The organism is Streptomyces sp. SD15 (genome assembly GCF_054462255.1).
In genome coordinates, this window is sequence record NZ_JBTLMO010000013.1 from 115,344 (window position 1) to 171,048 (window position 55,705).

56 protein-coding genes, 1 tRNA gene and 1 riboswitch are annotated in these 55,705 nt (G+C 69.9%); of the genes, 36 read left to right on the plus strand and 21 right to left on the minus strand.

Features of this window, described 5'->3' with window-relative positions; genetic code table 11:
- The first annotated feature begins 78 nt into the window (after positions 1–78).
- The 6 genes from ACX28W_RS15420 to ACX28W_RS15445 all read left to right on the plus strand — a co-directional run bounded on the left by ACX28W_RS15420 (position 79) and on the right by ACX28W_RS15445 (position 6,707).
- Positions 79–1,509 (plus strand): MFS transporter, encoded by a 1,431-nt coding sequence (locus ACX28W_RS15420; protein ID WP_458999515.1) that lies wholly within the window; start codon positions 79–81, stop codon positions 1,507–1,509.
- Between the two features lie 40 nt (positions 1,510–1,549).
- Positions 1,550–1,750 carry a CopG family transcriptional regulator gene (locus tag ACX28W_RS15425; RefSeq protein ID WP_404741013.1) on the plus strand — a complete coding sequence of 67 codons (201 nt, stop codon included), beginning with the start codon at positions 1,550–1,552 and terminating at the stop codon, positions 1,748–1,750.
- Positions 1,747–2,136, plus strand: coding sequence for a type II toxin-antitoxin system death-on-curing family toxin (locus ACX28W_RS15430; protein ID WP_458999590.1), 390 nt, complete (start codon positions 1,747–1,749; stop codon positions 2,134–2,136). The genes ACX28W_RS15425 and ACX28W_RS15430 overlap by 4 nt, the downstream gene beginning before the upstream one ends.
- A gap of 117 nt (positions 2,137–2,253) precedes the next feature.
- The gene (locus ACX28W_RS15435; protein ID WP_458999517.1) at positions 2,254–4,056 is read left to right on the plus strand and encodes a DEAD/DEAH box helicase; all 1,803 of its coding nucleotides are present in this window, start codon (positions 2,254–2,256) and stop codon (positions 4,054–4,056) included.
- A 374-nt stretch (positions 4,057–4,430) separates the two neighbouring features.
- Entirely contained in the window at positions 4,431–5,072 is a 642-nt protein-coding gene (locus tag ACX28W_RS15440; protein WP_458999518.1) for an IclR family transcriptional regulator, read from the plus strand.
- A 186-nt stretch (positions 5,073–5,258) separates the two neighbouring features.
- Positions 5,259–6,707 (plus strand): amino acid permease, encoded by a 1,449-nt coding sequence (locus ACX28W_RS15445; RefSeq protein ID WP_458999519.1) that lies wholly within the window; start codon positions 5,259–5,261, stop codon positions 6,705–6,707.
- Positions 6,708–6,896: 189 nt separating this feature from the next.
- Here the strand turns inward: ACX28W_RS15445 and ACX28W_RS15450 are convergent, their stop codons facing one another.
- Positions 6,897–7,718 carry an alpha/beta fold hydrolase gene (locus ACX28W_RS15450; protein ID WP_458999520.1) on the minus strand — a complete coding sequence of 274 codons (822 nt, stop codon included), beginning with the start codon at positions 7,716–7,718 and terminating at the stop codon, positions 6,897–6,899.
- A 57-nt stretch (positions 7,719–7,775) separates the two neighbouring features.
- Between ACX28W_RS15450 and ACX28W_RS15455 the strand changes: the two genes are divergently transcribed.
- Positions 7,776–8,294 (plus strand): MarR family winged helix-turn-helix transcriptional regulator, encoded by a 519-nt coding sequence (locus ACX28W_RS15455; RefSeq protein WP_458999521.1) that lies wholly within the window; start codon positions 7,776–7,778, stop codon positions 8,292–8,294.
- Positions 8,295–8,329: 35 nt separating this feature from the next.
- Here ACX28W_RS15455 and ACX28W_RS15460 read toward each other — a convergent pair whose 3' ends face one another.
- The gene (locus ACX28W_RS15460) at positions 8,330–9,949 is read right to left on the minus strand and encodes a PucR family transcriptional regulator (protein ID WP_458999522.1); all 1,620 of its coding nucleotides are present in this window, start codon (positions 9,947–9,949) and stop codon (positions 8,330–8,332) included.
- Positions 9,950–10,051: 102 nt separating this feature from the next.
- Between ACX28W_RS15460 and ACX28W_RS15465 the strand changes: the two genes are divergently transcribed.
- From ACX28W_RS15465 to ACX28W_RS15475, 3 genes are read left to right on the plus strand one after another with little or no spacing between them, the layout of a single operon-like run.
- A complete protein-coding gene (locus ACX28W_RS15465) occupies positions 10,052–10,879 on the plus strand; it encodes a GNAT family N-acetyltransferase (RefSeq protein WP_458999524.1) in 828 nt (275 codons plus the stop codon).
- Positions 10,876–12,003: an o-succinylbenzoate synthase gene (menC, locus tag ACX28W_RS15470; RefSeq protein WP_458999525.1), complete on the plus strand. Its 1,128-nt coding sequence runs from the start codon at positions 10,876–10,878 to the stop codon at positions 12,001–12,003. Before ACX28W_RS15465 ends, menC begins: the two co-directional genes overlap by 4 nt.
- A gap of 9 nt (positions 12,004–12,012) precedes the next feature.
- The gene (locus ACX28W_RS15475) at positions 12,013–12,801 is read left to right on the plus strand and encodes a S16 family serine protease (protein ID WP_458999526.1); all 789 of its coding nucleotides are present in this window, start codon (positions 12,013–12,015) and stop codon (positions 12,799–12,801) included.
- Between the two features lie 54 nt (positions 12,802–12,855).
- Here ACX28W_RS15475 and ACX28W_RS15480 read toward each other — a convergent pair whose 3' ends face one another.
- From ACX28W_RS15480 to ACX28W_RS15500, 5 genes are read right to left on the minus strand one after another with little or no spacing between them, the layout of a single operon-like run.
- Positions 12,856–13,824 (minus strand): glycine betaine ABC transporter substrate-binding protein, encoded by a 969-nt coding sequence (locus ACX28W_RS15480; protein ID WP_458999527.1) that lies wholly within the window; start codon positions 13,822–13,824, stop codon positions 12,856–12,858.
- A complete protein-coding gene (locus ACX28W_RS15485) occupies positions 13,821–14,678 on the minus strand; it encodes an ABC transporter permease (RefSeq protein WP_458999529.1) in 858 nt (285 codons plus the stop codon). The genes ACX28W_RS15480 and ACX28W_RS15485 overlap by 4 nt, the downstream gene beginning before the upstream one ends.
- Positions 14,675–15,934 carry a betaine/proline/choline family ABC transporter ATP-binding protein gene (locus ACX28W_RS15490; protein WP_458999530.1) on the minus strand — a complete coding sequence of 420 codons (1,260 nt, stop codon included), beginning with the start codon at positions 15,932–15,934 and terminating at the stop codon, positions 14,675–14,677. The genes ACX28W_RS15485 and ACX28W_RS15490 overlap by 4 nt, the downstream gene beginning before the upstream one ends.
- Entirely contained in the window at positions 15,927–16,574 is a 648-nt protein-coding gene (locus ACX28W_RS15495; protein WP_458999531.1) for an ABC transporter permease, read from the minus strand. The genes ACX28W_RS15490 and ACX28W_RS15495 overlap by 8 nt, the downstream gene beginning before the upstream one ends.
- Before the next feature lie 21 nt (positions 16,575–16,595).
- The gene (locus ACX28W_RS15500) at positions 16,596–17,066 is read right to left on the minus strand and encodes an Lrp/AsnC family transcriptional regulator (protein WP_458999533.1); all 471 of its coding nucleotides are present in this window, start codon (positions 17,064–17,066) and stop codon (positions 16,596–16,598) included.
- A gap of 173 nt (positions 17,067–17,239) precedes the next feature.
- Between ACX28W_RS15500 and hppD the strand changes: the two genes are divergently transcribed.
- Complete coding sequence (gene hppD, locus ACX28W_RS15505) at positions 17,240–18,385, plus strand: 4-hydroxyphenylpyruvate dioxygenase (RefSeq protein ID WP_458999534.1); 1,146 nt, start codon at positions 17,240–17,242, stop codon at positions 18,383–18,385.
- A 55-nt stretch (positions 18,386–18,440) separates the two neighbouring features.
- Here the strand turns inward: hppD and ACX28W_RS15510 are convergent, their stop codons facing one another.
- The gene (locus ACX28W_RS15510; RefSeq protein WP_458999535.1) at positions 18,441–19,916 is read right to left on the minus strand and encodes a tetratricopeptide repeat protein; all 1,476 of its coding nucleotides are present in this window, start codon (positions 19,914–19,916) and stop codon (positions 18,441–18,443) included.
- 92 nt (positions 19,917–20,008) lie between these two features.
- On the opposite strand from ACX28W_RS15510, the gene ACX28W_RS15515 reads away from it, so the two are divergent.
- Positions 20,009–21,415: an FAD-binding oxidoreductase gene (locus ACX28W_RS15515; protein WP_458999536.1), complete on the plus strand. Its 1,407-nt coding sequence runs from the start codon at positions 20,009–20,011 to the stop codon at positions 21,413–21,415.
- A 114-nt stretch (positions 21,416–21,529) separates the two neighbouring features.
- Here the strand turns inward: ACX28W_RS15515 and ACX28W_RS15520 are convergent, their stop codons facing one another.
- Positions 21,530–22,003: an SsgA family sporulation/cell division regulator gene (locus ACX28W_RS15520; protein WP_458999537.1), complete on the minus strand. Its 474-nt coding sequence runs from the start codon at positions 22,001–22,003 to the stop codon at positions 21,530–21,532.
- Between the two features lie 244 nt (positions 22,004–22,247).
- On the opposite strand from ACX28W_RS15520, the gene ACX28W_RS15525 reads away from it, so the two are divergent.
- Positions 22,248–23,966 carry an RDD family protein gene (locus tag ACX28W_RS15525; protein ID WP_458999538.1) on the plus strand — a complete coding sequence of 573 codons (1,719 nt, stop codon included), beginning with the start codon at positions 22,248–22,250 and terminating at the stop codon, positions 23,964–23,966.
- A 108-nt stretch (positions 23,967–24,074) separates the two neighbouring features.
- The gene (locus ACX28W_RS15530) at positions 24,075–24,773 is read left to right on the plus strand and encodes an RDD family protein (RefSeq protein WP_458999539.1); all 699 of its coding nucleotides are present in this window, start codon (positions 24,075–24,077) and stop codon (positions 24,771–24,773) included.
- Between the two features lie 108 nt (positions 24,774–24,881).
- Here ACX28W_RS15530 and ACX28W_RS15535 read toward each other — a convergent pair whose 3' ends face one another.
- Positions 24,882–25,202 (minus strand): hypothetical protein, encoded by a 321-nt coding sequence (locus ACX28W_RS15535; protein ID WP_458999591.1) that lies wholly within the window; start codon positions 25,200–25,202, stop codon positions 24,882–24,884.
- Positions 25,203–25,678: 476 nt separating this feature from the next.
- On the opposite strand from ACX28W_RS15535, the gene ACX28W_RS15540 reads away from it, so the two are divergent.
- Both ACX28W_RS15540 and ACX28W_RS15545 read left to right on the plus strand, forming a co-directional pair.
- Positions 25,679–28,015 carry an immune inhibitor A domain-containing protein gene (locus tag ACX28W_RS15540; RefSeq protein ID WP_458999540.1) on the plus strand — a complete coding sequence of 779 codons (2,337 nt, stop codon included), beginning with the start codon at positions 25,679–25,681 and terminating at the stop codon, positions 28,013–28,015.
- 121 nt (positions 28,016–28,136) lie between these two features.
- Positions 28,137–28,505 (plus strand): hypothetical protein, encoded by a 369-nt coding sequence (locus ACX28W_RS15545; RefSeq protein ID WP_458999541.1) that lies wholly within the window; start codon positions 28,137–28,139, stop codon positions 28,503–28,505.
- 28 nt (positions 28,506–28,533) lie between these two features.
- On the opposite strand, the gene ACX28W_RS15550 is transcribed toward ACX28W_RS15545, so the two are convergent.
- Entirely contained in the window at positions 28,534–29,118 is a 585-nt protein-coding gene (locus ACX28W_RS15550; RefSeq protein WP_458999542.1) for an isochorismatase family protein, read from the minus strand.
- A 283-nt stretch (positions 29,119–29,401) separates the two neighbouring features.
- Complete coding sequence (locus ACX28W_RS15555; RefSeq protein WP_458999543.1) at positions 29,402–30,730, minus strand: nicotinate phosphoribosyltransferase; 1,329 nt, start codon at positions 30,728–30,730, stop codon at positions 29,402–29,404.
- A gap of 175 nt (positions 30,731–30,905) precedes the next feature.
- On the opposite strand from ACX28W_RS15555, the gene clpS reads away from it, so the two are divergent.
- The 7 genes from clpS to ACX28W_RS15590 all read left to right on the plus strand — a co-directional run bounded on the left by clpS (position 30,906) and on the right by ACX28W_RS15590 (position 35,769).
- Positions 30,906–31,223, plus strand: coding sequence for an ATP-dependent Clp protease adapter ClpS (clpS, locus tag ACX28W_RS15560; RefSeq protein ID WP_362069470.1), 318 nt, complete (start codon positions 30,906–30,908; stop codon positions 31,221–31,223).
- 82 nt (positions 31,224–31,305) lie between these two features.
- Positions 31,306–31,911 (plus strand): DUF2017 domain-containing protein, encoded by a 606-nt coding sequence (locus ACX28W_RS15565; RefSeq protein ID WP_458999544.1) that lies wholly within the window; start codon positions 31,306–31,308, stop codon positions 31,909–31,911.
- 323 nt (positions 31,912–32,234) lie between these two features.
- The gene (locus tag ACX28W_RS15570; RefSeq protein ID WP_458999546.1) at positions 32,235–33,695 is read left to right on the plus strand and encodes an amino acid permease; all 1,461 of its coding nucleotides are present in this window, start codon (positions 32,235–32,237) and stop codon (positions 33,693–33,695) included.
- Between the two features lie 86 nt (positions 33,696–33,781).
- Positions 33,782–34,204, plus strand: a complete 423-nt coding sequence (locus ACX28W_RS15575) for a M67 family metallopeptidase (RefSeq protein ID WP_458999547.1) — start codon at positions 33,782–33,784, stop codon at positions 34,202–34,204.
- Positions 34,205–34,307: 103 nt separating this feature from the next.
- A complete protein-coding gene (locus ACX28W_RS15580) occupies positions 34,308–34,409 on the plus strand; it encodes a putative leader peptide (protein ID WP_313904860.1) in 102 nt (33 codons plus the stop codon).
- Positions 34,410–34,522: 113 nt separating this feature from the next.
- Complete coding sequence (locus ACX28W_RS15585) at positions 34,523–34,801, plus strand: MoaD/ThiS family protein (protein WP_458999548.1); 279 nt, start codon at positions 34,523–34,525, stop codon at positions 34,799–34,801.
- A gap of 17 nt (positions 34,802–34,818) precedes the next feature.
- Positions 34,819–35,769 carry a PLP-dependent cysteine synthase family protein gene (locus ACX28W_RS15590; RefSeq protein WP_362069455.1) on the plus strand — a complete coding sequence of 317 codons (951 nt, stop codon included), beginning with the start codon at positions 34,819–34,821 and terminating at the stop codon, positions 35,767–35,769.
- 255 nt (positions 35,770–36,024) lie between these two features.
- Here the strand turns inward: ACX28W_RS15590 and ACX28W_RS15595 are convergent, their stop codons facing one another.
- A complete protein-coding gene (locus ACX28W_RS15595) occupies positions 36,025–36,534 on the minus strand; it encodes a type II toxin-antitoxin system PemK/MazF family toxin (protein ID WP_458999549.1) in 510 nt (169 codons plus the stop codon).
- Positions 36,535–36,807: 273 nt separating this feature from the next.
- On the opposite strand from ACX28W_RS15595, the gene ACX28W_RS15600 reads away from it, so the two are divergent.
- Complete coding sequence (locus ACX28W_RS15600) at positions 36,808–37,560, plus strand: MBL fold metallo-hydrolase (protein WP_458999550.1); 753 nt, start codon at positions 36,808–36,810, stop codon at positions 37,558–37,560.
- A gap of 84 nt (positions 37,561–37,644) precedes the next feature.
- Here the strand turns inward: ACX28W_RS15600 and ACX28W_RS15605 are convergent, their stop codons facing one another.
- Positions 37,645–38,910 (minus strand): PTS transporter subunit EIIC, encoded by a 1,266-nt coding sequence (locus ACX28W_RS15605; RefSeq protein WP_458999551.1) that lies wholly within the window; start codon positions 38,908–38,910, stop codon positions 37,645–37,647.
- 355 nt (positions 38,911–39,265) lie between these two features.
- On the opposite strand from ACX28W_RS15605, the gene ACX28W_RS15610 reads away from it, so the two are divergent.
- The 4 genes from ACX28W_RS15610 (at position 39,266) to rdgB (ending at position 41,538) form a co-directional block, all read left to right on the plus strand.
- The gene (locus ACX28W_RS15610; RefSeq protein WP_458999552.1) at positions 39,266–39,499 is read left to right on the plus strand and encodes a glucose PTS transporter subunit EIIB; all 234 of its coding nucleotides are present in this window, start codon (positions 39,266–39,268) and stop codon (positions 39,497–39,499) included.
- A 96-nt stretch (positions 39,500–39,595) separates the two neighbouring features.
- Positions 39,596–40,342 (plus strand): ribonuclease PH, encoded by a 747-nt coding sequence (gene rph / locus ACX28W_RS15615; protein ID WP_458999553.1) that lies wholly within the window; start codon positions 39,596–39,598, stop codon positions 40,340–40,342.
- A 166-nt stretch (positions 40,343–40,508) separates the two neighbouring features.
- Positions 40,509–40,901, plus strand: coding sequence for a hypothetical protein (locus tag ACX28W_RS15620; protein WP_458999554.1), 393 nt, complete (start codon positions 40,509–40,511; stop codon positions 40,899–40,901).
- 34 nt (positions 40,902–40,935) lie between these two features.
- Positions 40,936–41,538 (plus strand): RdgB/HAM1 family non-canonical purine NTP pyrophosphatase, encoded by a 603-nt coding sequence (gene rdgB / locus ACX28W_RS15625; protein WP_458999555.1) that lies wholly within the window; start codon positions 40,936–40,938, stop codon positions 41,536–41,538.
- Positions 41,539–41,593: 55 nt separating this feature from the next.
- Here the strand turns inward: rdgB and ACX28W_RS15630 are convergent.
- The 4 genes from ACX28W_RS15630 to bcp all read right to left on the minus strand — a co-directional run bounded on the left by ACX28W_RS15630 (position 41,594) and on the right by bcp (position 43,625).
- Positions 41,594–41,678: transfer RNA gene (locus tag ACX28W_RS15630), tRNA-Leu, on the minus strand.
- On the minus strand, positions 41,678–42,352 hold the full coding sequence (locus tag ACX28W_RS15635; RefSeq protein ID WP_458999556.1) for an HNH endonuclease: 675 nt from the start codon (positions 42,350–42,352) through the stop codon (positions 41,678–41,680). The genes ACX28W_RS15630 and ACX28W_RS15635 overlap by 1 nt, the downstream gene beginning before the upstream one ends.
- Positions 42,349–43,011 (minus strand): HNH endonuclease signature motif containing protein, encoded by a 663-nt coding sequence (locus ACX28W_RS15640; protein WP_458999557.1) that lies wholly within the window; start codon positions 43,009–43,011, stop codon positions 42,349–42,351. Before ACX28W_RS15640 ends, ACX28W_RS15635 begins: the two co-directional genes overlap by 4 nt.
- Positions 43,012–43,157: 146 nt before the next feature.
- Positions 43,158–43,625, minus strand: coding sequence for a thioredoxin-dependent thiol peroxidase (bcp, locus tag ACX28W_RS15645; protein WP_458999558.1), 468 nt, complete (start codon positions 43,623–43,625; stop codon positions 43,158–43,160).
- 163 nt (positions 43,626–43,788) lie between these two features.
- Between bcp and ACX28W_RS15650 the strand changes: the two genes are divergently transcribed.
- Together ACX28W_RS15650 and ACX28W_RS15655 are read left to right on the plus strand one after the other, a co-directional pair.
- The gene (locus ACX28W_RS15650) at positions 43,789–44,127 is read left to right on the plus strand and encodes a DUF3618 domain-containing protein (RefSeq protein ID WP_458999559.1); all 339 of its coding nucleotides are present in this window, start codon (positions 43,789–43,791) and stop codon (positions 44,125–44,127) included.
- A gap of 100 nt (positions 44,128–44,227) precedes the next feature.
- Positions 44,228–44,530 (plus strand): GroES family chaperonin, encoded by a 303-nt coding sequence (locus tag ACX28W_RS15655; RefSeq protein ID WP_187285621.1) that lies wholly within the window; start codon positions 44,228–44,230, stop codon positions 44,528–44,530.
- Between the two features lie 51 nt (positions 44,531–44,581).
- Positions 44,582–44,643: riboswitch (guanidine-III (ykkC-III) riboswitch) on the plus strand.
- 71 nt (positions 44,644–44,714) lie between these two features.
- Here the strand turns inward: ACX28W_RS15655 and ACX28W_RS15660 are convergent.
- Complete coding sequence (locus ACX28W_RS15660; RefSeq protein WP_458999560.1) at positions 44,715–47,192, minus strand: transglycosylase domain-containing protein; 2,478 nt, start codon at positions 47,190–47,192, stop codon at positions 44,715–44,717.
- Positions 47,193–47,415: 223 nt separating this feature from the next.
- Between ACX28W_RS15660 and ACX28W_RS15665 the strand changes: the two genes are divergently transcribed.
- From ACX28W_RS15665 to ACX28W_RS15680, 4 genes are read left to right on the plus strand one after another with little or no spacing between them, the layout of a single operon-like run.
- Complete coding sequence (locus ACX28W_RS15665; protein ID WP_458999561.1) at positions 47,416–48,216, plus strand: ABC transporter permease; 801 nt, start codon at positions 47,416–47,418, stop codon at positions 48,214–48,216.
- A 40-nt stretch (positions 48,217–48,256) separates the two neighbouring features.
- The gene (locus tag ACX28W_RS15670) at positions 48,257–49,144 is read left to right on the plus strand and encodes an ABC transporter permease (protein ID WP_458999562.1); all 888 of its coding nucleotides are present in this window, start codon (positions 48,257–48,259) and stop codon (positions 49,142–49,144) included.
- Between the two features lie 48 nt (positions 49,145–49,192).
- Complete coding sequence (locus tag ACX28W_RS15675) at positions 49,193–50,218, plus strand: ABC transporter ATP-binding protein (RefSeq protein ID WP_458999592.1); 1,026 nt, start codon at positions 49,193–49,195, stop codon at positions 50,216–50,218.
- Between the two features lie 33 nt (positions 50,219–50,251).
- The gene (locus tag ACX28W_RS15680) at positions 50,252–51,100 is read left to right on the plus strand and encodes a DUF1707 SHOCT-like domain-containing protein (RefSeq protein ID WP_458999563.1); all 849 of its coding nucleotides are present in this window, start codon (positions 50,252–50,254) and stop codon (positions 51,098–51,100) included.
- 243 nt (positions 51,101–51,343) lie between these two features.
- Here ACX28W_RS15680 and ACX28W_RS15685 read toward each other — a convergent pair whose 3' ends face one another.
- On the minus strand, positions 51,344–52,714 hold the full coding sequence (locus ACX28W_RS15685; protein ID WP_458999565.1) for an SGNH/GDSL hydrolase family protein: 1,371 nt from the start codon (positions 52,712–52,714) through the stop codon (positions 51,344–51,346).
- Between the two features lie 331 nt (positions 52,715–53,045).
- Here ACX28W_RS15685 and ACX28W_RS15690 point away from each other — a divergent pair, with 331 nt between their 5' ends.
- Together ACX28W_RS15690 and ACX28W_RS15695 are read left to right on the plus strand one after the other, a co-directional pair.
- Positions 53,046–54,443, plus strand: coding sequence for a DUF445 domain-containing protein (locus tag ACX28W_RS15690; RefSeq protein ID WP_458999566.1), 1,398 nt, complete (start codon positions 53,046–53,048; stop codon positions 54,441–54,443).
- Positions 54,444–54,544: 101 nt separating this feature from the next.
- Positions 54,545–55,021, plus strand: coding sequence for a hypothetical protein (locus ACX28W_RS15695; protein ID WP_458999567.1), 477 nt, complete (start codon positions 54,545–54,547; stop codon positions 55,019–55,021).
- Between the two features lie 9 nt (positions 55,022–55,030).
- On the opposite strand, the gene ACX28W_RS15700 is transcribed toward ACX28W_RS15695, so the two are convergent.
- Positions 55,031–55,498 (minus strand): hypothetical protein, encoded by a 468-nt coding sequence (locus ACX28W_RS15700; protein WP_458999568.1) that lies wholly within the window; start codon positions 55,496–55,498, stop codon positions 55,031–55,033.
- Between the last annotated feature and the right edge of the window lie 207 nt (positions 55,499–55,705).

Genomic DNA, 55,705 nt, shown 5'->3' on the forward strand with positions numbered 1-55,705 from the left:
GTCGTACGACCAAAGGCCCAGTCGATCACCATCTCCGGACAGGAGCCACTGCCGGTTGCGGCCCTTACGCTGGCGGTCATGGCAGCCCTGGATGCACGTGATGTGACGACGGTCCCGGCAGTGGGCGAGGGTGGGGTGCTGAGCCGTTCGTACCGGGCGCTCAGCGTCGGCATCGTCTCCGTCGTGCTGCTGATCGCGTTCGAGGCGACGGCGGTCGGGACGGCCATGCCCGTGGCGGCCCGGGAGCTGGACGGGGTGTCGTTGTACGCCTTCGCGTTCTCCGGGTACTTCACGACGAGCCTGTTCGGGATGGTGCTCGCCGGGCAGTGGTCGGACCGGGACGGCCCGCTGGCGTCGCTGACCGCCGGGATCGGGGCCTTCGCGGCGGGGCTGCTGCTGTCCGGGACGGCCGGGACCATGTGGCTGTTCGTCCTCGGGCGGGCCGTGCAGGGGCTCGGTGGCGGGCTCGTCATCGTCGCGTTGTACGTGGTGGTCGGGCGGGCCTATCCGGAGCGGCTGCGGCCGTCGATCATGGCGGGGTTCGCGGCGGCCTGGGTGGTGCCGTCCGTGGTCGGTCCGCTCGCGGCGGGTACGGTCACCGAGCAACTCGGCTGGCGCTGGGTGTTCATGGGGATACCGGTGCTGGTCGTTCTTCCGCTGGCGCTCGCGCTGCCGCGGATACGGCGGCTGACGTCGGGTTCGGGTTCGGGCGCCGACCGTGTTCCCTTCGACCGGCGGCGCATCCGGCTGGCGTTCGGGATCGCGCTGGGCGCGGGGCTGTTGCAGTATGCCGCCCAGGATCTGCGCTGGGTCTCGCTCGTGCCGGCCGCGGCGGGCGGTGCGCTGCTCGTTCCGGCGGTGCTCGGGCTGCTGCCGCGCGGCACCTACCGGGCGGCGCGCGGGCTGCCGTCCGTGGTGCTGCTGCGCGGGGTCGCGGCCGGCTCCTTCATCGCCGCCGAGTCCTTCGTGCCGCTCATGCTGGTCACCGAGCGGGGGCTGTCGCCGACGCTCGCCGGGTTCTCGCTCGCGGCGGGCGGCGGGACCTGGGCGCTGGGGTCCTTCGTGCAGTCGAGGCCGCGGGTGGAGCCGTACCGGGAGCGGCTGATGTTCCTGGGCATGGTGCTGGTCGCGGCCGCCATCGCCGCGGCGCCGAGTGTGCTGATCCACTCCGTGCCGGTGTGGATCGTCGCCGTCGCGTGGGCGTTCGGGTGCTTCGGGATGGGGCTGGTGATCGCCTCGACCAGCGTGCTGCTGCTGCATCTCTCGGCGCCCGAGGAGGCCGGGGCGAACTCCGCCGCGTTGCAGATCTCGGACGGGCTGTCCAACGTCGTCCTGCTCGCGGTGGGCGGTGCGGCCTTCGCCGCGCTGGGCGGTGGCGCGGTGACGGAGGCGGCCACCTCGGCGGGTGGCTCCCATCCCGCCGCCTTCGCCGCGGTGTTTCTGCCGATGGCTGGGGTGGCGTTGGTGGGGGCTTGGGTGACTACGCGGGTGCGGACCGCACGCTTTTGAATGGTACTGATATGACCCCAGAGCCTGGTACCGTTTTGGTATGGCTATGAACCTGCGTCTTCGTGACGACCAGACGGAAGCACTCAAGCTGCGCGCCGAGGAGGAGGGCACCAGCATGCACGCCATACTGCTGAGAGCGGTGGACGACTATCTGGCCAGGACGGCTCACGAGACGCTGGTCCGCAAGGCTGCCAAGGAGCAGACCGCCAAATGGGCCGAGCTGTTGGAGCGGCTCAAGTGACCTGCGTCTATCTGTCGGCCGAGGATGTTCTGGCCATTGCCGAGCAGGCCGTCGACGACCAGACCGTAGTAGTGCGGGACGCGGGGTTGCTGGAATCGGCCGTGCACCGACCGTCGGCCTCGATGTTCGGGCAGGAGGCATACAGCGACCTGTTCGACAAGGCGGCGGCGCTTCTGCAATCGCTGGCGATCAACCACCCCTTCATCGACGGGAACAAGCGCACGGCGTGGGTGTCCTGCGTCGTCTTCCTGGCCATGAACGAGGTCCAGTTGCGGCCGGACATCGACGCGGCTGAGCGTCTCGTCATCGCGGTCGCCGCGGGCAGCCTGGACGAAGTGAAGTCGATCTCCGAGGCATTGCGGGAGTTGGCCGAGCAGCCGATGTGAGCTGAGTCCCATCCAAGGGTGACCCCGCGTCGTTCGCGCGTTGGCACCCGCGAGGCGCCGGTAGGGTGGCCCGGTTGTCATACGTAGCCGAGCCGCTCGACCCCACCCACGGAGACCGTGACTACCACCGCCGCCGCCAACGCCTCGTCCTCACATCACCTCTCACCCGCCTTCCCCGGCCGCGCCCCCTGGGGCACCGCGGGCAAGCTGCGCGCCTGGCAGCAGGGGGCGATGGAGAGGTACATCCAGGAACAGCCGCGCGACTTCCTGGCCGTCGCCACACCCGGCGCCGGCAAGACGACGTTCGCGCTGACGCTCGCGTCCTGGCTGCTGCACCACCATGTCGTGCAACAGGTGACCGTGGTCGCGCCGACCGAGCATCTGAAGAAGCAGTGGGCGGAGGCGGCCGCGCGGGTGGGGATCAAGCTGGATCCCGAGTACAGCGCGGGACCGCTCAGCAAGGAGTACCAAGGGGTCGCCGTGACGTACGCCGGTGTCGGCGTGCGGCCCATGCTGCACCGGAATCGGGTGGAGCAGAGGAAGACCCTCGTCATCCTCGACGAGATCCACCACGCCGGTGACTCCAAGTCGTGGGGCGAGGCCTGCCTCGAGGCGTTCGAGCCCGCCACCCGCCGGCTCGCGCTGACCGGTACGCCTTTCCGCTCCGACACCAACCCCATTCCCTTCGTCACGTACGAGGAAGGGAACGACGGGATCCGGCGCTCGTCCGCGGACTACACCTACGGGTACGGCTCCGCCCTCGGCGACGGCGTCGTCCGGCCCGTCATCTTCCTCTCCTACAGCGGCAACATGCGCTGGCGCACGAAGGCGGGGGACGAAATCGCGGCGCGGCTCGGCGAGCCGATGACCAAGGACGCCATCAGCCAGGCCTGGCGCACCGCCCTCGATCCGCGCGGCGAGTGGATGCCGAGCGTGCTGCGCGCCGCCGACCAGCGACTGACCGAGGTCAGGAAGGGCATCCCGGACGCGGGTGCCCTCGTCATCGCCTCCGACCAGGACTCTGCCCGCGCCTACGCCAAGCTGATCCGCGAGATCACCGGCACCAAGGCGACTCTCGTCCTCTCCGACGACACGGGCGCGTCCAACAGGATCGACGAGTTCAGCCACAGCGACGACCGGTGGATGGTCGCGGTGCGGATGGTGTCCGAGGGCGTCGACGTGCCGCGGCTGGCCGTCGGTGTGTACGCCACCACCATCTCCACGCCCCTCTTCTTCGCGCAGGCCGTCGGCCGTTTCGTACGGTCCCGGCGGCGCGGCGAGACCGCCTCCGTCTTCCTCCCGACCGTCCCCGACCTCCTCACCTTCGCCAACGAGATGGAGGTCGAGCGCGACCACGCCCTCGACAAGCCCAAGAAGGAGGGCGAGGAGGACCCGTACGCCGAGTCCGAGAAGGAGATGGACGAGGCGAACCGGGAGCAGGACGAGGACACCGGGGAGCAGGAGCAGTTCTCCTTCGAGGCCCTGGAGTCCGAGGCCGTCTTCGACCGGGTCCTCTACGACGGCGCCGAGTTCGGGATGCAGGCCCACCCGGGCAGCGAGGAGGAGCAGGACTACCTCGGTATTCCGGGTCTCCTCGAACCCGACCAGGTCCAGCTGCTGCTCCAGAAGCGGCAGGCCCGGCAGATCGCGCACAGCCGCAAGAAGCCCGACGAGGAAGCGGATCTTCTCGAACTTCCCGCCGAGCGACGCCCGGTGGTCTCCCACAAGGAGATGCTGGAGCTCAGGAAACAGCTCAACACCATGGTCGGCGCGTACGTCCACCAGAGCGGCAAGCCGCACGGCGTGATCCACACCGAGCTGCGGCGCGTGTGCGGTGGCCCGCCGAGCGCGGAGGCCACGGCAGGGCAGCTGCGGCAGCGGATCGCCAAGGTGCAGGAGTGGGCCACCCGGATGCGGTGACGCGCGGCGCCCTGCCCCTGTAAGGGGCGTGTCTCATGGCTCACAGGCGCGCGTCACGGCATGTGCGCTGTGTGTAGAGGTGGTGCACGCCGAGTGCTGCGCTCCGTGCATACCAGGGCAAAGCGAGAGGGTCCGTACCAGCCGCTGCCCGGATTCTGGACGGAGCCTTCCGCTGAGCGAACCGGCTCGCTACTGTCCCGCTACGCACACGCCCCGTGGCAGCGCCGCCGCGGAGCGCAGCCGTGAAGCGACTGAGCCCGGGAGGAACTCGGGCCGCCAGCCGATCGGCGGCCTCTGAAGCGCGTCGCCGACGGGACTCGGTGACGCATCCGCCGAGAGGGGGCCGTCGACCTCACCACTAAGGAGTGGGCGTCGTGACCGCGGAGACCTCTCAGACGCTCGACCGGGGACTGCGCGTCCTCAAGCTGCTCGCCGACACGGATCACGGGCTGACCGTCACTGAGCTCTCGAACAAACTGGGAGTCAACCGGACCGTTGTGTACCGGTTGCTCGCCACGTTGGAGCAGCACGCACTCGTACGCCGTGATCTGGGCGGCCGCGCCCGAGTCGGCCTGGGGGTGCTGCGGCTGGGCCGCCAGGTGCATCCGCTGGTACGGGAGGCCGCGCTGCCCGCGTTGCGCGCGCTGGCCGAGGACATCGGGGCCACCGCCCACCTCACCCTCGTCGACGGGACCGAGGCCCTCGCCGTCGCCGTCGTCGAGCCGACCTGGACCGACTATCACGTGGCCTATCGCGCCGGGTTCCGTCACTCGCTGGACAAGGGTGCCGCGGGCCGCGCGATCCTCGCCGCCCGGCAGACGCCGGTGGCCGGGCCCGGATACACCCTCACGCACGGGGAGTTGGAGGCGGGCGCGAGTGGTGCCGCGGCTCCTCTCATCGGCGTGACCGGGGTCGAGGGCAGTGTCGGCGTGGTCATGCTCGCTGATGCCGTGCCGGAGCGGGTGGGGCCGCGAGTGATGGACGCGGCGCGAGAGGTCGCGGACGCGTTGCGCTGACCCACGGCTGTCGACCGACCCCACAGCCCCGTATGCCGCGTACGCACGTGTGTTTCCGGCAAGCCCCCGGCTTTGGCCGACCCGCCAAACCGCCCACGGCATCTCTGGCCGATGCTCCCACCGTTCGCCGCCCCGCCCTCCGCATCATCGGGGCACTGAAGGCGGAACGGTGGAGGGAGTGGCTCGGTGGAGACGGTACGTACGCGGCCGGAGGGCGGCCAACGGGGCGGGTGGACAGCCCGGCTGACGCGGCGTCAGGGGGTCGGGTCGCTGGTCGCCGAGGCCGCCGGGAGTCCGCTCAGGCGGACCATGGGCGTCGGGCAGCTGACGCTGCTCAGCGTGGGGGCCACGCTCGGCACCGGCATCTTCGTGGTGCTCGGAGAGGCCGTACCCGAGGCCGGGCCCGCGATCGTCGTGTCGTTCGTGCTGGCCGGGGTGACCGCGCTGTTCTCCGCGCTGTCGTACGCCGAGCTGGCCGGCATGATCCCGGGCTCCGGTTCCTCGTACAGCTACACCTACGCCACCCTCGGTGAGCTCGTCGCCTGGGTCTGCGGCTGGTGTCTGATCCTGGAGTACGGGGTGTCCGTGGCCGCCGTCGCGGTCGGCTGGGGGCAGTACGTCAACGAGTTGCTGGAGCTGACCGTCGGCGTCACCCTGCCCGACACGCTCAGCGCGCCGCCCGGCGACGGCGGTGTGCTCAACATCCCCGCCGCCGCCATCGTCGTCCTCTCCATGGTCGTACTGCTGCGGGGAGCGAAGGAGAGCGCCGTCGCGAACACCATCATGGTCGGCGTGAAGATCGCCGCTCTCGTGATGTTCTGCGCGGTCGCCTTCACCGCCTTCCGTGCCGGGAACTTCACGCCCCTCTTCCCGCTCGGCACCGCCGGTATGAGCGCGGGCGCCGCTTCGCTGTTCTTCTCCTACATCGGCTTCGACGCCGCCTCCACCGCCGGTGAAGAGGCCAAGAACCCGCAGCGTGATCTGCCGCGCGCCATCATCCTTTCCCTCGTCCTCGTCACCGCCCTGTACGTCCTTGTCGCGGTCGCCGCGCTCGGCGCGATGCCGTGGCAGAAGTTCGAGGGCACGGAGGCCACGCTGAGCGAGGTGCTCGTGCAGTCGGTGGGCGGCGGCAGCCTGTGGCCGATCCTCCTTTCCATCGGTGCGGTCGTCGCCACCACGAGCGTCGTGCTCACCGTGCAGTACGGACAGATCCGCATCCTCTTCGCGATGTCCCGCGACGGGCTCGTACCGCCGCTGTTCGCCAAGGTGCACCCCACCACCGGGGTGCCGCGTGCCAACACCGTGATCGTCTCCGCGTTCATCGCCGTACTCGCGGCGCTCGTCCCGCTGGGCGCGCTCGCCGACGCCACCAGCATCGGCACGCTCTTCGCCTTCATGCTGGTCAACCTGGCGGTCATCCTGCTGCGCCGCCGCAGCCCCGAGGCGCCCCGGTCCTTCCGGGTGCCCTTCTCGCCGGTGACGCCGATCCTGGGCGTGGGTTTCTGCGTGTACATGCTGTTCAGCCTGGGGACGGACACGTGGGTCGCGTTCGGTGGGTGGATGGCCGTCGGTCTGGTCATCTACTGGCTCTACGGGATCAAGCACTCGAAGCTCGCGTCCAAGGGGGCGGCGTGACCGCTCCTCTCGACCTCACCGCAACGTCGTCCCCGACGAGTGTGTGATCACCGTCAACTCCAGGTTCGCGCCGAGTCGTTCGGCGGAGGAGGCGGAGAAGTACGTACGGGATCTCTTTCCCGAGGACGAGTACGAGGTCGACGTCACCGAGGTCGTCGCGGGCGTGCGAGGAGCGGTTGACGGAGTGGCTCACGCGGGGAGGCGGCTGAGCCACTCCATCAGGAACTTGGTGAAGACGTACGGCTGTTCCATGTTGGCGTAGTGGGCGGCGCCCTCGACGGTTTCCGTGCGGCCGTCGGCGACGGCGTCGACGAGGCGGTCGGCCATCGCGATCAGGTCGGCCGCGTCGAGGGCGCCGTTGATGGCCAGGACGGGGACCGCGATGGTCTTGGCGCGCGCCGAGGTGTCGGTCACCGGGACGGACCAGTCGGGTTCGTCGGGCGTGTGCTTGGAAATAGTCCCCCGCGCCATTTCCCGCACCCGCCCTACGACCTCCGGGTCCACCTCGTCGAGCGTGCGATACGGGCCGGCCACGGCCGAGGCGAAGATGTCGACCCAGCCGTCGATGTCGCCGGCGGCCAGGGCGCCGCCCGAGCGGTTCTTGATGTCCAGGGTCCAGGGGTCGGTGTCCTCGGGGTCGGTGATCCCGGCGCCGCTGACGACGAGTGCGCGGACGAGGTCCGGGTGCTCCAGCGTGGTGTCGACCGCGGTGGCCCCGCCCATCGACATCCCGACGAGGACCGCGGGGCCCGTGTCCAGGTGGCGCAGGAGGGCGGCGAGGTCGTCGGTGGGACGGAAGGGCTTCGTCGCGTTGGCCGACCGGCCGTGGCCGCGGGCGTCGGGCGCGATCACCCGGTGGCCGACCGCGAGGAGCGGCACCAGGGCGTCCCACATGCGGTGGTCGGTGAAGCCGCCGTGCAGCAGCACCAGCGGGGGGCCCGTGCCGACCTCGCGGTAGGCGAGCGGGCCGTCGGCGGACTCGAACATGAACACCTGAGCGGCATCAGTCATGACAACCAAGGTGTCATGTTGGCGGGGACTTGGCAACCAAGGTGTCATCCTGTTTCCGTGACCGACGACAGCAGGCCCGACGACAGCAGGCCCGACGACAGCAAGCCCGACGAGAACAAACCACTCGAGCCCGATGACCTCGCCCCCCGCCTGTACGAGGTGTTCGCCGTGCTGGGGCCTCTGTACCGGCGCGTGACCCGCAAGGTGGAGCTGAACGAGCCGATCGAAGGCCTGTCCATCGGCGTGCGCGCCGTCCTGGACCTCCTGCGTGCGCAGGGGCCCCTGACGGTCCCCCAGATGGGGCGTGCGCAGGCGCTCAGCCGTCAGTTCGTGCAGCGGATGGTCAACGAGGCGGCGGCCCACGGGCTGGTCGAGGCCATTGCCAACCCCGCGCACCAGCGGTCCTCGCTGATCCGGCTGACCGACGACGGCCGTTCGGCCATCGACGCGGTGATCACCCGCGAGAGCGCGCTGCTGAAGCGGGTGCGCGGCGACCTGACCGACGCGGATGTGCAGACATGTGTACGGGTGCTGACGCGCATGCTGGAGGTCTTCGAGGATGTGGACGTGAACTGACCCGTCCCGGCGGCCCGTTGGAGGGTGAAGGCGGCTCAGTGACGGGTGTCGAGCTCGCCCAGTGTCCTCAACTGCAGCCACAGAACCAGTCGTTCGTCGGGATCGTCGAGGTCGATCCCGAGCTGCTGCTGGGCCTGCTTGAGGCGGTAGCGGCAGGTGTTGGGGTGCACGGCGAGCAGCCGCGCCGCGCCCGCCATGTCGCAGCCCGCGTCCAGCCAGGCGATGAAGGTGCGGGCGTAGTCGGTGCCGTGCTCGGTGTCGTACGCCAGCACCCTCCGCCACGACCCGGCACTCAACTCCCGCCGCTCGCCGAGTACTTCGGTGAGCCGGAGCAGGGTGACCCGCGGGCGCGCCTCGTCCACCGACGCCACCGGCAGCTCGGGTCCCACGACACGCAGCACGAGGTCCGCGTCGGCGCGGGAGGCCGGCACCTCCGCGAGCCCCGCCACGACATCCCCGAGGCCCGCACGCACGGGCACCCGCAGCGCCTGCCCGGCCCGCCGCACGATGTCCTCGGCGAGCCCCTTGTGGCTGTGTCTATTTGTTCGCCTCCGGGGCTGCAGCTCATGCGCCCCGCCGTGCTCGCCGGGCGCCGGCAGCAGCGCGTACACGACTCCGTCGACCAACACGCACGCGTGCCGCCCGTACCGGGTCTCGCACTGCAGTCGTACGAGGTCCAGGAGCCGTAGCGCGGTCTGCTCGCCGTCCGGGGCGGGCGCCGTGGAGTCGAGGACGAACGCGGCCACCCGTACGGTGTCCAGGCCCAGGCGGTGGGCGGCGCCCGCCGGGTCCGCGGTGCCGTCGAGCAGGCGGCGCAGCAGGTCCCCGTCCTGGTGCCGGGCCAGTTCCTGGGCGGCCCGCGCGCGCAGCAGGAGCAGCGCCGCCGTGGACGCCCCCTGCGCGAGCGCCTCCTCGGCGTCCGGCGCGAGGTCGCCGTCGTCGACGACCCACAGCGACCCGAGGGTCTCGCCGCCGGCGCGGACGGCGACGGCGAGGCGCGGCAGGTTGTCGCTCCCGGCCAGTGCGGGCAGCCGGACCACTCCCCGCGCCGCGAACAGTGTCCGGTACTGCTCCGAGTTCTCCGGGCTCCCTGGCACCTGGAGGCCGAGGATGCCCTGGCGGCGGTCCTCGTCCACCGCCTGGCCCGGGACCGTCGAGTACGCGAGGATCCGCTGCCGCGGGTCCTCGACGGCGGTGGCGCCGCCGACGGCCGCGGCGACGGCGTCGGCCAGGGCGAACAGGTCGCCGAGGGCGGCCGTCCCGGGGATCCCTCCTGGCCGAGTGAGGCCGGGCCCCTGGGGGAGCGCGCCGATCGCCGAGGCGAACAGCAGGTGCACCTGGTGCCAGGCGGCGTCCTCGTCCACGGAGAGCAGGGCCACGCCCGCCGACTCCGCCTCCGCGAGCGGGCCGTCCGGGCCGCGTACGACGAGCCCGCTCATCCCGGCCTGAGCCGCCGCCCGTGCCAGCGGCCCGGCCGCGGACGCGCGCACCCCGACCGCCAGCAGCAGCGCCCCGGGGGCACGCGGGAGCGGCGCGTGGGCGTCGTACAGCAGCGCCTCGGTGACGGGCACGGTGAGCCCGCGAGGCGTGGTGTGCAGCCGTACGGAGGGGCCGCCGATGACGTCCAGCAGGTCGCCGAGGGTGCAGGTGTCCATGCGGGCCCCTTCCAGATGGGTTGGCCGATCTCATCACGAACGTACGTGGGTGTTGTCCTGCCGCACAACGTGAGCGCGGCCGCGAGCTCCGAGACTCGACTCATGACAGGAGCCACGGGAGCACGTGATCTCGCTGCGGCCGCCGCCCGCGCGGCCGGAGTCACCCTCCGTACCGTCCACGACGTCACCGGTATCGCCGCCGTGACCGACTTCTTCAGCGACGTCTGGCAGACCCCCCGCAGCACCCCGCCCTACCCGGCCGAGGTGCTGCACAGCCTTGTCCACGCGGGTGGCGCGGTGCACGCGGCCTATGACGGAACCCGTCTCGCCGGAGCCTCCGTCGCCGTCTTCGGGCCGCCCGCCCACGCCGACGTGTACTCCTTCGTGGCCGCTGCCGCCGCCACCGGCCGCGGGGTCGGGTACGCCGTGAAGCAGGCCCAGCGCGTCTGGGCCCTGGAGCGCGGCGCCCGCACCATGCGCTGGACCTTCGACCCCCTGGTCGCCCGCAACGCCCGCTTCAACCTGGTCAAACTGGGCGCCACCGGCACGGAGTACCTCGTCGACTTCTACGGGCCGATGGCCGACGGCGTGAACGACGGCGACGAGAGCGACCGGCTGACCGTGACCTGGGATCTCGTCCACCCTCGTACGCCGCAGCACCCGGGCGGCCGCGAAGGTGCCCCCGCCACTCACGTCGCCCCGGACGGCGCGCCCCTCGCGCGCCGCGACCTCGCCGGCCGGTACGTGTGGTGCCGTGTCCCCGACGACATCGTCAAGCTGCGCGCCGCCGAGCCGTCGCTGGCGCTGCGCTGGCGCCACGCCGTCCGCGAGGTCTTCACGGAGGCCTTCGCCGAGGGGTACGTCGCCACGGGGATGTCCCGCGACGGCTGGTACACCCTCACCCGCCCCTCCACGGAAGGCGCCGCATGAAGCTCGAACGCGTCGAAGTCGTCCACATCGCCCTCCCCCTCGTCACCCCCTTCCGCACCTCCTTCGGCACGATGACGACGAAGGACACCTTCCTGCTGCACGTCGTCACGGACGCGGCCGAGGGCTGGTCGGAGTTCGCCGCCGACCCCGAGCCGCTGTACTGCTCGGAGTTCGTGGCCGGCGCCGAGATCGTGCTCCGCGACTTCCTGCTGCCGCGCGTGGCCGCCCTGCCCGACCTCACGGCCGCCGCGCTCGCGCCCGCGATGGCGAAGATCAAGGGCCACGAGCTGGCCAAGGCGGCCCTGGAGACGGCGGTCCTCGACGCCGAGCTGCGCGCGTACGGCATGCCGCTCGCGACCTACCTCGGGGCCGTCCACGACCGGGTACCCGCAGGCGTGTCCGTCGGCATCAAGGACTCCCTCGGGGCGCTCCTCGACGACGTCGAGCGCTATCTCGACGAGGGGTACGTCCGCATCAAGCTGAAGATCGAACCCGGCTGGGACCTGGCTCCTGTACGAGCCGTGCGTGACCGCTTCGGGGACGCGCTGCCGCTCCAGGTCGACGCCAACACGGCGTACTCGCTCGCGGACGCCGAGCGGCTGCGGGGGCTCGACGAGTTCGGGCTGCTGCTCATCGAGGAACCGCTGGAGGAGAACAACCTGCACGCCCACGCCCGGCTCCAGCAGCGCCTCGCCACCCCCGTCTGCCTCGACGAGTCGCTGCACAGTGCCCGCGACACCGCGTCCGCGATCGCCATGGACGCGTGCCGGGTGGTCAATGTGAAGCCCGCCCGCGTCGGCGGTTACCTGGAGGCCCGCCGCGTCCACGACGTCGCCCACGCGCACGGGGTGCCGGTGTGGTGCGGCGGCATGCTGGAGACGGGCATCGGCCGCGCGCCCAACCTCGCGCTCGCCGCGCTCCCCGGCTTCACCCTCCCCGGTGACACCTCCGCGTCCAGCCGCTACTTCGCCGAGGACATCACCGAGCCGTTCGTCCTGGTGGACGGGCATCTGCCGGTTCCGCGCACCCCGGGCATCGGCATCGAACCGCTGCCGGAGGCGCTGCGGCGCTTCACGACCGCGCGGCGGGACCTGTACGGGGGCCTTACCCAGCGGTCAAGTTAGATTGATCCCGTGCTCTCTCGCCTCACGCGCCCCCAGGCCGTCGCCGTCTGCGCCCTGCCCGTCGTGGCCCTGCTCGCCACGGCGGCGTTCGCGCCGCTGCCCTTCTCCCTGACGCAGCCCGGCATGACGGCGAACGTCCTCGGCGAGAACAAGGGCGAACCGGTGATCACGATCAGTGGGGCGCCCACCCGCAGGACCAGCGGGCAGCTGCGCATGACGACGATCGAGGCGACGGGGCCGGACGCGAGCGTCGGCCTCGGCGACGTCGTCGACAGCTGGTTCCGTACGGACCGGGCGGTGATGCCCCGCGACTCGGTCTACCCGAGCGGGGACACCGTCAAGGAGATCGAGCAGCACAACGCCGCCGAGATGCGGGAGTCCCAGGACACGGCCACCGAGGCGGCCCTGTCCTACCTCGGTGAGAAGAACGACGTGAAGGTCACGCTCAGGCTGGCCGACGTCGGCGGGCCCAGCGCCGGGCTGCTTTTCACCCTCGGCATCATCAACAAGCTGGACGGCGACGGCAGCGGCGGCGACCTCACGGGCGGCCGCAACATCGCGGGTACGGGGACGATAGACGCCGACGGCACGGTGGGCGCGGTCGGTGGCGTCGCCCTGAAGACGCAGGCCGCCCGGCGCGACGGTGCCACCGTGTTCCTGGTCCCGAAGGCGGAGTGCGCGGACGCCAGGACGGAGCTGCCGAAGGGGCTGCGGCTGATTCCGGTGACCACGCTGAAGGGCACGGTCGATGCCCTGGTCGCCCTGGAGAAGGGCACAGGCTCGGTACCGAGCTGTTAGGGCCTGTCCGGCGGATCATGCCGGAGACGCGGGCGTGCTGCGCGGGGCGAGTGGTCACCCTCCCTTGACGAACCCCTCCTGCTTCAGCCAGTCCAGCGCCACCTGGTGCGGGTCCTCCCCGTCCACGTCCACCTTGGCGTTCAGTTCCTGCGCCACCGTGTTGTTGAGCTTCTTGGTGATCGGGTCGAGGACCTCGGCGATCGCCGGGTACTTCTCCAGGGCCTTGGAGTTGATCGCGGGTGCCGCGTTGTAGTTGGGGAAGAACTTCTTGTCGTCCGCCATCACCACCAGGTTCATCGACTTGATGCGCCCGTCGGTGGTGAACACCTCGCCGTACGTACAACTCCCCTTCGCCACCTGGGTGTAGATGATCCCGGTGTCCATCTGCGTGATGTTCTTGGCGGGCAGATGCATCCCGTACGCCTTCTGCATGCCCGGCAGACCGTCGGCCCGGTTGGCGAACTCGCTCTCCACGCACACCGTGACCGCGCCCGGGTCCGACTTGGACAGCGCGGCCACCCCCGAGAGCGTCGTCGTGCGGTACTTCTTGAAGTTGGCCTGGTTCATGGCGAGCGCGTAGGTGTTGTTGAGCGTGGCCGGCGGCAGCCAGGTGATCCCGTTCTTCAGATCCGCGTCGTGCACCGCCTGCCACTGCCGCTGCGGGTCGGGGATGGGCTTGCTGTTGCCGAGGTACGTGATCCAGGCGGTGCCCGTGTACTCGTACATGCCGTCCACGTCACCGCTCTTGAGCGCCTCGCGGGCGCCGATCGACCCCTGGATCCCGGTGCGGTCGAGCACGTTCGCGCCGGCCGCCTCGAAGGCGATGCCCATCATCGCGCCGAGGATCAGCTGCTCGGTGAACTCCTTCGAGGCGACCGTCAGGTCGGCGCCCTTGAGCGGCAGCCCCTGCCCGATCGAGCCGGGCTCGACGTCGTCGACCATGGGGGAGCCGCTGGTCAGCCCGCAGCCGGCGGCCAGCACCAGCGCCCCGGCCAGGACCAGGCACGTACGCCTGCGCCTCATGAGTCCGCCTCCAGCCCGCGTGGCCTGAGCAGCAGTTCGGCAAGTGACGCGAGCCAGTCCACGAGCAGCGCCAGCGCGACTGTGAGGATCGAGCCGAGGACGAGGACGGGCATGCGCTGGGTGGTGATGCCGGTGGTGATGAGAACGCCGAGACCGCCGCCTCCGCCGAAGGTGGCGAGGGTCGCGGTGCCCACGTTCAGGACCAGCGCCGTACGTACCCCCGCGAGGATCAGCGGGACGGCCAGCGGGAGTTCGATCCGCTGCAGCACCCCCAGGGGCGACATGCCGATGCCGCGCGCGGCCTCCAGGAGGGTCGGGTCGTTCGCCTTCAGCCCGGCGATCGTGTTGGAGAGGACCGGCAGGATGGCGTAGATGATGATGCCGATCAGGGCCGACCTCTCGCCGGTGCCGAGCCAGATGACCAGGAGCGCCAACAGGCCGATCGCCGGGGTGGCCTGACCCATGTTGGCGACGGTCATCGCGAACGGCGTCGCCTTCCGGAACGCCTTGCGGGTGAGCAGGATGCCCAGGGGGATCGCGATGATCAGCACGAAGAAGGTGGAGATCGCGGTCAGCTGGATGTGCTGCCACAGGGCCTTCGACACCTGCCCGTTCGACAGCGCGTTCTCGGAGATCGCGTCGAGCTGCGCCTGCTGGAACCAGATCCAGGTGGCGAGCAGCACGGCCACGATGAGGGCGGGCAGGAAGGTCAGCTTCTGCCAGGTGATGCGCGGCTTGAGCGTGACGGCCTGTGGCGGCGGGGCCTCCTGCTCGACCTCGCCCTCGTCCCGGAAGGCGAGCCCCTTGACCTCGTGCTCGCCCTCGGGCCGCTGCTCCTGCGGGGGAGTGCTCACGCCTTCGCCTCCCCCTCGCCCACGCCCTCCTGCTCGAAGTGGGTCAGCTGGGCGCGCGCCTCCTCCAGCTCGTGCTGGTGCTCCATCGCCTCCAGCCGGTCGGCCTCCAGCATCTCCTGCACCGAGTTCATCAGCGTCTCCATGTCGACGACGCCGATGTACTCGCCCCGCCGCCCGGTGACGGCGACCCGGCCCGTGTTGTCGATGAGCACGGCCTCCAGGGCGTCCCGCAGCGTGGCGTCCCGGGTCACCGTGTCGTGCACCAGCGTGCCCGCCCGCGCCAGCGAGCCCTTGGCCCGCATCAGATCGCCGCGCCGCAGCCACTTGTAGGGGCGGCGCCGCTTGTCCAGCAGCAGGATCTCGTTCGTACCGCTGCTCCTGAGCTTGTTGAAGATCTCCTGGAGCGGGTCGTCCACGGTCACGGTCGGGTAGTCGGTGACCTCCACATCCCGTACGCGGGTGAGGTTGAGCCGCTTCAGGGCCGCCCCCGCGCCCACGAACCCCGACACGAAGTCGTCGGCCGGGTTGGTGAGGATCGCCTCCGGGGTGTCGAACTGCGCGATGTGCGAGCGCTCGCGAAGGACCGCGATCCGGTCACCGAGCTTGATCGCCTCGTCGAAGTCATGGGTGACGAAGACGATCGTCTTGTGCAGCTCGTGCTGGAGCCGGATCAGCTCGTCCTGGAGGTGGTCGCGGGTGATCGGGTCCACGGCTCCGAAGGGCTCGTCCATCAGCAGGACGGGCGGGTCGGCCGCGAGCGCCCGCGCCACGCCCACGCGCTGCTGCTGGCCGCCGGAGAGCTGGCGCGGATAGCGGCCCTGGAACTCGCCCGGGTCGAGGCCGACCAGGTCCAGCATCTCCGCGACGCGCGCCTTGATCCGCCCCTTCGGCCAGCCGACCATCTTCGGTACGAGGGCGATGTTCTGGGCGACCGTCATGTGCGGGAAGAGTCCGGACGCCTGGATCGCGTACCCGATCTTGCGACGCAGCTTCACCGGGTCCATGTCGGTGACGTCCTCCCCGCCGATGCGGATGCGCCCGCCCGTCGGTTCGATGAGCCGGTTGATCATCTTCAGGGTGGTGGACTTGCCGCATCCCGAGGGGCCCACGAAGACGACCAGCTCGCCCGCCTTGATCTCCATGTTGACGCTGTCCACGGCGGGGTCGCGGCTGCCGGGGTAGCGCTTGGTGAGGTGCTCGAGCTCGATGGTGGCGCCGGAGGTCTGCGCCTCGGTGTCCGTGGGCGTCTCAGGCACGGATCCCCCTGGGGATGGTCAACCGTCCGATGAGGACGTAGGCGGCGTCGAACAGCAGTGCCAGGATGATGATCCCGAGCGTGCCCGCGAGCACCTGGTTGAGCGCGTTCTTGCTGCCCAGGGAGGCGAGGCCGCGGAAGATCTCGTTGCCGAGGCCGGGCCCGGACGCGTACGCCGCGATCGCCGCGATGCCCATCAGCATCTGCGTGGAGATCCGGATCCCGGTGAGGATCGGCGGCCAGGCGAGCGGCAGCTCGACCCGCGCCAGCCGGGCCAGGCGCGACATGCCGATGCCCGTCGCCGCGTCCACCAGTGTGGGGTCGACGCCGCGCAGGCCCACGATCGCGTTGCGCACGATCGGCAGCAGGCCGTACAGCGTCAGCGCGATCACCGTCGGCGGGACACCCAGGCCCACGATCGGGATCAGCAGACCGATCATGGCGAGCGAGGGCATGGTCAGAATCGCGGAGGTGGTGGTCGTGGCGAGGTTGCCCGCCAAGTCGTTGCGATAGGTGACGACGCCGATCACCACACCGATCACGGTCGCGACGACCATGCACTGGAAGACCGCGCTGGCGTGTTGGTACGCGTCCGTGAACAGCTGCTGATGGTGGCTGCTCACGTACTCCCAGAAGTTCACGCCACCTCACCCCGTCATCGGTCAGTGCTCGGTTGCCGCCTGCTCCACCAGCGGGATGATCCGCAGCGGAACGGGGTTCTCCATGACGATCGCCGTGGAGGCCCGGACAATGCCATCAAAACCGACGACCCGGTCGATCACACGTTGAAGATCGGCGTTCGAGCGGGCCACCAGCCGGCACAGCATGTCGCCGCCGCCGGTGGTGGTGTGCAGCTCCAGCACCTCCGGAACGGTCGCCAAGTGCGCCCGTACGTCCGGACCTTGGCCCTGTCTGATCTGCAGGGTCGCGAAGGCCGTGACGGGGTATCCGAGCGCGGCGGGATCCACCTGCGGGCCGAATCCCCGGATGACTCCATTTGACTGAAGCCGGTCCAGGCGGGCCTGCACGGTGCCGCGCGCGACGCCGAGCCGCCGGGACATCTCCAGGACGCCGATGCGCGGCTCCCGTGCCAGCAGCACGATGATCTGTCCGTCCAGATGGTCGATCGCCACGACAGCCTCTCCCCTTTTTTTGGCTCGTTCGCCTGCGGGGCGCGCCCCTCCGGCTCCCTCGCGGCTGGTCATCCTGTACAGAAAGTCCGCCCATCCCTACCCGTCACTGCACAGATTGACCAGTGAATCCGCAAACTATTGCGCAGCTTGCAGACCGGGGCGACGCTTCCCCCATGACGCAGACCACACACCGCACTCCCGACACCGCCCGGCAGGCAGACCCCTTCCCGGTCAAGGGAATGGACGCGGTCGTCTTTGCCGTCGGCAACGCCAAACAGGCCGCGCACTACTACTCCACCGCCTTCGGCATGCGGCTGGTCGCCTACTCCGGACCGGAGACCGGCAGCCGCGAGACCGCCTCGTACGTCCTCACGAACGGCTCGGCGCGCTTCGTCCTCACCTCCGTCATCAAGCCCGCCACCACCTGGGGCCACTTCCTCGCCGAGCACGTGGCCGCGCACGGCGACGGCGTCGTCGACCTCGCCATCGAGGTCCCGGACGCCCGCGCCGCGTACGCGTACGCCGTCGAGCACGGCGCCCGCCCGCTCGCCGAGCCGTACGAGCTGAAGGACGAGCACGGCACGGTCGTCCTGGCCACGATCGCCACGTACGGCGAGACCCGGCACACGCTCGTCGAGCGGACCGGGTACGACGGCCCGTACCTCCCCGGCTACACGGCCGCCGACCCGATCGTCGAGCCGCCCGCCCACCGCACCTTCCAGGCCATCGACCACTGCGTCGGCAACGTCGAACTCGGCCGGATGAACGAATGGGTCGGCTTCTACAACAAGGTCATGGGCTTCACGAACATGAAGGAGTTCGTGGGCGACGACATCGCCACCGAGTACAGCGCGCTGATGTCGAAGGTCGTCGCCGACGGCACGCTCAAGGTCAAGTTCCCGATCAACGAGCCCGCCATCGCCAAGAAGAAGTCCCAGATCGACGAGTACCTCGAGTTCTACGGCGGCGCGGGCGTCCAGCACATCGCGCTGAACACCAACGACATCGAGCGGACGGTACGGACCATGCGTGCGGCCGGGGTCCAGTTCCTCGACACCCCCGACTCGTACTACGACACCCTCGGCGAATGGGTCGGCGACACCCGCGTCCCCGTCGACACCCTGCGCGAGCTCAAGATCCTCGCCGACCGCGACGAGGACGGCTACCTGCTCCAGATCTTCACCAAGCCGGTCCAGGACCGCCCGACCGTCTTCTTCGAGATCATCGAACGGCACGGCTCCATGGGCTTCGGCAAGGGCAACTTCAAGGCACTGTTCGAGGCGATCGAACGGGAGCAGGAGAAGCGCGGCAACCTGTAGAACCCCGGCTACCGGCACCGGCTACCGGCACCGGCTATCGGCCCGGCTACGCGGTCTATGGCAGGGGCTCGGCGGCCGGTTCGCCCAGGGCGTCCAGGGCTTGTCTGGCCATGGGGGCGAAGGCGGGGGAGAAGTACGGGTTGATGCGGAGGGACTCCTCGAGGTGACGGCGGGCCGACCCGGCGAGGCCCAGGTCACGTTCGATCAGGCCCCGGTGGAACATGTACAGCGCACTGCGCACGCCGCCTCCGTGCATATTGTCCGTCGCCCGCGTCGCGAACGTCAGGGCCTCCTCGTCGAAGCCCGCCCGGTGCAGCGCCCACCCCAGCGCGTCCACGACCGCGATACCGGGCTGCCGCTTCCACTCGGCGCGCAGTCGGCGCACGGCGGTCGCCGGATCACCGTGGTCGGCCTCGAACAGCCCGAGGAGCAGCTCGTTGTTGACGCCGTTCGCGGCATCCGTCCGCACCCGCTCCCGCAGCAGGTCGTACTGCACCCGCGCCGCGTCGGCGAGCCCCAGCGTCTCGTACAACTCGCCCAGCTCCAGCGCGTACCGCGGCTCGGGCCGCTTGGCGAGCGCCGCCTGGTAGGCACGCTGCGCCTCCGGCGTGCGCCCGAGCGCCGCCAGCGCACGCCCCTGCCCGGCGAGCGCGCCGTGCCTGTCGGGGTCGGTGCGCAGCGCGGTCCGGTAGAAGCGCAGCGACTCCTCCCGGTCCCCGCGCTCCCAGGCCAGCCGGCCGGACTCCTCCAGCCAGGCCGCCCGCTCGGCCGGGGTCCCCGAGCCCGCCGCCGCGTCCGCCAGCGCGGCCACCGCGTCCTCCCGCCAGCCACGCTCCCAGTACACCTGCGAGGCCTGGACCAGCACCGGCGGTCCCGAGTGCAGCCCCTGGAGCTTCTCCAGCGCCGTGCGGGCGGCCTTGTAGTCGCCGAGGCCGGTGTAGGAGTCGATCAGCAGCGGATACGTCGTCCACCGCTTCGGCGCCAGCTTCAGCGCCGCCTCGCCCCACTTCCGGCCCGCCCGGAAGTCATGGCGCGCGTTGGCGAGCGCGGCCAGTCCGTCCAGCGCCGCCACATTCTGCGTCGGCCCGGCCGCCAGCGACGTACGCAGCGCCTGCTCGGCCTTCGGGAAGTACGCGGGCGTCGCGGTCCGCCGCCCCTGCTCCACATACGCCGCACCGAGCACCGCCCACGACTGCCCGTCGCGCGGCCGGGCCCGCAGATGGGCCTCGCGGTCGCCGATGAGCGCCGCCAGATCGGGCAGCGCGGCGGGCACCCCGGCCCCGGCAGCCGCCCGCGCCCGCGCCGCCACCGGCGCCGCCGCCGCCTTCGCCCGCGCCGCCAGCGGCCCCGGCGAGGGCGGCGGCGCGGAGTCCGGGGCCCAGGGCAGCAGCACCAGCACCCCGCCGAGGACGACACACCCGGCGACCACACCGATCAGGGCGCGCTTCACGAAGGGGGAGCGGCGCCGCCCCCCGGAGGGTCCCTCGGGCTGCAGTCCGGTGAGAACCGGCTGTCGCTCTTCGATCTGCATGCCGTTCACTGTGCTCCAGTACGAAGACCACATCCCGGCACACAAAGGGTGCCGCAGACGGGGTTCACACCGATGGCCCCGGGTGCGACGCTGTGATCATGAGCCGTATCGAAGCCCCGCGCGACGACGTCACCGGCAACCTCGTCGACCGTCTCCTCGCCGGCCTGCCGACCGAGGCGGTCCTCACCGACCCGGACGTCACGGTCTCGTACGCCAACGACATGGCGAGCTTCTGCGAGGCCGGCACGCCCGCCGTCGTCGTCCTGCCACGCACCGTCGAACAGGTTCAGCACATCATGCGCACCGCGACCGAGCTGCGCGTCCCCGTCGTCCCGCAGGGTGCCCGCACCGGCCTGTCCGGCGCCGCCAACGCCTCCGACGGCTGCATCGCGCTGTCCCTGGTGAAAATGGACCGGATCCTCGAGATCAGCCCGGTCGACCGGGTCGCCGTGGTCGAACCCGGCGTCATCAACGCCACGCTCTCCCGCGCCGTGGGTGAACTCGGCCTGTACTACCCGCCGGACCCCTCCAGCTGGGAGATGTGCACGATCGGCGGCAACATCGGCACGGCCTCCGGCGGGCTGTGCTGCGTGAAGTACGGGGTGACGGCCGAGTACGTCCTCGGCCTCGACGTCGTCCTGGCCGACGGCCGGCTCATGTCCACCGGCCGCCGTACGGCGAAGGGCGTCGCCGGGTACGACCTCACTCGTCTCTTCGTCGGCTCGGAGGGCTCGCTCGGCATCGTCGTACGGGCGACCCTGGCCCTCAAGCCGCAGCCGCCCCAGCAGCTCGTGCTGGCCGCGGAGTTCGGGTCGGCGCGGGCCGCCTGCGACGCCGTATGCAGGATCATGGAGGGCGGCCACGTCCCCTCCCTCCTCGAACTGATGGACCGTACGACGGTGAAGGCCGTCAACGACCTCGCCCACATGGGCCTCCCGGAGACCACCGAGGCCCTCCTCCTCGCCGCCTTCGACACCCACGACCCGGCGGCCGACCTCGCCGCGGTGGGCGCCCTGTGCGAGGCCGCGGGCGCGACGCAGGTGGTCCCGGCGGAGGACGCGGCGGAGTCCGAACTCCTCCTCCAGGCGCGGCGGTTGTCGCTCACCGCGCTCGAAGCCGTCAAGGGCACGACGATGATCGACGACGTGTGCGTGCCGCGCTCCCGGCTCGGCGACATGCTCGAAGGCATCGAGCGCGTCGCCGACAAGTACTCCCTGACCATCGGCGTCTGCGCGCACGCCGGCGACGGCAACACCCACCCCACCGTCTGCTTCGACGCCACCGACCCCGACGAGTCCCGGCGCGCCCGCGAGTCCTTCGACGAGATCATGGCCCTCGGCCTGGAACTCGGCGGCACCATCACCGGCGAGCACGGCGTCGGCGTCCTGAAGAAGGAGTGGCTGGCGCGCGAGATCGGCCCGGTGGGCGTGGAGATGCAGCGCGGGATCAAGACGACGTTCGATCCCCTGGGCCTGCTGAACCCGGGCAAGGTCTTCTGACACCCAGGGCCTGTCGTTTGGATCAGGTCGCGGGGAATCGACGATGCCTTGTCGGCGCAGATGCGCGTGCCAGACCCCGCGTCCGCGGCGTGATCCAAACGACAGGCCCCAGGCCTACTCCCCGTCCTTCGACTCGTCCGACGGCCACGGGCCGCGCAGCCACAGGTCGTCGGCCGGGGTCGGGGCGAGCAGCTCGGCGAGGCCGTCGTCGATGCCGAGCTGCTCCGCCTCAGAGCCCGGGGGGACCGCCCGCAGGGTGCGCTCCAGCCAGGCGGACACCTGTGCGACGGGCGCCTCGAGGAGGGCGTCGCCGTCCGGCGAGCTCAGCGCCATCAGCACGACGCTGCGGCCCGCGACCTTCGTCGGCCACACCCGCACATCGCCGTCACCGCACGGCCGGAACACCCCCTCGACGAGCAGTTCACGGCCGAAGGTCCAGTTGACGGGATGCTCGGAGTCGATGTGAAAGGCGATGTGGACGGCGTACGGCTCGTCGCTGTAGTAGCTGAGCCGCGCCGGCACGGGGATGCTGCGCTGGGACGACAGGACGAGTTTGAGCTCGAGTTCGCGTTCCACCACGGTGTGCATGTCGATGCGCTTCCTTTCGGGTACGGGGCGCTGAGGGGGCCCGTACGAGTGGAGAGCGCGTTCACGCGGAACCATTACGTGGGTTCGGAGAACTTTTTTCGGGCGGTGTCCTTCGGGTGGTGCCCACAGGTGGCGGAACGTTGCTCGAATGGGGTGGGTACGGCGGGAGCGGCCGTGACGCGCGCGCCGGTCTGATAGATGTGGACCCTCCAAGAAACCCCCGAGCAGATACGGGACGACGGACATGAGCGCCCCAACCCCGGCCCCCGGTGACGACAAGCCCCGCGAGGGGTACTACCCGGACCCTTCCATTCCTGGATATGTCCGGTACTGGAACGGTGCCGCCTGGGTACCGGGTACGAGCCGTCCGGCGCCGTCCGACGGCGTGCCGATCGCGCCGCCGCCCGGCACGCGACCGGCCACCGTGCCCGCCCCGGCGCCGATTCCGGCGGAGGAGACGGGGCCGCACTTCTTCGACGAGGATCCGCGACCCGCCGCCGAGCCGCGGCGGCTGCCCCCGGCCGAGGCGCAGCACGGCAGTCGGCCGGAGCCCGCGACGGCGTGGGGCGCCGACCGCTCCCAGCAGGCGGGCTTCGGCGGCGAGCAGGACCGCCGAGTGTCCTGGGGCAGGCCCCAGGGTTCCGACCCGCGCGTGCCGCGCGCGGCGGAGCCCGGTGACGCGGTCGTCCAGCCCGACGGCGATTCCTCCCGCACGGACGGTACGGCGACGATCCCGCCCGCGGGCTCGGGCAGTGGCTCCCAGCCTCCCGCGTCCGGCGGCCCGGCGGTGTTCCGCCGTCCGACCGCGGAGGCGGCAGGGGCGGAGGGTGCCGCGGCGGCCCGGGACGCGGGCGCGTCCGGGAACGGGTCGTCCGTGAGCGGTGCGCAGTTCGCCGGTACCGGTCACTCCACCGGCACCCCGGGGGCCCAGGACCCCGCCCCCGCCGAGGGCACCATGATCTTCCGCGCGCACCTCCCGCGCACGGGGCAGCAGCAGGAGGCGCAGGCCGGGGGCACGGATCCGGCCACCGGCGCACCGGGGGCGGACACGTTCGCGGCGGGTGGTTCCGGCGGCGGCTTCGGCGCCGGACAGGCGGCCCAGGCAGCGGCCCAGGCGGCCCAGGCCGCGGCTCAGGCGGCTCAAGCAGCTCAAGCAGCTCAGGCAGCTCAGGCGGCTCAAGCAGCTCAAGCAGCTCAAGCAGCTCAAGCAGCTCAAGCAGCCCAAGCAGCTCAAGCAGCTGCCGCGCAGGCGCCCGCCGGGTCCGGTCTGTCCGGTCCCGCCGGTCCGTCCAGCCCCTCCAGCCCCTCCGTCCCCCAGCAGTCCACCGGGCCCGCCGCCATGCCCATGGCCAGCGGTGCCGGCGGCGGACAGCCCTCCTGGGCCCAGCAGGTGCACCGGCTCGCCGACGAGGGGCAGCCCGTCGTGCCGTGGAAGGCACCGGTCGACGACATCTTCCAGGCGGCCGCCCGCAGGCAGTCCGCGGCACGCCCCGCGAGCCTCGGCAAGCGGCTGGCGGCACGGCTCCTGGACACCGTCGTCTTGGCCGGCGTCACCGCCGTGGCCGCCGTACCGCTGGGCACCAAGGCGATCGACCACATCGACGCGAAGGTCGACGCGGCCAAGCAGTCCGGCGAGACCGTCACGGTCTGGCTGCTCGACGGCACGACCGCGGGCTACCTCGGCATCGTGCTGGCCGTCCTGCTCCTCTTCGGCGTCCTCTACGACGCGCTGCCCACCGCCAAGTGGGGCCGCACCCTCGGCAAGAAGCTGTGCGGCATCGAGGTCCGGGACATCGAGGGCCACGAACCCCCGTCCTTCGGCCTGGCCCTGCGCCGCTGGCTCGTCTACAGCGTCCCCGGCCTCCTCGTCATCGGCGTCGTGGGCATCCTGTGGTGCCTGTTCGACAAGCCCTGGCGCCAGTGCTGGCACGACAAGGCGGCCCACACCTTCGTGGCCGCGTAACCGCCCGCACAGCCGCCCCCGCGGCCGTCCGGACGCCCGTATCCCGGTCGTCCCCCGGACGGCCGCTCGCCGGATGCGCAACCGGAGGGTTCGCGGTCGACTCGGGCCATGAGCAGCGAACCGCCGCCCCCCGGCTCCGGCCGGCCACCGGACGAAGACCCGTTCAAGAAGCAGCCCCCGCCGGCTGACGGCGGTGGCTCCCCGCAGGAGGGCACCCCGCCCACCCCGCCCGAGGGTTCCCCGTACGACACCCCGCCCTACGGCGGTCAGCAGCCGCCCCCCTTCGGCGGCGGGGAACCGTACGGCGGTGGCGGCCCTTACGGCGGTGGTGGCCCCTACGGCGGCGACCCGCTGGCCGGCATGCCCCCGCTCGGCGACAGCGGTAAGCGCACGCTGGCGAGGATCCTCGACATGATCCTCGTGGGCATCGTGGTGTGGCTGCTGACCTGGGGGTTCGGGATCGGCGATTACGCCGTGAACGCGGACGAGGTCGAGTACGGCAAGAGCCTCGGGCAGGCCGTGCTCGCCGCGGTGCTCTACACCGGCTACGACACCATCATGATCGCCAAGTCGGGGCAGACCCTCGGCAAGAAGCTGTTCAAGCTGCGCGTGGCCAACCTCGACAACGGCTCCACGCCCTCCGCACAGACCTCGCTGGTGCGCGCGCTGGTCCTGTGGCTCCCGTTCGCGTTCTGCTGCGCGTGCATCTGGACCGCGATCGCGGGCGGTTGGAGCTTCTTCGACAAGCCCTACAAGCAGGGCATCCACGACAAGGCGGCCAAGACGGTGGTGGTCACCACCGGTTGACGTACGCGGTCAGCCGCGCGGCGCGAAGAGAAGCGAAGAGGCGACCGACCGGCGGGCGCGGTGAGCGCGGCGGGTCCGTGGTCCACAGGCCCGCCGGTTCGCGTGCGTTCACGGGCCCGCTGGTCCCCGGACCGGCTCGGGCGCCGCACCGGCGGACACGGAGAGGGACGCGGCGACGGACGCGGTCTCGCGCCGCACCGGAACCCGTGCCTCCACGGCAGAGGCCGCGGCGGACGGCACAGCGACCGCCGGCGCACGCTTCGGCAGCGGAATCGTCAAGGCGACGAGCAGTCCCAGAGCGAGTGCCGAGAGGGCGATCACCGCGATGCCCAGGCCCGAACTCGTCTGAGACAGCAGCAGCATGGCGAGCGTCGAGAAGATCACGGTGCAGGAACCGTAGGCGAGCTGTGCGGCGGTCGGACGAGGCAGTGCGGCGGTCGGACGAGGCATGGCGATTCCTCGGGGTGGGGGTACTCCCCCCATACCTCTCGCGATGGGGGAGGGCGCGGACAACAGTTGGGGTGAGGCTGCGAATCGGGGGGAGACAACGGTGTCGATTCGGTAATCCGTCGACATTCCGACGCTCTACCGATTGACTCTATTCGCCTGCATGCCCGAGTGGAACGCCCGGTAAGCGTGACCTAACCCACGGTGCCGGTGCACAGGGGGCGCACGGAGTCATCGCGTCCATCAAGTGGACGGGTGGGCGCGCCCGTTGAGGGGGGTCTTCGCGGTTCGGATACCGAACTGCCGCTCCGCATAGTGCAGTTGACCGGCACAAGTCAAGATCTGTCTTTTCTCTGGTAACTCCGGTCGAATGTCGTCACTTGACACGCGTATAGCGCGCGGAACTCCACGATCTGGGATCCCCCCTCCGCGCGAACGGACGCAGGGGAGGACTTCAAGTGACCAGCAGACCATGGACGTTCAGGACAGCCGCGGTGGGCGTGGCCCTCACGACGGCCGCCGCCACATTCTCGACGTTCACCGTGGCGCACGCCGACGCGCCGGTCGACACGGCCGCCGTGAACCGGCAGGACCCGCAGTCGGCCAAGAACCAGCAGGAGCACGACCTCGACGGCCCGCTGAGCAAGACCCAGGAAGCGCAGCGCCAGGAGGCACTGAACCAGGTCATATCCGGCGAGGCCGAGGTCAAGGACCGCGACGGTTCGAAGGTCGTCCAACTGGACAGCAGGAAGGGCGACAGCAAGTACGTCGAGCTCGGCCGTGAGAAGACGGACAAGATCTTCACGATCCTGGTCGAGTTCGGCGACCAGATCGACAGCCGCTACGGCGGCACCGTGGGCCCGGCGCACAACGAGATAGCCGAGCCGGACCGCGCCCAGGACAACAGCACGGCCTGGCAGGCGGACTACAACCAGGCCCACTTCCAGGACCTCTACTTCGGCAGCGGCACCGCGTCGATGAAGACCTTCTACGAGAAGCAGTCCTCCGGCCGTTACTCGGTCGAGGGCGAGGTTTCCGACTGGGTCAAGGTCCCCTACAACGAGGCCCGTTACGGCTCCAACGACGCGACCACCGGCGCCTGGTACGCGGTGCAGGACGGCGTCACCGCCTGGGTCGCCGACCAGGAGGCGGCCGGACAGACCGACGCCGAGATCAAGGCGCAGCTGGCCGAGTACGACCAGTGGGACCGCTACGACTACGACGGCGACGGCGACTTCAACGAGTCCGACGGCTACATCGACCACTTCCAGATCGTGCACGCCGGCGAGGACGAGTCCGCGGGCGGCGGCGCACAGGGCGCGGACGCCATCTGGGCCCACCGCTGGTACGCGTTCGGCACCGACGCCGGCTCGACCGGTCCCGCCGGCAACAAGCTCGGCGGCGCCCAGATCGGCGACACCGGCATCTGGGTCGGCGACTACACCATCCAGCCGGAGAACGGCGGACTCGGCGTCTTCGCTCACGAGTACGGCCATGACCTCGGTCTGCCGGACCACTACGACACCAACGGCGGCGACAACTCCACCGGCTTCTGGACGTTGATGTCCTCCGGTTCCTGGCTCGGCACCGGCAAGGACACCATCGGTGACATGCCGGGCGACTTCACCGCCTGGGACAAGCTCCAGCTGGGCTGGCTCGACTACGACACGGCGAAGGCCGCGACGGCGTCGACACACAAGCTGGGTGTCGCCGAGTACAACACCAAGGACGCGCAGGCCCTCGTGGTCGAGCTGCCGAAGAAGACGGTCACCAACGAGATCGTCGAACCGGCGCAGGGCGCGACCCAGTGGTGGAGCGGCAGCGGCGACAACCTCACCAACACGCTGACCCGTTCCGTGGACCTCACGGGCAAGTCCGCCGCCACGCTGACCCTCGACGGCTGGTGGGACATCGAGGCCGGCTACGACTACCTCTACACCGAGGTGTCGACCGACGGTGGGTCCAACTGGACGGCGATCGACGGCACGGCGGACGGCGCGGCCATCAGCCGTGACGGCAGCGGCAAGCCGGCCCTGGACGGCACGACGGACGCGTACAAGAAGCTGGCCTACCCGCTCGACGCCTACGCGGGCCAGAGCATCCAACTGCGCTTCCGCTACGCCACGGACGGCGGAGTGGCCCAGAAGGGCTTCGCGGCCGACTCGATCTCCGTGACCGCCGACGGCACCGCCGTCTTCCTCGACGACGCGGAGAGCGCGGACGCCGCCTGGACCGCGGACGGCTTCTCCCGTATCGGCGCGTCCATCACGGACGACTACGCGCAGTACTACATCGCCGAGAACCGCCAGTACGTGTCGTACGACAAGACCCTCAAGGTCGGCCCGTACAACTTCGGCTTCTCGACGACCCGTCCGTCCTGGGTGGAGCACTTCCCGTACCAGAACGGCCTGTTGATCTGGAAGTGGGACACCTCCCAGGCGGACAACAACACCAGCGTCCACCCGGGCGCCGGCCTGGTCCTGCCGGTGGACTCCCACCCGACCGCGCTGAAGTGGTCCGACGGCACGGTGATGCGCAGCCGCATCCAGGCGTACGACTCGCCGTTCAGCCTCTACCGCACGGACGGCCTCACGCTGCACAAGGCGGACGTGGCGACGAAGATCCCGTCGAGCAAGGGTGTGTCGACGTTCAACGACCACACCAGCACGTACTACGACGAGACGACCCCGCTCGCCGGTGTCGAGATCACTGACACCAACACCAAGATCAAGATCGTCAAGGAGGCCCTGAACGGCTCCACGATCACGCTCAAGGTGGGACCCGCGGTGAAGTAGTCGACATTTGCACAGGTCAGAGCACGATTCGGCGGCAGCCCCTGGCGGGTTGCCGCCGATCGTGTTTAGGTGCGTCCTGTGGATTTCTTATTGACACCGGTGCGCACGGGGGTGTGACTGCATGGCCGCAGGAGGTTTCTGCAAGCTGCCGAACGGCAGCGTGGTGGTGGCGCTGAACCTGCCCAGGCCGCCGGGCTCGGCACAGGGCTGCGTACGCGTCCTGGTCCTGGCCCAGAACCGCGCCCGCGCCCTGACCCGGCTGCGCAACCTGGGCCTGCGCGCCGTCTACCTCCGCGGCAACGCGGCCCCGCCCACCCCCGACGAGATCACCGCGGTCCTGCACCATCCCGACGGCTTGATATGGCGCACGGCCACCGACCCGGCCACCCTTCACGCGGCCTCTGACAACGGTGTCGTGGGCCCCGAGCTCGCGCAGGAGCTGTGGCATCCGATCAGAGCGCTGCTGAGACGCCCGGCGCCGCAGGTGTGAGCCAGTTGGTGAGGGGTTGCGCCCTCGCCTACACGACCGGCTTGCCCGAAAGCTCCACGCCCGCCTCCCGCAGCTCCTCCAACGCCCGGTCGGTGGTCTCCTCGGCCACCCCGGCGGTGAGGTCCAGCAGGACCTGCGTACGGAAGCCCTCCCGTGCGGCGTCCAGCGCGGTGGCACGCACGCAGTGGTCCGTGGCGATGCCGACCACGTCCACCTCGCCGATCTCGCGGGCCCGCAGCCAGTCGCCCAGCGAGACACCGTTCTCGTCGGCGCCCTCGAAGCCGCTGTACGCCGCCGCGTACGCGCCCTTGTCGAAGACGGCGTCTATCGCGCCGGAGGCGACCACCGGGGCGAAGTTCGGGTGGAAGCCCACCCCCTCCGTGCCGGCCACGCAGTGCGCGGGCCAGGAGTGGACGAAGTCGGGGTTGTCGGCGAAGTGGCCGCCGGGAGCGATGTGGAGGTCACGGGTCGCGACGACATGGCGGTAGCCGGCGGGCGCCTGCCCGATCAGCTCCGTGATGGCGGCGGCCACATCGGCACCCCCGGCCACCGCGAGGCTGCCCCCCTCGCAGAAGTCGTTCTGCACGTCTACGACGATCAAGGCGCGGCGCATGGTCGGTGTCCTTCGACTATGGGGTCGGCGGTTGGGTGCGGGTGCGGGCCGGCCGATGGAACCGAGCCTAGAGACTCCGAGCGCGGCGCGGGAGGGGGCAATGAGCTACGGCTGAGGCTCTTATGGCGGACTGCCGTTGCATTCCCGCTGTCCGCCCGTTCATTCGCGTTCGCCCAATGGTGGCTGGAGGTGGTCGGAGCGGCGCCCGCGCACGCCCCCGGCGTACTTCGGGGGCGTATCGGACGTATCGCCCGGAAGCGTTCAGGCGTACTCGACGGACCGCTCAGAGGTACTCCGTCGGAATGACCGGCTCCCCGCGCGAGAGCTGAATCGCCGAGAGCGGCAGGTTCGCGCGGGCGGCCGCGTGCCGGTCGCGTACGGCGTCGAGCGGCTCGCGGGCGACGACCTGGCCGCCCTTGACCAGCTCGACCAGCAGCTGCCGGGTGGCCAGCTCACCGGGGACCGGCCCGGTGCCGATCACCTCGGCCTCGGCGACCCCGTACTCGTCCAGCCGCCGAGCGGCCCACTTGCGTCCCCCGATCGAGGTCTTGCCGCCGGTGGATTTCTTGGCCACGGGCTCCAGCGCCGCCTTCGGATCCGCCGACTCGGCACGGGCGACCAGCTTGTAGACCATCGAGCAGGTGGGATGGCCGGAACCCGTCACCAGCTGGGTGCCGACGCCGTACGCGTCCACGGGCGCCGCCGCCATCGAGGCGATCGCGTACTCGTCCAGGTCCGAGGTCACGACGATCTTCGTCCTGGTCGCGCCCAGCTCGTCCAGCTGCTGCCGCACCCGGTGCGCGACCAGCAGCAGGTCCCCGGAGTCGATCCGCACGGCACCCAGCTCGGGTCCGGCCACCTCGACGGCCGTGCGCACCGCCTCGGCCACGTCGTACGTGTCCACGAGCAGCGTCGTGCCCTGGCCGAGCGAGTTCACCTGGGCCTGGAAAGCGTCCCGCTCGCGGTCGTGCAGGAGGGTGAAGGCGTGCGCGGAGGTGCCCACGGTCGGGATGCCGTAGCGGAAGCCGGCGGCCAGGTCGGAGGTGGTCGCGAAGCCCCCGACGTACGCCGCCCGCGCCGCGGCGACCGCGGACAGCTCGTGCGTGCGCCGGGCGCCCATCTCGATCAGTGGCCGCCCCCCGGCGGCCGAGGCCATCCGGGAGGCGGCGGCCGCGATGGCCGAGTCGTGGTTGAGGATGGAGAGGATCACGGTCTCCAGGAGCACGCACTCCGCGAAAGACCCCTCGACCCGCAGGATCGGCGAGCCGGGGAAGTACACCTCGCCCTCGGGGTAGCCCCAGATGTCGCCGCTGAAGCGGTACGAGGCGAGCCACGTCAGGGTCGGCTCGTCCACGACGGCGTTCTCGCGCAGGAAGCCGAGGACGTCCGCGTCGAACCGGAAGTTCTCCACGGCGTCGAGAACGCGCCCGGTGCCCGCCACGACTCCGTACCGCCGCCCGTCGGGCAGCCGCCGGGTGAAGACCTCGAAGACCGAGCGCCGCTCGGCGGTCCCGGCGGCCAGTGCGGCCTGCAGCATCGTCAGCTCGTACTGGTCCGTGAAGAGCGCCGTCGAGGGAACGTCCACCGGCAGCCCAAGGTCCGCTGGGTTCACTGTGTTCTCCTCGCCATATTGCGCCGGTGCACCCCAGTCTCGGCCGGGGGTCCGGGGGTTGTCCCCCGGGGGATGCCGCATAGAACCGGATGGTACCCCCATCTCGTCACTCTGACGATTTGTGGGCCCGATTTGGGGGACCCCGTTTATGCGAGGGCCCCTCTCTGGTGGCAGCATGGGCCGTGTGACGGCTCCCGCACCCCTAGAGATCGAAAAGACCGAGTCGGCGGAGGAGGTCTTCGCCGTACCCGAGCCGGACGTTCCCTGGGTCACCATCGTCCACAACGACCCGGTCAACCTCATGAGCTACGTGACGTATGTCTTCCAGGCGTACTTCGGCTACACCAAGGACAAGGCCACCAAGCTCATGCTGGATGTCCACCACAAGGGCCGGGCGGTCGTCTCCAGCGGCACGCGCGAGGAGATGGAGCGCGACGTACAGGCCATGCACGGCTACGGTCTGTGGGCCACGCTTCAGCAGGACCGGAAGTAGCCCGAGCTCACACAAACGGCGAGCTCTCACACCGCGAGCTCTCACACACCGCGAGCAGTACCGGAAGTAGCGAACTCACTCCATGCCAGGACACTTCGAACCGCTCCCCGGCGGCGGCGCGGCCGTCGCGCTCGACGAGGTCGAGATCTCCATCATCCGCTCCCTCGCCGTCCAGCTCCTGGAGCTCATCGGTCCCGGCCCCGCGGAGAACGCCCCCGACGACCCGCTCGCCGAGCTGTTCGCGGAGGGCCCCAGCGAACCGCCCGCCGACCCCGTGCTGCGGCGCCTCTTCCCCGACGCCTACAGCGGCCCCGACGTCGAGGCCGGCTCACCCGAGATGGCCGATGAGCAGCGCGCCCACTCCGCGGAGTTCCGCCGCTTCACCGAGAACGACCTGCGCGCCGGCAAGCGTGAGAACGCCCTCGCCGTGATCCGCTCGCTGGACGCGCTCACCACGGCGGGCGACGGCGGCGCGGTCCTCAAGCTCTCCGCCGAGGAGTCCGAGCGGTGGCTGCGCGCCCTCAACGACCTGCGTCTGGCGATCGGCGCCCGGCTCGACGTCGTCGACGAGGAGGACACCGACCTCCTCTACCGCCTGCCGGACGAGGACCCGCGCAAGCCGATGGTGATGGCGTACCTCTGGCTGGGCGGGCTCCAGGAGACGCTGGTCGAGACATTGATGCCGTGATCCGTCGCGTTCGCGTGCCGTTCGCTCAGCGGACGCTCAACTCCGGATAACGATCGCATCACCACTGAGGCCCGCTATGTGGCCTCGTGTGCCATTTGTCCGCTTCTCCCTGTGGTGTGCCTTACAGGCTCCTTAACCGATCAATGTTGCGGCCGTGATAAATCTTCACGACCGCCCGACGGGACACCATCCATGTCCTGCCGGGTGCGCCACCGACCGGCGGATCGCCGGCCAGGCACAAGCTCCACCTATCCGGGGGGATCGGAACCCGATCCGAAGCCAAGGCACTGGCTCGGATCGGCATGGAGAAAGGCGCACCACACATGACCTCATCGCAGGTCGGCAAGCACGACGAGAGTCGTGCCGGCAGTGAGGCCGTGAGCGGCGACGCCCCCGAAGAGGGGTACGAGCGCGGGCTCGGCAGCCGTCAGGTCCAGATGATCGCGATCGGCGGCGCCATCGGCGTCGGCCTCTTCCTGGGCGCCGGGGCGAACATCGCCAAGGCCGGGCCCAGCCTCATCCTCATGTACGCCATCGCCGGCGTGATCATCTTCTTCATCATGCGGGCGCTCGGCGAGCTGCTGCTCTACCGCCCGGTCTCGGGCTCCTTCGCGGAGTACTCCCGCGAGTTCCTCGGCCCGTTCTTCGGCTACTTCACCGGCTGGACGTACTGGCTGATGTGGGTGGTCACCGGGATGGCCGAACTCACGGCCGCCGCGATCTACGTCAACTACTGGTTCCCGTCCGTCCCTCAATGGGTGACGGCGCTGGTGTTCCTGCTCGTCCTCTTCGTGGCGAACCTGATCTCGGTGAAGCTCTTCGGCGAGATCGAGTTCTGGTTCTCGATGGTCAAGGTCACCGCGCTGATCGGCATGATCGTGATCGGCCTCGGCGTCCTCACCTTCGGCTTCAGCTCCGCCGGTGACACCGCGTCGGTCGCCAACCTGTGGCAGTTCGACGGCTTCTTCCCCAAGGGCATCGGCTCGTCCCTGATGACCCTCCAGGGCGTCATGTTCGCCTACCTCGCCGTCGAGCTGGTCGGCGTCACCGCCGGCGAGTCCGAGAACCCGGAGAAGACCCTCCCGAAGGCGATCAACACCCTCCCCTGGCGCATCGCCCTCTTCTACGTCGGCGCGCTCACGGTCATCCTCTGTGTCGTGAAGTGGACAGAGTTCGCACCAGGCGTCAGCCCCTTCGTGGCGGCCTTCGCGAAGATCGGCATCCCGGCGGGCGCCGCGATCGTCAACTTCGTCGTCCTGACCGCGGCTCTCTCCTCCTGCAACTCCGGCATGTACTCCACGGGCCGCATGCTCCGCACCCTCGCGGACAACGGCGAGGCCCCGAAGGTCTTCAGCAAGCTCTCGGCAACCAAGACCCCCGCGATCGGCATCACCGTCTCCATGCTCTTCATGGGCATCGGCGTGATCCTGAACTACATCGTCCCGGAGAAGGCCTTCGGCTACGTCGTCTCCGTGGCCACCGCGGCCGGCATCTGGACCTGGCTGATGATCCTGATCAGCCACATCCTGTACCGCCGCGCGGTCGACGCCGGACGTCTGCCCGCGTCCTCCTTCCCGGCCCCGGGCGGCGCGAAGTGCAGCTGGGTCGCCGTCGTGTTCCTGCTCTTCGTCACCGGCCTGATCGCGTACGACGCCGACTCCCGCGTCTGCCTGTACGTGATGGCCGGCTGGGCCGCCGCGCTCGGCATCGGCTGGGCGGTGCTCAAGGCCCGCAACCCGCAGGTCACCGAGCGCCGCGAGCCGGAGTTCGAGAAGGTCGGCTGACCCGCACGGCCTTCCCCGGTTCACCATGTGGGCCGCTTCGTACCACCCCTCGGTACGGAGCGGCCCTTCTGCTTATCCTGGCCAGCATGCTGACCATCACCCAGACCCTCGTCGACCAGATCGTCGCGCACGCGCGCCAGGACCACCCCGACGAGGCATGCGGCGTCGTCGCGGGCCCGGAGGGCTCGGGCCGCCCCGAGCGCTTCATCCCGATGCTCAACGCCGCCCGCTCGCCCACGTTCTACGAGTTCGACTCGGGCGACCTGCTGAAGCTGTACCGCGAGATGGACGACCGCGACGAGGAGCCGGTGGTCATCTACCACTCCCACACGGCGACCGAGGCCTACCCCTCCCGCACGGACATTTCCTACGCCAACGAGCCCGCCGCGCACTACGTCCTCGTGTCCACCGCGGACACGGACGACGCGGGCCCCTTCCAGTTCCGCTCGTACCGGATCGTGGAAGGGGAGGTGACGGAGGAGGAGGTCACGGTGGTGGAGACCTACTGATCCCCGCCTCCGACGGGCCTCCCATCCCGAACTTTGGTCAGAATTCATCCACTATCTGAGATCACATTCCAGGACCCGGACCGGGAATCGATACGATGAGCGCATGGTTTCCCACGACGTGAGCGACAAGACGCCGGGCATGCTGCTCGTGGCGCGGCTGCACGTCGACCTGTGCAGGCTGCAAAGCGCCATCTGTACGCGCTGATCCTGCCGCCGTACGGCCGTGAGCCGCGGCTGCGCAACCGGCGTCACCCCTGCTTCTCCCGCGCTGCCGCGCGCACCCCGACCTGACTTTTCTCCCGACAGGAGCCCGCAACCATGGCCATCGAGGTCCGCATCCCCACCATCCTTCGCACCTACACCGACGGCGAGAAGGCCGTCCAGGGTGCCGGGGAGACCCTCGCCGAGCTGTTCGCAGACCTCGAGACCCGGCACGCGGGCATTCAGGCCCGCATCGTGGACGACGGCACACTGCGCCGCTTCGTCAACGTCTACCTGAACGACGAGGACGTCCGCTTCCTCGACGGCATCGACACCAAGCTCACCGACGGCGACAACGTGACGATCCTGCCGGCCGTGGCCGGCGGCATGGTCTGATCGGCTGCTGACCTCTGATGCGCTACGACTCCCCGCTCGCCGCGGTAGGCAACACACCGCTTGTGCGCCTGCCACGCCTTTCGCCGTCCGAGGACGTCCGCATCTGGGCGAAGCTGGAGGACCGCAATCCGACCGGCTCGGTCAAGGACCGTCCCGCGCTGCACATGATCGAACAGGCGGAGAAGGACGGCCGGTTGACGCCCGGCTGCACGATCCTGGAGCCGACGAGCGGCAACACCGGCATCTCGTTGGCCATGGCGGCGAAGCTCAAGGGCTACCGCATGGTGTGCGTGATGCCCGAGAACACCTCGTCGGAGCGGCGTGACCTGCTGGGCATGTGGGGCGCGGAGATCATCTCCAGCCCCGCCGCCGGTGGCTCCAACACCGCCGTGCGCGTCGCGAAGGAACTGGCGGCCGAGCACCCGGACTGGGTGATGCTCTACCAGTACGGCAACCCCGACAACGCGGGCGCCCACTACGCGACGACGGGCCCGGAGATCCTGGCGGACCTCCCCTCCGTCACGCACTTCGTCGCCGGTCTCGGCACCACCGGCACCCTGATGGGCGTCGGCCGTTTCCTGCGTGAGCACAAGCCGGACATCAAGATCGTCGCCGCGGAGCCTCGCTACGACGACCTGGTGTACGGCCTGCGCAACCTCGACGAGGGCTTCGTGCCCGAGCTGTACGACGCGTCCGTCCTCACCAGCCGGTTCTCGGTCGGCTCGGCCGACGCGGTGACCCGCACGCGGGAGCTCCTCCAGCAGGAGGGCATCTTCGCGGGCGTCTCCACCGGCGCCGCGCTGCACGCCGCGATCGGCGTCGGCAAGAAGGCGCTGGCCGCGGGAGAATCCGCCGACATCGTCTTCGTCGTCGCCGACGGCGGTTGGAAGTACCTGTCGACGGGCGTCTACACCGCCGCCACGACGGAGGAAGCGATCGAAACACTCCAGGGCCAGCTCTGGGCGTAGGGGAGTGGGGTGGCGGGTGGGTTTCTCGCCCCCGCCGCCCCTACCCATTCCCGTCCCCTGGGGGCTCCGCCCCCAGACCCCCGTTCGGCCTGAACGGCCTCGTCCTCAAACGCCGGACGGGCTGAGACACCCAGGGGCGCGGGGAACTGCGCGCCCAGCCCCCACCGCCGCGCAGCAAAAGAACCACCGCCGGGGGGTCCGGGGGCGGAGCCCCCGGGGATGGGACGGGTAGGGGCGGCGGGGGCGAAAAACCCTTCACCCGCCCAGGTACCGCACCTGATCCCAAAGCGCCGGATCCACCACCCCCACCCGCCGCCGAAAGTCCCACACCGACACCTCCCGCAGCTCATCCGTCTCCAGGAAGCTCGCCCGCCCGTGCGCATCCCCCACCGCACCGGGCGGCAACGGAATCACCCCGGCCCGCTCATCGTGATACTTCCTGGTGATCTTCGCGACGACCGCACAGTCCCCCCGCACGGACAGCACCAGACAGGGCCGGTCCTTCTCCCCGGGCCCGTCCTCGTAGGGAACGTTCGCCCACCAGATCTCCGCCGGCCGCGGCCGAGGCGCCCGCCGCCGCGCTCCACCCGGCAGCCGGCCCGGCAGCCCACCCGGCCGCCCGGACGGCCGACGCCGCGGCCGACGCGTACCGGCGATCGGCCGATGCCGATGCCGATACCCACGGCGCCCCCAGCCGTCCACCAGCGTCGCGACCAACGCGAGCAGCACCACAGCCGCCAGCGCGAGCCACCAGGACGTGTCCATAGCAACGAAGGTACCGGCGCGCACCCCGGCCCGCTCTCCTGCCCGCCACCCTCACCGCACGGCCCGCGCACCCCGGGTCCGGCCGAAGGTCCATCCGAACCGGTGACAGCACAGGTGAGTTCGCCCACAACGGCCCCTGGTGGAGGAGCGACCCGCCCTTTCGCGCCTTAGGCTCGACGGACCGCACGACCCCCGTTCCCGTATCTGCATCCGAGTATCTGTTCATCGCATTTACTCTCTGCACTTCCTGCCAGCGCGGAGGTTCCAGCTCTTATGAAGCTCACCGTCGTCGGCTGCTCGGGGTCGTTCCCGTCCGTGGAATCGGCCTGCTCGAGCTACCTCGTCGAGGCCGACGGCTTCCGGCTGCTACTCGACATGGGCAATGGCGCCCTTGGCGAGTTGCAGCGCCACTGCGGTCTCTACGACCTCGACGCGATCTTCCTCAGCCATCTGCACGCCGACCACTGCATCGACATGTGCGCGTACTTCGTCGCGCGCTACTACCGCCACGAGGGCGGCCGCGCCGGCCCGATCCCCGTCTACGGACCCGAGGGCACGGAACAGCGGCTGACCACCGCGTACGCGGACACCCCCACCGCCTCCTCCATGAGCGAGGTGTTCGACTTCCACACGGTCAAGCCGAGCACGTTCGAGATCGGCCCGTTCACCGTGCACACGGAGCGGGTGCGCCACCCCGTGGAGGCGTACGGCATCCGCGTGGAGCACGACGGAAAGTCACTGACGTACTCCGGGGACACGGGCGTGACCGAGGCCCTGGACGAACTGGCCCGGGACGCCGACCTGTTCCTCTGCGAGGCCGCCTTCACGCACGGCAAGGAGAACATCCCCGACCTCCACCTCAACGGCCGCCAGGCGGGCGAGACGGCCAGCCGCGCCGGCGCCCGCCGTCTGCTGCTCACCCACATCCCGCCGTGGACGGACCCGCAGATCAACCTGGCCGACGCCCGCGAGGTGTACGCGGGGCCGGTGGAACTGGCGATGCCCAGGCTGTCGTACGAGATCTAGAGCCCGTACGCACGACAAGGCCCCCGGAGAAATCTCCGGGGGCCTCGGCGTGTGCGTGTGCGGGCGTGGGCGTGGGCGTGCGGCCTACTTGGCCTCCGCCTTGAGGAGCTCCGCCAGTTCCTCGTCCGATTCGCGGCCCGGTGTCGGCAGGTTCCACTTGGTGATCGCGAAGCGGAAGACGACGTAGTAGACCACCGCGAAGCAGAGGCCCACCAGGACCAGGCCCCAGGGGTTGCTCGCGATGCCGAGGTTGAGGCCGAAGTCGATCGCGCCGGCCGAGAAGCCGAAGCCGTCCTTCATGCCGAGCGCCCAGGTCAGCGCCATGGAGACACCGGTGAGGACCGCGTGGATGGCGTACAGGACGGGCGCGATGAACATGAACGTGAACTCGATCGGCTCGGTGACGCCCGTGAAGAACGAGGTCAGCGCGAGCGAGAACATCATGCCGCCGACGACCTTGCGGCGCTCGGGGCGGGCGCAGTGCACGATCGCCAGGCAGGCGGCCGGGAGCGCGAACATCATGATCGGGAAGAAGCCGGTCATGAACTGTCCGGCGGTCGGGTCACCGGCCAGGAAGCGCCCGATGTCACCGGTCTTGCCGTTGTACTCGCCCGCCTGGAACCACGGGAACGAGTTCAGCAGGTGGTGCATGCCGATCGGGATCAGCGCGCGGTTGGCGACACCGAAGATGCCGGCGCCGACGGCGCCCGAACCGACGAGCCACTCACCGAAGTTGTGCAGACCGGTGCCGAGGACCGGCCAGATGTAACCGAAGACGATGCCGATGACCAGCCCCGCGAGGGCGGACAGGATCGGGACGAGCCGACGACCGCCGAAGAAGCCCGCCCAGTCGGGCAGCTTGGTCCGGTAGAACCTCTGGTACAGCAGGGCGACGACTATGCCCATCACCACGCCACCCAGGACCTTGGCGTCCACCGGGGCGTCCACCATGACCACCTTGCCGTCGACGGCCGTGGCCACCTGCGGCAGGTTCTTGTCGGTGAACGTGGCCAGCACGTTCTTGAAGACCAGGTAGCCGACCACGGCCGCCAGCGCCGTCGATCCGTCCGACTTCTTCGCGAAGCCGATCGCGATGCCCACGGCGAAGAGCAGCGCCATGTTGTCGAGGATCGCGTTGCCACCGGCCGCCATGAAACCGGCGATCTTGGTGAGGAACGGGGGGAAGGACTCACGTCCCAGCATGTCGTCGGCGCCGAGCCGCACGAGGAGCGCGGCGGCGGGCAGTACGGCGACCGGCAACATCAGGCTGCGGCCGATGCGCTGCAGAACAGCCATCGCGCCGGCGCCCTTCTTCTTGCCGGCCGCGGGAGCGGCGCTGGCCGTGGTCACAACTTCCTCCAGTGGGCATGGCGACGCCACCCAGGGGACAGGAAGGGGGTGGGCGCGACGTGGTCTACACCACTCAGTGGTGTAGACCTGTTGTAGCACGGTGAAGCCCGGATAAGGAACCCGCCGATTTTGTGCCTTGGACCATAACAGGAGGAAGGGATTCCGGGCGAGATTCCGGACATGTCCGCAGGTCTGGGGCGGGGTTGGCGACTGTTCGTCGACTGGTGTAGACCAGTCGCGGGCGGTCGGTTGTTCCGTCGCGGCGCCATCATTCGGCACGTACGACATGACGGCTCGCAAAGATGGGCCAACTGTGGGTTACTGCGACAAAGCGGTTCGGATCAGGGAGTAGGACATGGCCACGAAGGCTGAGAAGATCGTCGCCGGGCTCGGCGGCATCGAGAACATCGTGGAGATCGAGGGCTGCATCACCCGGCTCCGCACCGAGGTCGAGGACTCGAGCCTCGTCGACGAGACCGCCCTGAAGGCCGCGGGCGCCCACGGCGTCGTCAAGATGGGCACCGCCATCCAGGTCGTCATCGGCACGGACGCGGACCCCATCGCCTCGGAGATCGAAGACATGATGTGAGCCGAGGGGGCACGCCAGACCCCACGACTCACTCCTGAGGGGCTGCTTCCATAACCGGAGGCGGCCCCTCACCCATCTGCGGCTAGGCTCATCGCCATGTCTCGAATCGACGGCCGCACCCCCGAACAGCTGCGCCCCATCACCATCCAGCGTGGCTGGAGCAAGCACGCCGAGGGCTCCGTCCTCGTCTCCTTCGGCGACACCAAGGTGTTCTGCACCGCCTCCGTCACCGAGGGCGTCCCGCGCTGGCGCAAGGGCAGCGGCGAAGGCTGGGTCACCGCCGAGTACTCCATGCTTCCCCGCGCCACCAACACCCGCGGCGACCGTGAGTCCGTACGCGGCAAGATCGGCGGCCGTACGCACGAGATCAGCCGTCTCATCGGCCGCTCCCTGCGCGCCGTCATCGACTACAAGGCGCTCGGCGAGAACACCATCGTCCTCGACTGCGACGTCCTCCAGGCCGACGGCGGCACGCGTACGGCGGCGATCACGGGCGCGTACGTGGCGCTGGCCGACGCGGTCGCCTGGGCGCAGGCCAAGAAGCTGGTCAAGGCCGGCCGCAAGCCCCTGACCGGCACGGTCTCCGCCGTCTCGGTCGGCATCGTGGGAGGGGTGCCGCTGCTGGACCTCTGCTACGAGGAGGACGTGAAGGCCGACACCGACATGAACGTCGTCTGCACCGGCGACGGCCGCTTCGTCGAGGTCCAGGGCACCGCGGAGGCCGAGCCCTTCGACCGCAAGGAGCTCAACGCCCTGCTCGACCTTGCGGTTTCGGGCTGCGACGAGCTCGCGGCGATCCAGCGGGCGGCACTCGAGGCGACCCTCGAGGCAACCAAGGAATAACCCTTCGCGTTCTTATGGGTACGGGCGTACGGTCCAGCCGTGCGCCCCGCCGACCCCACCACGGGGTCGAGCCGACGCCGCCACGGGGTCGAGCCGATCGCACCACGGGGCCGGCCGACGCCATCACGGGGTCGATCACATCTTGTCCACGGGGAGGGACCGTTCCATGGCCGCGCGCCACCGTCGCCGCACCGCCGCATTCGCCGTCGTCGCCGCACTCGTCGCCCTGCCGGCGGCCGTCGGCTGCGACGCCGTCAGTAAGGCCCTGGACTGCGTCCAGGCCGCCGACTCCATAGCCGACAGCGTCACCGACCTCCAGCAGGCCGTGGAGAACGCGGCGAACGACCCGACGCAGACCGATGAGTCCCTCGACGCGATCGAGAAGAATCTCGACGAGATCGGCGACAAGACGGACAACACGGACGTCAACAAGGCGGTCGACGACTTGAGTGAGGCCGTGGGCAATGTCCGTACGGCCATCGAGAACGGCGACGAGACCCCCGACGTCAGCCCCGTCACGGACGCGGCGGGCGAACTGACGAAGGTCTGCACGCCGTAACGGACACCGCGGGGGACTCGGGATACTGGTGGGCATGACCCGCCTGATCCTCGCCACCCGCAACGCCGGAAAACTCACCGAGCTGAAGGCGATCCTCGCCGACGCAGGTCTCACCCACGACCTCGTCGGCGCGGACGCCTACCCGGACATCCCCGACGTCAAGGAAACCGGCGTCACCTTCGCCGAGAACGCCCTCCTGAAGGCCCACGCCCTCGCCCGGGCCACCGGCCTGCCCGCCGTCGCCGACGACTCCGGCCTCTGCGTCGACGTCCTCAACGGCGCCCCCGGCATCTTCTCGGCCCGCTGGTCCGGGCGGCACGGGGATGACCGCGCGAACCTGGAACTGCTGCTCGCCCAGCTCGGCGACATCTCCGACGAGCACCGGGGGGCCCACTTCGCGTGCGCGGCGGCGCTGGCGTTGCCGGACGGCACGGAGCGGGTGGTCGAGGGGCAGCTGCGGGGTGTGCTGCGCCATACGCCGGTGGGCACGAACGGCTTCGGCTACGACCCGATCCTCCAGCCGGAGGGCGAGACGCGCACGTGCGCCGAGCTGTCCGCCGAGGAGAAGAACGTGATCAGCCATCGGGGGAAGGCGTTCCGGGGGTTGGTGCCGGTGGTTCGGGAGCTGTTGGGTTGATCCCGTACGCCAAAACGGCCTGCGCGCCGATCCTTCGATTCGCAGGCCGTTTGTGTGCGGCGGAAGGGATTCGAACCCTCAAGCCCGATCAAGGGCCACAGATCCTAAGTCTGCTGCGTCGCCAGTTGCGCCACCGCCGCTAGACGTCTGTCATCGTACCGGGAGTCACCTGCCGCCTTCTTCCTCCCCTGCACCAGGTGCTGGTGACCGCATGGCAGTTGGGGCACAGCAACCGCAGGTTCTCCCGCCGGTCGTCGCTCCAGTCCCCGTTGATGTGATCGACCTCCAGAGTCATGGGCCTGCCCTGCCACTCGGGGCCGGTTCCGCATCTGGCGCACTGCTCGGGCACGCCGACTGCGCGGAGTGCGCGCCGTAGGCGCGACGTCTGTGTCCGGTGCTTGCGATCGTGCTGGACCAGAGTGTCCTCGGGCTGTTTGGTATTCGGGCTCGGCTTCCCGCGCTGATGCGCCTGTCCCAGGAAGTGCGCGGTCGTGAGGTGCTCTTCGGTGATCCAGGTACGCAGCACTGCACGCTGTCCGCCGCTATTCGGGCGGTCAAGGCGGCGAAGTACTTCTGCGATGGAGAACGACTCGGCGACCGCCGCCCGCAGTTCCTCGCGCGTGGGCCGGGCGCGTCTGCCGTAGGGGTGGAAATGCGAGATGTCGATGCTGAAGTCGGCGAATCGCTTGGCGAGGTATCGACGGAGATTGCCATACGGCCGAGTACCAAAGAAGGTGATGACCTCGTCGATGTCGGAACACTGCGCGGCGGCTTCGGCCAGTCGCTCGCGGGTGTACTGCACGCCACTGGTCATGAGGTGCAGCCCCTGACACGCTTCTTGTTGCGGCCCCGATAACTATCTGTTGTGGAGTGGCAGTTGGGGCAGAGTAACCGCAGATTCTCGACCCGGTTGTTCCGCCAGTTGCCATCGAGGTGATCGACCTCAAGCGGCAGCGGTTCCCCGAGCCAGACCGGCTCGATACCGCACAGGGCACAACGCTCCTCCACGCCAAGTTCGCGCATTGCCCTCTTGAGGCGGCTGCTCGGTACGCGTCTGGAGTGTGCCGACGTCTGCTCGATGAGAATTTCTTCCGCGCTCCGGCGGCGCTGATTGAACCTCATGTTCTCCGTGCGGACCACAGGTGCGAAGTGCGAGATGTCGATGTCGTACGCCTTGATCCGGCGGCTGATGTGTGTGTGGTGCCCGCCGACGACCTCAAGGCCGAGACGACGCAGAACCTCGGACATGTTCATCGAGGCCGAAACCGCCGCCTGGAGAATCTCTCTGGTCCACCTGGCCCCCTCACGCTCGAAGTGGGACGTGTCCACCCCCAGCTTCTTCATGCGCTCCCGGATGTAATCCCGCCTCGCACTCCCCGGATCCACCCCCAACCTCCCCAACGCCTCCGACAACGTCCGAGCCCCCCGAGCCGCCTCCTCCAGCCGCTCCCTGCTGTACACGCTCGTCCCCACCGAAACGCCCTCCGTTCCCGATCACCCGTTCGTGATCTCGTACGGAGTAACGAACCGCTAATCGGACAGTCACGCCCGGAAGTCACCGGAATGCGGAACGGCCCATACCGGAGTCTCCGGTGTGGGCCGTTCGTGAGGGGCGGGCGTCAGATGCCCAGGTCCTTGATGATCTTGGCTACGTGGCCCGTCGCCTTCACGTTGTACAGGGCGCGTTCGACCTTGCCCTCCTCGTCCACCACGATCGTGGAGCGGATGACGCCGACGACCGTCTTGCCGTAGAGCTTCTTCTCGCCGAAGGCGCCGTAGGCCTCCAGGACGGTCTTGTCGGGGTCGCCGACCAGGGTGACCTTGAGGGACTCCTTGTCGCGGAACTTCGCGAGCTTCTCGGGCTTGTCGGGGGAGACGCCGATGACGTCGTAGCCGGCGCCCGCGAGCAGGTCGAGGTTGTCGGTGAAGTCGCAGGCCTGCTTCGTGCAGCCGGGGGTCAGGGCGGCCGGGTAGAAGTAGACGATGACCTTGCGGCCCTTGTGGTCGGCGAGAGACACCTCGTTGCCGTCGGCGTCGGGCAGGGTGAAGGCGGGGGCGGTGTCGCCGGGCTGGAGTCGCTCGCTCATCGGTACCTCACGTGGCCGGGGAATGCTTACAGAATTGCGTACGGAACTACGGAACGAGCGTAATGGGGGGTGCCGAGGGGTGCGGCGTGGTCCGAGCTGACAGACTGTCGGGACACGGAATCGGAAACGGTACGGATCAGCACACGACCACGGAGGCAGCGCGGTGTCGGATACGTCGAGAACGTCGGATACCAGGACTCCGGCGCAGATCGAGGCGGACATCAAGCGCCGCCGTGAAACCCTCGCCGAGACGCTCGACGAGATCGGCGTGCGGGTGCACCCGAAGACCATCGTCGGCGACGCCAAGGCCAAGGTCGCCTCGAACATCGACCACACCCTCGGCCGCGCCTACGTCGGCGTCAACCGCGTCGTCACCGACGTGACGGGCCGGCTCGTCACCGAGGAAGGCGCGCCGCGACTCGATCGCATCGTGCCGGTGGCCCTGGTCGTGGTCGGGGTCGTGGGGCTGCTCGCCGTCGGCTCGCGTCGGCGCAAGCGCTGACCCGGCGGCGTACGGACCGGTCGAAGGCAGGTAGGTTCGGGGCGTGAGCGCCAATCGGGACAAGCAGAGCATCCACCACGACGACAAGTTGCCCATCCGGATGCTGCACGACCGCGTGCTGGTCCGGCAGGACGCCGCCGAGGGCGAGCGGCGTTCCGGGGGCGGCATCCTGATCCCGGCGACGGCGGCCGTCGGCCGCCGCCTCGCCTGGGCCGAGGTCGTCGCGGTCGGGCAGAACGTACGGACGGTGGAACCGGGCGACCGCGTCCTCTACGACCCCGAGGACCGCGCCGAGGTCGAGGTGCGGGGGATCGCGTACGTGCTGATGCGCGAGCGGGATCTGCACGCCGTGGCGGCCGACCGGTTCGAGGGGTCCGAGGACTCCACGGGGTTGTACCTGTAGGACGTACGACAAAGGGGCTGGTGACCGTCGTCACCAGCCCCTTTGTCGGCCCTTGCTCCCTTTGAGGGACCCCGACGAGACGCGCCGTACCGGGACCGCGAAGACGACGCACCCCCGTTGATTGATCACGGAGGTGCCGTCATGGCCTGGATCCTGCTGCTCGTGGCGGTGGTGGGGCTGAAGCTCACCTCCGGCTACTGATGCGGCTCAGCGGCCCCGTGCCCGCGGTGATGCCGGGCGTCCCCGTCGTACCGCCGTCGGTCGTGCCGCCGTTCGTGGTGGTTCCGCCGTCGGTCGTGCCGCCTGTGGTGGGCGTGCCGCCCGTGGTGGTGCCGCCCGTGGTGGTTTCGCCGGTGGTGGTTTCGCCGGTGGTGGTTGCGCCGTCGGTCGTGCCGCCGTTCGTCCCGCCCTGGGTCTGACCTTCGGTCTGGCCCTCGGTCTGCCCCTGTGTCTGGCCTTCCGTCTGGCCCTGCGTCTGCCCCCCGGTCTCCTGGCCGTCGTCCGTCTCGCTGTCGTCCGTCTCGCCCTCGTCCGTCGCCCCGTCGTCCTCGCCGCCGGTGTCGGGGGACTCTTCGGCGGGTTCGGTGGTCGGGAGCTGCTGCTCCTCCGCGCCCGGCTGGAGCTGAAGGTCGAAGTCCTTTGCCGGGGTGCCCTTGAGCGCGGCCTTCGTGTACTGGGCCCAGATCTGCGCCGGGTAGCCGCCGCCGTTGATGCGGGCCTGGCCGAGGGCCTTGTACAGGGGCTTGTGCGCGCCCGTGTCCGGGTCCTGGCCCATGACGGCGACGACGGTGGCGAGGTCGGGGGTGTAGCCCGCGAACCAGGCGGCCTGGTCCTCCTCCGCGGTGCCGGTCTTGCCGGCGGCGGGCCGGTCGGCGGCCAGCGCGGCCGTGCCGGTGCCGCCCTCGACGACGCTCTGCAGGACGGAGGTGGTCGTGTCGGCCGCCTCGCGGCTCACCGCCTGCCTGGTCACCTGCCGCGGCAGCTGTACGTCCTCCGCACCGTCCTTGGTGATCTTGTCGACCAGGGTGTACGTGCCGTGCTCGCCGTGGTTCGCGAGGGTGGCGTACGCCTCCGCCATGTCGAGGACGCTGGCCGTCGCCGGGCCGAGCGCGATGGACGGGGTGGCGCTCAGGTCGGGAGTGTCCGACGGGAGGCCGAGGGCGACAGCCGTCCGCTTGACCTTGTCAGGGCCGACGTCGACGGCCATCTGCGCGTACACCGAGTTCACCGACTTGTCGGTGGCGGTGCGCACGCTGATCGAGCCGTACGAGTAGCCGTCCTCGTTCTCGGGCGCGTACGAGCCGCCGTTCCAGCCCTGCACGGACCGCTGGTCGGTGCCGTCGTAGATCGTGTTCGGCGTGATCATACGGCCGTCCTGGGTCTGCGAGTGGTTCTGGACGGCCGAGGCGAAGACGAGCGGCTTGAAGGTGGAGCCGACCTGGTAGTCCCGGCGCGTCGCGTTGTTGACGTACTGCTGGGTGTAGTCGATGCCGCCGTACATCGCGACGACCTTGCCGGTGGCCGGGTCGATGGAGACGCCGCCCGCACGGACGTACCGGTCGACCTTGCGGTTCTTCTTGTCGAGGTGGTCCATCACCTGGTCGTCGACGGCCTTGACGAAGGCGTCCTGCTTCGACTTCTGCAGGGTGGTCGTGATGCGGTAGCCGCCGGTGGCGAGGGTGTCCTCGTCGATGACCTTGTGGGAGATCAGGTAGTCGTTGACGGCCTGCACCAGATAGCCGCGCTGGCCGGACAGGCCCGCCGAGCCCTTGGCCTCCTTCGGCATCGGGAACGTGACCTTGTCCCGGTCCGCCTCGGTCAGCCACTTCTTCGTGACCATGCCGTCGAGTACGTAGCTCCAGCGGGCGACCGCCGCGGACTTGTTCTCGGGGTGTGCGATCACGTCGTACTCGCTGGGCGCGTTGAGGAGCGCCGCGAGGTAGGCGCCCTGGCCGACCGTCAGATCCTTGGCGTCGACGCCGTAGTACGCCTGCGCGGCGGCCTGGATGCCGTACGCGTTGCGGCCGAAGTAGCTGGTGTTGAGGTAGCCCTCGAGGATGTCGGCCTTGCTCTTCTCGCGGTCGAGCTTGACGGAGATGAAGAACTCCTTCGCCTTCCGGACGACGGTCTGTTCCTGGCCCAGGTAGTAGTTCTTCACGTACTGCTGGGTGATCGTCGAGCCGGACTGCCGGCCCTTGCCGGTGGAGGTGTTCCAGGCGGCGCGGATCATCGCCTTGGGGTCGATGGCCGACTCGGTGTAGAAGTCCCGGTCCTCGGCGGCGAGTGTCGCGTGCTGGGCGTCCTTGGAGATCTGCGCGAGCGAGACGTTCTCCCGGTTGACCTCGCCGTCGCGGGCGAGTTGGCTGCCGTCCGCGTACAGGTAGACGTTGCTCTGCTTGGTCGCGGCGGCGTTCGCGGAGGGGATCTGGACCAGGTAGTAGCCGAGCGCGAAGAGCCCGGCCACGATCATGATCGCGATGATGAAGCTGCCGAGCACCATGCGCCAGGTCGGGATGAGACGGCGCCAGCCGGTGCGCTTGGGCTTGGGCTTCTTGCCTGGCTTGCCGGGCGTGCCTGATGCTTCTTGTGGTGCCGGTCTTGCCTCCGGTTCCCTGGGCGCCCAGCCCTGGCTGTTCCGCTGCGGCTGCGGCTTGTCATTCATTTGTTCGCCGGACTCCTGTTTCGCGTCGTACGTTCCCGTACGCCCTCGTACGCCTTGTGCGCCCCCTCTTGAAGACTGTCGCACCATGCGTTCCGTTCCCGGATCCCGGCACGCGTCGCGGCCGGAAAATGCCTGGCAGCCGACGCCGACGGGGGGCTAGGCTCCTCCGCTTCGGTCAAAACGGCTCCCAACCGGCTTTCTTGACGCAAGAGAGGACTTCCTCGTGGGGACAGGGCGGTTGTACACGACCGTCGCGAAGGGCGCGTTCCGGCGCTTCGCCACCTATCGGACCGCGACCGCGGCCGGAGTGTTCACCAACACCGTCTTCGGGCTGATCCTGGCGTACGTCTTCATCGCGCTGTGGGACGACAAACCGCACCTCGGCGGCTACGACCAGGCCCAGGCGCTCACTTATGTGTGGCTGTCCCAGGCGCTGATCATGGTGGTGGCCGTGATGGGCGGAGGCTTCGAGGAAGAACTGATCGAGCGCATCCGTACGGGTGACATCGCGATCGACCTGTACCGGCCCGCCGACCTCCAGTTGTGGTGGCTGGCCCAGGACGTGGGCCGGGCGCTGTTCCATCTGCTGGGGCGCGGCGTGGCCCCGCTGGCGTTCGGCGCGCTCTGCTTCGAACTCGCCCTGCCCGCCGACCCGGTGACCTGGATCGCCTTCCTGGTCGCGGTCGCCCTCGGGGTGTGCGTCAGCTTCTCGATCCGCTATCTGGTGGCGTTGTCCGCGTTCTGGCTCCTCGACGGGGCGGGCGTGGCACAAATGTCCATGATCCTGGGCGTCTTCTGCTCGGGGATGCTGCTGCCGCTGAACCTCTTCCCGGGCGTGTTCGGCGAAGTGGCGCGCGCCCTGCCTTGGGCGTCCCTGATCCAGGCCCCCGTGGACGTGCTGCTCGGCGAGGCGGATCCGCTGGGCACGTACGCCTTCCAGGCGGCCTGGGCGATCGGGCTGCTGGGGCTGGGGCGGCTGATCCAGTCGGCGGCGACGCGGAGGGTGGTGGTGCAGGGTGGGTAGCGGTAGCGGTAGCGGTAGCGGTAGCGGTAGCGGTAGTCGGGTGGACGAGCGGCCGTGGGCTGCCGGCAGCTCGGTCGGCAGCGCGACCGGCAACTCATGGGCCAGGCAAGGGGCGTACGCCCGCGTGTGCGACGGGCTGCGCGCCTACCGCATGATCGCCGCCATGTGGATCCGCTCCACGATGGCTTACCGGGCCTCCTTCGCGCTGACCGTCGTCGCCAACTTCGCGTTGACCGGCCTCGACTTCGTCGCGATCCTGCTGATGTTCTCGCAGATCGACCGGCTCGGCGGCTACAGCCTGCCCGAGGTCGCCTTCCTCTACGGCGTCGCGGGCACCGCCTTCGGCCTCGCCGACCTGGCGCTCGGCTCGATGGACCGGCTCGGGCGCCGGGTGCGCGACGGCACCCTCGACACGCTCCTCGTGCGCCCCGTGCCGGTGCTCGCGCAGGTCGCGGCGGACCGCTTCGCGCTGCGCCGCCTCGGCCGGATCACCCAGGGGCTGCTGGTCCTCGGGTACGCCATCGCCGTACTCGACCTCTCGTGGACGCCGCTGAAACTGCTGCTGATTCCGCTGATGCTGCTCAGCGGCGGGGTGATCTTCTCGGCCGTGTTCGTGGCGGGGGCGGCCTTCCAGTTCGTCGCGCAGGACGCCTCCGAGGTGCAGAACTCCTTCACGTACGGCGGCAGTACGCTCCTGCAGTACCCGCCGACCGTCTTCGCCAAGGACCTGGTGCGCGGGGTGACGTTCGTGCTCCCGCTGGCCTTCGTCAACTGGCTGCCCGCGCTGTATGTGCTGGGGCGGCCCTATCCGCTCGACCTGCCGACATGGGTCGCCTTCACACCGCCGCTGGTGGCGGCGGGCTGCTGTGCGCTGGCGGGGGTCGCGTGGCGGGCGGGACTTCGTTCGTATCGCAGCACGGGGAGTTGAGAGTGGCGGCAGCCGTGGGCATGGATGTGGACGGGGACGGACGTGGACGTGGACAGTGACTTCATCGAACTCGACGGCGTCGAAAAGGTCTTCGACGTGCGCAAGAAGACCGGCTTCCTGCGCAGTGAGCGGCGCCAGGTGCGGGCCGTCGACTCCCTCTCCTTCACCGTGTCGCGCGGCGAGATGGTCGGCTACATCGGCCCGAACGGCGCCGGCAAGTCGACCACCATCAAGATGCTGACCGGCATCCTCACCCCGAGCGGCGGCCGGCTGCGGGTCGCGGGTATCGACCCGACCCGCGAACGCACCCGGCTCGCGCAGCGCATAGGGGTCGTCTTCGGGCAGCGGACGACCCTGTGGTGGGACCTCCCGCTGATCGACTCGTACCGGCTGATGCACCGCATGTACCGGATCCCGGACGCCCGTTACCGCGACAACCTCGACCGCTGTGTCGAACTCCTCGAACTGGGCGCGCTGTTGGACGTCCCGGTGCGACAGCTGTCGCTGGGCCAGCGGATGCGCGGCGACATCGCGGCGGCCCTGCTGCACGATCCGGAGATCCTCTATCTCGACGAGCCGACGATCGGGCTCGATGTGATCAGCAAGGCCAGAGTCCGGGAGTTCCTGCGGGACTTGAACGCCGAACGCGGCACGACGGTGCTGCTCACCACCCATGATCTGCAGGACATCGAGCAGTTGTGCAAGCGCGTGATGGTCATCGACCACGGGCGGCTGATGTACGACGGCCCGCTCGCCGGGCTGCACGAGGTGGGGGAGAGCGAGCGGACCCTCGTGGTCGACCTGGAGCGCGAACTCCCGCCGATCGAGGTGGAGTCGGCGCGGGTCGTGAAGGTGGAGGGGCCGCGGCAGTGGCTCGCCTTCCCGGCGGCGGCGTCGGCGGCTCCACTGGTGGCGCAGATCGCGGCGGAATATCCGTTGGCGGATCTTTCGGTGCGGGAGCCCGACATCGAGGCGGTCATCGCCAAGATGCTGCAGTCCATGGGAGACAGGTCCACGGAGGGCAATTCCATGGGGGACGCCACCGAACCCCCGCCGGAGAAAGCTCTCTCGTAGCCTCCCGGGCGGGGAACTCGTAGGCTGCTGTCCATGACCGACGAACCGGAGCTGCGCGCCTCCGACGCCGACCGTGAGCGAGTCGCCGAACAGTTGAGGGACGGCCTCGCGGAGGGCCGCCTCGACATGGAGGAATTCGAGGAGCGGCTGGAGGCGACGTACAAGGCACGTACGTACGGGGAGTTGGCGCCGATCACCCGCGACCTGCCGGGTGCGGCGGCCGTGGGGCCCGTCTCCATGGTCAAGCGGCCGGTGGGGAGCGGTGGGGCGTGGGCGGACCGGATCGTCGGCGGTGAGGGCTCGTCCTCGTGGGGTGTCGCGATCATGGCGGGGTTCCAGCGCACGGGCCGCTGGACCGTGCCCAAGCGGTTCAACTCCTTCGCGTTCTGGGGAGGCGGCGAGATCGACCTGCGGGACGCGAACTTCGCCGACCGCGAGGTCGTCATCAACTGCGTCGCGATCATGGGCGGTATGAATGTCGTCGTACCGCCGGGCGTCGAGGTCGTCGTCCGCGGTATAGGCATCATGGGCGGCTTCGACCAGCGCGAGGAGGGGCGGCCCGGGGACCCCGGCGCCCCGCGCGTGATCGTCACGGGCTTCGCCTTCTGGGGCGGTGTCGGCGTCGAGCGGAAGATCACCCGGGCCGAGCGGCTGCGCCTGAAGGAGGAGCGCCGGCAGGAGAAGCTGGAGCGCAAGGCCGCCCGCAGGGAGCTGGAGGGCTCGCGGGGCAACGGCCTCGACGGCATGTTCGACGCGCTCGACGAGGCCCACGACCTGATCCGCGACCACCACGAGAAACACCGCGAACGCCACGAGGAGCGTCGCGAGCGCCATCGGGAACGCCGCGAGGAGCGGGACAGGCGGAGGAACGGCGACTACTGATCCCGGGCGGGCGTGGTGCGCCCGACAGGGGCGCGGGGAACTGCGCGAAGGGGTTCACCGGAGGAGCGGCGACTACTGATCTCGGGCAGGCATGGAGCGCCCGATAGGGGCGCGGGGAACTGCGCGAAGGCGTTCATCGGAGGAACGGTGACTATCTGATCTCCGGCCGTGGTCGACATTGTGCGGCTCCGCCGCGGGGCGCGACCAGGCCCCCACGGCCCGCAGCCGACCCGCGACCCGCACCTACAGCTCTGCCGGCGCCGACCCCTTCAAGTCCTCCAGGTCGAACACGTCCGCCATGCGCTCGTACCCCTTGTCGCTGGGGTGCAGATGATCCCCCGAGTCGTAATCGGCCCGTATCCGCCGCGGATCGTACGGATCGCGCACCGCCTTGTCGAAGTCGACGACCGCGTCGTACACCTTGCCCGCCCGGATCTCCTCGTTGACGGCCTGCCGTACGGCCTCACGGGCGTCGGAAGAGCCGCGGTGCCCCCCGAACGGCATCAGCGTCGCACCGACAACCCGCAGCCCGCGGGCATGCGCACGCCGAACCAGCTCGCGCAGCCCGTCCGTGATCGTCTCCGGGTCGATCCGGCTGGGGCCGCGCAGGATGTCGTTGACGCCGAGGTCGATGACGACGATCTTGACGTTCGTGCGGGCGAGCACGTCGCGGTCGAAGCGGTTCAGGCCGCTCGGGTTGTCGGCGGGCAGGCCGAGCCCGTCGGTCAGTACGCGGTTGCCGCTGATGCCCTGGTTGACGACGCTGTAGCGGGGCACATCGGCCGCGTCGCCGGAGTCGGCCGCGGTCCGCAGCCGGTCCGAAAGGATATCCGTCCAGCGGTGGTTGGCGTCCTCCGTGGAGGTGACGCCGTCGGTGAGTGAGTCGCCCAGGGCGACGACGGTGCCGGACGACTCGTTGCTCAATACGTCGAGGGCGGTCAGATAGCGCCAGTACGTGGTCTGCTCCGCGTACGCGGTGCCGGTCACGTCCTCCGTGCGGTCGCCCTCGGCGATGTACGAGGTCTGCCGCGCGTTCCGGTGGTAGGTGACCGGACCGGACGGTGTCGGGGAGTACGTGGTCACGAGGACGTTGGAGTCCTGCGGGATCCCGACGCGCACGGCGTCGCTGATGACCTGCTCCCCGGCCGGGATGATCACTGCGGTGCGGCCGCCGAAGGTGAGGCGGCGCATGGTGTCGGCCTCCGCTGACGCGGCGTTGCCGGCCGTGTCGTTCTCGGCCGCGGCGACGGCGATCGAGGCGTGCGTGAGGTTCAGCGGCTGTTGCCCGTAGAGGTTGGACAGCGTGATGCGGGCACTCGTGCCACCGACGCTCACGTGCACGACGTTGCGCACGGAGCGGCCCGCCATGCCGTTCGTCTCGGTGCCGGGCTCGGCTCCGGCGGGGGATGTCGACCAGGCGCCGACCCAGGTGCCGACGGAGGCGGGCGCGGCCGAGTTCCGTGGGGTGGGGTTGTTGCGGAGGGCGTTCCGGGGGCCGCTGTTGCCGCTGCCGATGCCGTTGTCGGATGCGACGCCCATGAATATGGCGCCGGAAATGACCACGATCACGGCGACTATCGCGGCCAGCAGGGCATAACCATGACGCTTGGTCATGCGGTGCGTGTCTCCTCGGGCGATGGGAGCCCGAGGCTCCGATGTGATGAACCCATGATGCTGCATGGGGTGGGGGCAAGATCGACTGGGCCCCGATCGGGATGACCCCGAGGCGCCCCGAGGATTCCCCGGAGATTCTCCGGGGTACCCCGGAGATGCCCCCGAGGTGCCCCTGAGGTGCCCCCGAGATCCCCCGGACTTTGCCCCGTCCGGACAGACGCCGGGAACTCCTGTTTCGTTCCGGGAGTCGGTCAGGAAGGGGCAAAGAGACAATGAGGCATGGGCAAGAGGCCATCGAAGGCCATCGAAGGCCATCGAACGGGTGGAGCGGATGGAACGTACAGAACCGGATGAAGTGGGCGTTGAAGGGCAGCATGCCCGGCCCGGCGCCCCCGCGAACCACGTGACGACCTCCCTCGGCCGCGCGGGCCGCACGACGACCGCCCCCGGCCCGGTGGGCCGCGCGATGAACACGTTCAGCCCTGCCGACGAGGAGAAGCGCCGCGGGGTCCGCCGTATGAAGGTGACGGCGACCGGCCTGCTGCTCTTCGTCGCAGTCGTGTACGTCCTCGCCAAGTGGGCGTCCCACGAGGGCGCGGGCCCTTGGGCCGGTTACGTCGCCGCGGCCGCCGAGGCCGGCATGGTCGGCGCGCTCGCCGACTGGTTCGCGGTCACGGCCCTCTTCCGCCACCCGCTCGGCCTGCCCATCCCGCACACCGCGATCATCCCCACCAAGAAGGACCAGCTGGGCGTGTCGCTCGGTGAGTTCGTCGGCGAGAACTTCCTCTCCGAGGAGGTCGTACGACAGCGTCTGCGCGCCGTCGGCATCGGCAGCCGGCTGGGTGCCTGGCTGGCCGAACCGGACCACGCCGACCGGGTCACGGCGGAGCTGGCGACCGCACTCAGGGGGGCTTTGACCGTCCTGCGGGACTCCGACGTGCAGGCGGTGGTCGGCGAGGCGATCACGCGCCGCGCGGATGCCCAGGAGATCGCGCCCGGCATGGGAAAAATGCTGGAGAAGATCGTCGCGGACGGCGGCCACAAGCGGGTCGTGGACCTGATCTGCGTCAAGGCTCACGACTGGCTGGTGCTGCACGACGAGCAGGTCATGGACGCGGTGCAGGGCGGCGCCCCCGGCTGGACCCCGCGGTTCGTCGACAAGAAGGTCGGCGAGCGGGTCTACAAGGAACTGCTCCGGTTCCTCTCCGAGATGCGCGACGCTCCCTCCCACCCGGCCCGCGGCGCCCTCGACCGCTTCCTCGGCGACTTCGCCGCCGACCTCCAGTCCGACACCGACACCCGCGCGCGCGTGGAGCGGCTCAAGGGTGAGGTGCTCGGCCGCGGCGAGGTCCAGGACCTGATCGCCTCCGCCTGGACCGCCGTACGGTCCATGATCGTGTCCGCGGCCGAGGACGAGCGCAGCGAACTGCGGCTACGTGTCCGTGCTTCCCTGCTGTCCCTCGGCGCCCGCATGGCCACCGAGCCCAAGCTCCAGGCCAAGGTCGACGGCTGGGTGGAGGGTGCGGCGGTGTACGTCGTGACGACGTACCGGAAGGAGATCACCTCCCTCATCACCGACACGGTCGCCGGCTGGGACGCCGAGCACACGACCAAGAAGATCGAGGCCAACATCGGCCGTGACCTGCAGTTCATCCGGATCAACGGCACGGTGGTGGGATCGTTGGCGGGGTTGCTGATCTATACGGTGTCGCGGGTGGTGGGGGCGTGAGCGCAGAGGGTGTGAGCGCCGGGGATCAGGTGCGGCGTCTGAGTACCCCTTGAGTACCCGTACTCTGTCGGGCCGCCCCGGGCCGCGGAACCCTCGTACGCATGACCGAGAAGCTGTTGAGCCCGCTGGGAACGCGCCCTTGGCCGGAACGCTGGCTGACGCGCGTGCTCGGCGCCGCCCTCTCCTGCGCGGCGTACCTCCTCTGCCTCCCCTGGGACCTGCGCAGCCGCCCCGAGACGAGCGGGTCGATCACCGAGACGACCCCGGTGACCGTCCCCGGCGTCGCCCTGCTCGCCGTCGCCCTGCTGCTCCTGGCGGCCTACTTCGGCCACCGGGACGCGCTGGCCTGGCCGCTGCTGCTGGTGGCGATGCCGCCGGCCACGCTGATGTACGTCTCCTTCCACACCCACCCGGAGCCTCCGGACGCGGCGATCTGGCCGCTGGCTTGGGCGTTCTTCACGCTGGTGATCTCGGCGGGGGCGCTGGTCGCGGCGGCGGTGGCGCGGCAGTTCAGGGCGGAGTCGGGAGAACTGGGGGAATCGGGGGGAGAGGAACTGACGCTGGCGCAGTGGTGGTGATCAATACACCTAGGCCCCCGTCGTGGACCCCGGGCGAACGATCATCAGGATCGTGACGGTGGCCCAGAGAAGGTTGAAGACGCCGGTGAACATGGCGAGTCGGGCCGTGGTCCGAGGAGTCACCGAGCCGACGCCGTCCCAGATGCCCTCCATGATCGCGGCCTGCCGGGGCAGAACCAGCGCGCCGAGCACGACCGCGGCGAGCGCCGTCAGCGCGATCGAGACGATCAGCCAGGCGTCACCGAGCACACCCATGTTGCTCGCCGTGGCGAACCCGAAGACGGGGACGACGACGCCGAACGTGGCGTAGACCCGGCAGATGCGGTGCAGCAGCCGGACGGCGGAACGGGCCTGGGCGTCCCCCGGCTCGGCGAGGGCCTTGCGCGCGCCGGCCGGGAACATGCTGGCGGCGACCGTGACGGGCCCGATGGCGACGATCGCGGCGAGGACGTGCACGGCGAGAAGGAACTTGGTCACGGGGTGACGCTATGGGCGGATCCGGACCCGCAGAAGTGGCAGTTCTGCCAGGGCTCAACGGATTCTCGCCAAGGGCCAAGGGCCAAGGGCCAAGGGCCAAGGCCTGGAGCTGGGGAGGAGGCCAGGGAAAGAGCCGGGAAGAAGCCAGGGAAAGAGCCAGCGAGGGAGCCGGCGAGGAAGCCGGCAAGCATCATGTACGTGCCTCAC

Excerpts from the sequence above, each read along its gene's own strand:
- ACX28W_RS15420 (WP_458999515.1), top strand. The coding sequence starts at position 79 with ATGGCAGCCCTGGATGCACGTGATGTGACGACGGTCCCGGCAGTGGGC.
- ACX28W_RS15425 (WP_404741013.1), top strand. The coding sequence starts at position 1,550 with ATGGCTATGAACCTGCGTCTTCGTGACGACCAGACGGAAGCACTCAAG.
- ACX28W_RS15450 (WP_458999520.1), bottom strand. The coding sequence starts at position 7,718 with ATGACTGATGCCGCTCAGGTGTTCATGTTCGAGTCCGCCGACGGCCCG.
- ACX28W_RS15460 (WP_458999522.1), bottom strand. The coding sequence starts at position 9,949 with ATGGACACCTGCACCCTCGGCGACCTGCTGGACGTCATCGGCGGCCCC.
- ACX28W_RS15465 (WP_458999524.1), top strand. The coding sequence starts at position 10,052 with ATGACAGGAGCCACGGGAGCACGTGATCTCGCTGCGGCCGCCGCCCGC.
- menC (WP_458999525.1), top strand. The coding sequence starts at position 10,876 with ATGAAGCTCGAACGCGTCGAAGTCGTCCACATCGCCCTCCCCCTCGTC.
- ACX28W_RS15480 (WP_458999527.1), bottom strand. The coding sequence starts at position 13,824 with ATGAGGCGCAGGCGTACGTGCCTGGTCCTGGCCGGGGCGCTGGTGCTG.
- hppD (WP_458999534.1), top strand. The coding sequence starts at position 17,240 with ATGACGCAGACCACACACCGCACTCCCGACACCGCCCGGCAGGCAGAC.
- ACX28W_RS15510 (WP_458999535.1), bottom strand. The coding sequence starts at position 19,916 with ATGCAGATCGAAGAGCGACAGCCGGTTCTCACCGGACTGCAGCCCGAG.
- ACX28W_RS15520 (WP_458999537.1), bottom strand. The coding sequence starts at position 22,003 with ATGCACACCGTGGTGGAACGCGAACTCGAGCTCAAACTCGTCCTGTCG.
- ACX28W_RS15525 (WP_458999538.1), top strand. The coding sequence starts at position 22,248 with ATGAGCGCCCCAACCCCGGCCCCCGGTGACGACAAGCCCCGCGAGGGG.
- ACX28W_RS15530 (WP_458999539.1), top strand. The coding sequence starts at position 24,075 with ATGAGCAGCGAACCGCCGCCCCCCGGCTCCGGCCGGCCACCGGACGAA.
- ACX28W_RS15545 (WP_458999541.1), top strand. The coding sequence starts at position 28,137 with ATGGCCGCAGGAGGTTTCTGCAAGCTGCCGAACGGCAGCGTGGTGGTG.
- ACX28W_RS15550 (WP_458999542.1), bottom strand. The coding sequence starts at position 29,118 with ATGCGCCGCGCCTTGATCGTCGTAGACGTGCAGAACGACTTCTGCGAG.
- clpS (WP_362069470.1), top strand. The coding sequence starts at position 30,906 with ATGGGCCGTGTGACGGCTCCCGCACCCCTAGAGATCGAAAAGACCGAG.
- ACX28W_RS15565 (WP_458999544.1), top strand. The coding sequence starts at position 31,306 with ATGCCAGGACACTTCGAACCGCTCCCCGGCGGCGGCGCGGCCGTCGCG.
- ACX28W_RS15570 (WP_458999546.1), top strand. The coding sequence starts at position 32,235 with ATGACCTCATCGCAGGTCGGCAAGCACGACGAGAGTCGTGCCGGCAGT.
- ACX28W_RS15575 (WP_458999547.1), top strand. The coding sequence starts at position 33,782 with ATGCTGACCATCACCCAGACCCTCGTCGACCAGATCGTCGCGCACGCG.
- ACX28W_RS15580 (WP_313904860.1), top strand. The coding sequence starts at position 34,308 with ATGGTTTCCCACGACGTGAGCGACAAGACGCCGGGCATGCTGCTCGTG.
- ACX28W_RS15585 (WP_458999548.1), top strand. The coding sequence starts at position 34,523 with ATGGCCATCGAGGTCCGCATCCCCACCATCCTTCGCACCTACACCGAC.
- ACX28W_RS15590 (WP_362069455.1), top strand. The coding sequence starts at position 34,819 with ATGCGCTACGACTCCCCGCTCGCCGCGGTAGGCAACACACCGCTTGTG.
- ACX28W_RS15595 (WP_458999549.1), bottom strand. The coding sequence starts at position 36,534 with ATGGACACGTCCTGGTGGCTCGCGCTGGCGGCTGTGGTGCTGCTCGCG.
- ACX28W_RS15600 (WP_458999550.1), top strand. The coding sequence starts at position 36,808 with ATGAAGCTCACCGTCGTCGGCTGCTCGGGGTCGTTCCCGTCCGTGGAA.
- ACX28W_RS15610 (WP_458999552.1), top strand. The coding sequence starts at position 39,266 with ATGGCCACGAAGGCTGAGAAGATCGTCGCCGGGCTCGGCGGCATCGAG.
- rph (WP_458999553.1), top strand. The coding sequence starts at position 39,596 with ATGTCTCGAATCGACGGCCGCACCCCCGAACAGCTGCGCCCCATCACC.
- ACX28W_RS15620 (WP_458999554.1), top strand. The coding sequence starts at position 40,509 with ATGGCCGCGCGCCACCGTCGCCGCACCGCCGCATTCGCCGTCGTCGCC.
- rdgB (WP_458999555.1), top strand. The coding sequence starts at position 40,936 with ATGACCCGCCTGATCCTCGCCACCCGCAACGCCGGAAAACTCACCGAG.
- ACX28W_RS15635 (WP_458999556.1), bottom strand. The coding sequence starts at position 42,352 with ATGACCAGTGGCGTGCAGTACACCCGCGAGCGACTGGCCGAAGCCGCC.
- bcp (WP_458999558.1), bottom strand. The coding sequence starts at position 43,625 with ATGAGCGAGCGACTCCAGCCCGGCGACACCGCCCCCGCCTTCACCCTG.
- ACX28W_RS15655 (WP_187285621.1), top strand. The coding sequence starts at position 44,228 with ATGCTGCACGACCGCGTGCTGGTCCGGCAGGACGCCGCCGAGGGCGAG.
- ACX28W_RS15660 (WP_458999560.1), bottom strand. The coding sequence starts at position 47,192 with ATGAATGACAAGCCGCAGCCGCAGCGGAACAGCCAGGGCTGGGCGCCC.
- ACX28W_RS15680 (WP_458999563.1), top strand. The coding sequence starts at position 50,252 with ATGACCGACGAACCGGAGCTGCGCGCCTCCGACGCCGACCGTGAGCGA.
- ACX28W_RS15685 (WP_458999565.1), bottom strand. The coding sequence starts at position 52,714 with ATGACCAAGCGTCATGGTTATGCCCTGCTGGCCGCGATAGTCGCCGTG.
- ACX28W_RS15690 (WP_458999566.1), top strand. The coding sequence starts at position 53,046 with ATGGAACGTACAGAACCGGATGAAGTGGGCGTTGAAGGGCAGCATGCC.
- ACX28W_RS15695 (WP_458999567.1), top strand. The coding sequence starts at position 54,545 with ATGACCGAGAAGCTGTTGAGCCCGCTGGGAACGCGCCCTTGGCCGGAA.